This is a genomic window from Nocardia sp. NPDC051321 (genome assembly GCF_044455225.1).
Lineage (GTDB): Bacteria > Actinomycetota > Actinomycetes > Mycobacteriales > Mycobacteriaceae > Nocardia.
This window is the reverse complement of the sequence record NZ_JBITEM010000009.1, coordinates 310,668-368,338: the sequence shown is the minus strand read 5'-3', so window position 1 is coordinate 368,338 and position 57,671 is coordinate 310,668. Positions and strand designations below refer to the sequence as shown.

Here is a 57,671-nt window from a genome sequence, read left to right as displayed (position 1 = left end):
AGTGAGGGCGGCCCGAGCGGCAGCACTCGTCGCGGCGGTGGTCACGGCCGGACTGATGGCTGGACTGTTCGCCGGGTTCGCATACTCGGTGATGCCCGCTCTGCGGCACGCGAGCGACGGTGTTTTCGTCGAGGTCATGCAGCAAATCAATGTGGTCATCGTGAACCCGCTGTTCATGGTCTTGTTCATGGGTGGGCTCGCCGCCGCGGTGGCCGCCGTGCTGACGAACTGGCGGTTCCCGGCGGCCCGCAACTGGGCCATCGCCGGGTTCTTCTGCTATCTACTGATGTTCGCGATCACGACCGGGGTGAACGTCCCGCTCAACGACAAGCTGGCGGCCGCCGGTGATCCGGCCCAGATCGCCGATCTGGCCGCGGTCCGCGCGCGGTTCGAAGGACCGTGGGTGGCCTGGAACATCGCCCGCGCCGTCGCGAGCGCCGGTGCGCTCGGCTGCTTCGCGTGGGCGCTGGTGCGGTTCGGGCGCAGGCCATCGTGAAGGGTCTCGCACTGAACACGATGACCATGCGCGCGATCGCCCAGGATTGCTTCGGCGGGCCCGACGTCTTGCGGGTTGTCGAGGTACCCCGGCCCGAGCCGGGGCCCGCCGAGGTGCTCGTTCGAGTGCGTGCGGTCGGGGTCAATCCGACCGATCTGTGGCATCGGGCCAGCGGCGGACTCGCGGGTGGGCAGACGCCGATCAGGCTGGGCTGGGACGTATCCGGCGTGGTCGAGGCGATCGGTCCCGGCGTCACGATCGTCGAGCCAGGCGATGAGGTGTTCGGCCTGCCACGTCATCCACAACCGGCGGGCACGTACGCGCAGTATGTGACATCGCCCGCGCGGCATCTGGTCCGCAAACCGTCCGCGATATCGCATGCCGAGGCCACCGCGTTGCCGCTGGCCGCGCTCACCGCGTGGCAGGCGCTGGTGGACACCGCCGATGTGCGGCCGGGCCAGCGGGTGCTGATTCATGCGGCGGCGGGCGGTGTCGGGCACCTGGCGGTGCAGATCGCCAAGGCGCGCGGGGCGTATGTGATCGGCACCGCCCGCGCCGCCAAGCACGACTTCGTGCGTGGACTGGGGGCCGACGAGGTGATCGACTACACCCAGGTCGATTTCACCACCGTTGCCAACGATATCGACGTCGTGCTGGACGCCATCGGTGGTGAATACGGGCCGCGCTCCCTGACGACCCTGCGGCCAGGCGGCATCCTCGTCGCGCTGGCTTCGCCCGCCGAGGCCTACCTAGCCGACGAGGCGCGGGCGCTCGGCCGCCGCGCCGCCTTCTTGATCGTCGAAGCCGACGGAGTTGGCATGCGGGAGATCGCCGCGCTGGTCGAAGCCGGCCGCCTGCGGCCACACCTCGACAGGGTCTTGCCCCTCGAACTCGCCGCCGAGGCGCACGAGCTCAGCCACAGCGGACGCGTCGTCGGCAAGATCGTCCTCACCGTCGACTGAACGGCGTTGCGCCGCAGCCGTTTCGAGTAGCGTCCGGATGAACGCGCACACCAGGGCGGAGTCACCGGTCCTCGGCCAGATCAGGCCGTATTCGATGGGTGGAGCGTCGCTGAACGGTACGAAGGTGACGCCGGGGCGAGCGTGATAGTGACGGCCGCGCAACGCCACGGGGGCGACGCCGCGTCCGGCGGCGACGTGGGTAGGCATTTCGGTCCAGTAGGTGGCGGCCGGTCCCTGCGGGATCGGCCGTCCGGACGGTGTGCGGGTGGGGAGGTGGAAGTTCAGCCAGTAGGCGGGGATGTCGCCGCGTAGCGACACCAGCGGGACGTCGGCGAGATCCTCCAGCGACACGGTGTCCCGGCGCGCGAATGGATGCCGCGATGGAACCATGAGTGCGCGTGGTTCGGCGAAGATCACCGGGCCTGCCGTGAGATCCGGCTCGTCGATGGGGAATTCGCTGATCTGCAGATCGAGGTCGCCCGACCGTAGCCCGCCGAGCGGATTGCCGAGCTGGATTTCGTGGACCTTGATCTCGCAGTCGGGATTGCGCCGCTGGAAGGCTTCGACGGTGCGGCCGAGCAGGTCGGCCACCCACGGGGTGGAGTATCCGACGCGGAGCGTGCCCGTGACGCCGCGACCGAATTCGATGGCCCGGGTAATCGCCAGCTGGACGCTTTCGTAGGCGGGCCGCAGCTCGTCCCGGAGTCGTCGTCCGGCAGCGGTGAGCACGACGTGGCGGCTGGTGCGACCGAACAGCGGTACGCCGACGCGCTGCTCCAACCTCTTGATCGTCTGGCTGACCCGGCCCGGTGACAACCCAAGCCGTTCGGACGTTCGCCGGAAGTGCAGCTCTTCGGCCAAGGTCAGGAACGTCTCGATCTCATAGCGCTCGATCACCGGCCTCCTCGAGTGCGATGGGAAATTTTGCGCAACCGATCTTCGCACGTGAGGTAGCTGTTCGATTACCCGCTCCCTGGGAGCTGGGGAGAACAGTTCAATTCAGTTTGGCCGCAAGGGCCTGGCGTGGATGGGCCGATCGGCTGATTTGGTACCCGAAGTAGTCATAAAGGAGGACGACGGCACGGAGCTGCGACGGGACCATGATCACTATGGAACAAGGGGCGCGATAGCGATGATGGTTACCGTCATTTTGACCTGCGAGGTCGCGTTCTGGATTCTCGCCGCGACCGGATTGCTGTTGCGCTACGTGGTGCGCTGGCGAAAGGCGAGTTCGGTTGTCCTGGCGATGGTTCCGCTGATCGACGTGTTCTTGGTCGGCGCGGTGGCCATCGACGTGTACCAGGGCGCGGAGGTCACTGCTGTGCACAGTCTCGCGGGGATCTATCTTGGCTGGACCGTGGTCTTCGGTAAGTCGACCATCGCCTGGCTCGACGGCTGGTTCGCGTACCGGTTCGCGGGCGCGCCGCGTCCGGCGAAACGCCCCAAGCACGGCCCGGAAGCGCTGAAGAACGAGACGAAATCGTTCGTCAAATGGCTGGTCGCGGCCGCGATCGCGCTGGCCGTGTGCTTCGGCCTTTCGGTGACGGTGGCCGACGCACAGCAGGGCGCCGCGCTGCGCGAGGTGGTGCAGCCGCTGGGGCTCATCACCGTCATCTGGTTCCTGACCGGCCCGGCGTGGGTGAAGGGCGTGACGGAGGCGCGGCGATGACCGAAACGCGAGGATGATGCCCCGCATGTAGAGATGTCTTGTGCGGCCCGCGGTGATGCGGAAGTATATGTGCCTGAACATATGGCCGCGGGAGGTGGTCGGCATGGACCGGGGCGATGCGGCAGAGTTGCTGACCGCGAATATTCTCTTGTCTCTTGCTACGGATGCCGATGCCGATGATGCGGAGCGCCTGACACGGCAATTGCGGGCGGAACTGTCCGAACTCGATCTCAATTCGATCGATGTCGTCCGCGCGGGTCCGCCACCCGATGCGGCGAAGTCCGTCGACCCGGTCACGGTGGGGGCACTGGTAGTCGCGTTGAGTGCGTCCGGGGGAGTGTTCACCGCACTGATCGAGACACTGCGCGACTGGCTGAGCAGACAGGCCGCGGCGAAAAAGATCGCGGTCACCATCGATGGCGACACCGTCGAGCTGGAGCGCGCGACCGCCGCCGAACGCGGCGCACTGGTCGAGGCATTTCTGCAGCGGCACAACCCAGGTCGGCGACGGCCGTGACACGGCGCATCGCCCTGATCATCGCGACCTACGACTACGACGATGCCGGATTGCGCGGGCTGACCGCGCCCGCGCACGACGCCGAGGCGCTCGCCGAGGTGCTGCGGGACCCGCTGATCGGCGGCTTCGAGGTGACCGCCCTGATCAACGAGCCGCACTATCGGGTCGGCGACGCGGTCGGCGACTTCTACTCCGGCGCGCGCCGCGATGACCTGACCCTGTTGTACTTCAGTGGGCACGGACTGAAGGACGAAGGCGGCAAGCTTTACCTGGCCACCACGAACACGCGGCCGCTGAGTCCGTTGTTTACTTCACTGCCTGCCGATCAGCTCGACTACGCGATGACGAACAGTCCGTCGCGCCGTCAGGTGCTGATCCTCGACTGCTGCTACAGCGGCGCCTTCCCCTCGGGCGCGATCGCGAAATCGGGCGACGACGTGCACGCGGTGGAACGGCTCGGTGGGCGAGGGCGCAGCGTGCTCACGGCATCGGACGCCACGCAATACGCCTTCGAGGGCGGCGTAATCCGCGGTACGGCACCGCAATCGGTGTTCACCCGGCACCTGGTCGCCGGATTGCGCGACGGTAGCGCCGACCTCGATCACGACGGTGACATCACCATCGACGAGCTCTACAGCTACGTACACGACAAGGTGGTGCAGGAGCGGCCGCAGCAACGGCCGAAGAAGCAGGACAATGTCGAGGGCCGCACGGTATTGGCCGCGAACGTCAACTGGACGATTCCCGGATACGTGCGTAACGCGTTGAGTAGCCCGCTGCCGCGCGAACGCCTCACCGCGCTGGAACATTTCGACCACCTGTACCGGATCGGAAATCCGGCGGTCCGGGCTCGGCTGCGCGAGCAAGCCCAGCATCTGCTCGACGACGACAGTCGTTCGGTGTCGGCTGCCGCGCACGAGTGGCTTGAATCACGATGGGCCACAGCGGAACTCGCTGGTGGTGCCGACGCCGAGCCGGTGGGCGGTGTGACGGAACCGCCAGTCGTCACTGAACCGGCCGCTGCTACTGACTCCGAGGCATCGGAACCTTCAGTGGTACAGCATATTTCGGACCCACTTGGCGAGAGCCGACCCTCGCCTGCCATGGCACCAACCCCCGTGACCTCATCGGGCCATCGAGATGACCCGGCAGATCGCGGACGCCCGGCCGAGGATGCGCCGATTGATCATGCGCCGGACGAAACCGCATCGGCCGGTGTGATTTTCGCGGCCATCAAAACGTGGCTCGGCCCCCGTAGTCACAAGGTCGTCGCTGTCGTGTCGATCCTGCTGCTGATGGCGGCGGTCACGACGTTCGTGCTGATACGGAACGAGAAGGGCGCGGGAGACGCCGGAGGGTCTTCGCCCGCTGCCGCAGGTTCCGCGTCGAAAGCCACGATGACGACCCTGCCGTTCCCGCCGCTCGCCTCGCCGAACGCGGTGGCCGTCGACGACGCGGGCACGGTGTATGTGGCCGACAACAGTGTGCTGAAGCTACCGGTCGGCACCTCGGCCGCGATCGCGCTGCCGTTTCCACCCTTCGAGGGGACCGACAGACCGCGTGTGCTCGCGCTGGACGCGACCGGTGCGTTGTATGTCGCGGATTCGGCACGGGTGTTCATGCTCGGGTCCGGTGCGCCGAGCGCCGAGACACTGCCCATCACGGGGTTGAGCGATATCCAAGGGCTGGCGGTCGACGGCAATCGAAATGTCTACGTCCTCGCCCGGAACTCGGCCACCTCCGAGAACATCCAACAGGTGTGGCTGTGGGCGCGGGGCGCGGCGGGCGTGGTGCGAGCGGATGGGGCAACCGATACGCGGGACTGGGTCGGTCTCACTATCGACAGCAACGGGCGGCTGTATACCAGCTCCGCGGCGACGGCGGATCTGCCTGCGACGCTGATCGCCTATAGCGTGAGCGGCGCGGCCGGCTTCCCGGGGCTACGCAATCCCAAGGCCGTGACGGTAGATCAGTCCGGTGCGCTATACATCGGCGGCGAGGATGTCGTCTACCAGCGCCCGCCCTGGTTCGACAGTTCCAATGCGATAACGCGACTGCGACTGACCGGTCTGCACGACGTGAAAGGTCTCGCCGCCAACAAGTATGGCGGCGTCTACATCGCCGACAACGGCGGTCCGAACAGCACCGGCCGGGTTATCCAATATCTCGGCTGAAGCGGGCAGAACGGGGGAGAAATGCATGTCGCGGTGATCGGACTCGGCGCTATGGGTCGCCGAATCGCCGGTCGACTGACGCCGACCGGTCACTCGGTGACCGTGTGGTCGCGGCGCTCGACCGTTGATCTGCCCGGCGTTCGGGTAGTCCATTCTCCGGCGGACGCGGCGCGCGGAGCCGACGTCGTGATCACCATGGTCTCCGACGGCGCCGCCCTGCGCGCGGTGGTGGTCGGCGAGGACGGGCTGGCTGCGGGCCTCGGCGACGGCGCCACCGTCGTCCAGATGTCCACGGTCGATATCGCAGCGGCGCAATGGCTTTCGCAGAGCCTTCCGGCTGGAGTCGGGTTGCTGGATGTCCCGGTACTCGGCAGCATCGTCGAGGCCGACGCGGGCACACTCGTGCTGTTGATCGGCGGTGACGACGACATTGTCGCCGCCTGCGAGCCGGTGCTGCGGGTGCTGGGCACGCAGCATCGGGTCGGCGGCCTCGGTGCGGGGACCGCGGCGAAGCTGGTCGCCAACAACGCCCTGTTCGGTGTCATCGGCGTGCTCGGCGAATGCCTGGCGCTGGCCGAATCGTTCGGCCTGTCGGCCGACGCGGCGTTCGAGATTTTGGACCGCACGCCGCTGCAGGCGCAGGCGCGGCGCAGGCGGCCCGCGATCACCGAAGACCAGTATCCGCCGCGATTCGCGCTGGACACGGCGCTCAAAGACGCCGGACTCATCGCGGCTTCGGCCCGCGAGGGTGGCATCGACGCACGGCTGTCGGCGGCGATGGCCACGTGGCTGTCCGACGCGTCGGGCAAGGGTTTCGGCGGCCTCGACTACACAGCCGTGCTGGCATATATCAGGCACCGCCGACCCAGGTAACAGGTCGCCGTTTCCCGATATCACACGCCGGCGGACCGGCGCATAACTGGCGCGTATGTTCTGCGTAGATGTCGCTGTGGTGCACGCATGGGTGTTGCCGGGCTTCTAAACTTCGGGCTATCGGCTCGAGGTGAGGATTCATTTGGCGACGCAAGAGATCTCGGATATGCAGGTGGCGCCCTCGGGGGTGCTTCGGCTGGATGTCTTGGGTCCGGTCGAGGTGCGGCTGGCCGAGCGCAAGCTGGAGATCTCGGCGCCGCAGACATTGGCCATGCTGACGATTCTCGCGGCCGAGTCCGGGCGCACCCTGTCGACGACGCAGTTGGCTGCGCGACTCTGGGCGGATCCGGCGCCGACCTCGGCGGTAAATGTGGTGCGCAATCATGTGCACGACGTACGAAAACAGTTCGACGCGCACGGTCATGCCGGGGCCGGTGCGGCGTGGCTCGGCTCGACCATCGGTGGCTATCGGCTCGACCTGCCGGTGGAGTTCGATGTCGCCGCGGTCGAGGGGTTGATCATGGCCGCGGAATCCGACCGGGCCGCGGGCGCGCCCGACCTGGCGAACGAGAAACTCGTTGCGGCCAAGCAACTCTGGCGCGGCGATCCGCTGGTCGGGGTGCCGGGGCCGTGGGCGGACAAGGAGCGGGCGCGCCTCGGCGGGCTGCGCTCGGCGCTGGACGAGGCCGCGATAGCCGTCACGCTCGACCTCGGTCGCTACTCGGCCGCCGTCGCGGAATTGGAGGCGCTCGTCGCGGCCGAACCGCAGGGCGAGCGGTGGCACGAACTGCTGATGGTCGCGCTGTACCGGGCGGGGCGGCGGGTCGAGGCGCTCGAGGTGTATCGGAAGGCGCGCCGGTTGCTCGCCGACGAGCTCGGGCTCGATCCAGGTCCGGAGCTGGTGCGGCTGCATCAGGAGATCCTCGCGGCCAAGGCGCCGGTGCAGGCGCGAACATCGCGCCCGCCCGAACGTGACCTGAATTCGCCGCGAGTTCCGGCGCAGCTGCCCTCGGACATCGCCGATTTCGTCGGGCGCGACGACCTGGTTGGTGAACTGACCGAGCTGCTCGGTACCGACTCCGATCGTCGCTCGGTGGTCGCGATCACCGGGATGGGCGGCATCGGAAAGACCGCGCTCGCGGTGCATCTCGCGCATCGGGTGCGTCAGTACTATCCGGATGGCGTGCTGTCGCTGGATCTCGGTGGCATGGACGAGCTGCCGCGCTCGATCGACGTGCTGATCGAGACCGCGTTGCGCGCCTTCGGTTTCGAGCCGAGCGCGCTGCCGCTCGACCGGGCCGAGCGAAAGGACCTGTGGCGCAGCATTATTGCCCGCAAGCGAGTACTGCTGCTGCTCGATAACGCGCGCGACGTCGACCACGTCGCTCCATTGCTGCCCGGCCCCGGCACGGCGGCGGTGCTGGTGACCAGTCGGTCGAGTCTGGCGGAAATGTTCGACGCGCGGCTGGTCCCGCTGGATGTGCTGACCCCCGACGCGGCGTGGAAGTTGCTGGAGCGCAGAGTCTCGGCCCGGCGGCTGGCCGCCGAACCCGATGCGGCACAAGAGATCCTGCGCGCGTGCGGGCATTTGCCGCTGTCGCTGCGCATCATCGGGGCGCGGTTGGCGAGCAGGCCGACCTGGCCGCTCGGTGGGGTCGCCGAGCGGCTGGCCGACGAGCGCGGCCGGTTGGCCGAACTCACGGTCGGCAACGCCAGCGTGGAGCTCGCGTTTCTGGCCAGTTACCGCAGCCTCGAACCGGAGCTGTCGCGCGCATTCGTGCTGATGGCGTTCGCCGACGTGCCGGAGCTGTCCGTCGCGGCCATCGCCGCACTGCTCGACCGGGACTGGGGCGAGGCCGAGCGGCTCTGCGAAACGCTGGTGGACCTGGGCATGTTGCAGACACCGGAGCTGGGGCGTTACCGGTATCACGAGCTGTTGCGGGTGTTCGGCCGCCAGGTCGCCGAACGCGAGCAGGTGCGGGAGTGGCCGCAGGCGTTGCACCGGCTGGTCGATTTCTATCTGGCCAGTGCGAAAAACATTGTGGACCTGCGTGATCCGGGTTTCGGCACCGATCAATACGCGGTCACCAGTGCGGCCGGGGAGCGGTTCAGCACCGGGCAACAGTGCGCCGCCTGGGTTTTGGCCGAACACCGTGCGGTGGTGGCGATCTATCGGCAGGCTGCCGACGGCGGCGATGCTGGAACCCGCACGCTTGCAGTGGATCTCGCGCTGTCGCTGGCGGTTGGCGGCGATGTGGGCGAGCATCAGCCACAGGTGGCGCAGGCACTCGAGGCGCTGAGCCGGGCGGCCGAGACCGACGGCGAACCCCGGACCGTGGCCAGGGCGCAGCTGGCCGCCGCGATGGCCCGGTTGGTCGGCATGGGAGATCTGGGCACTGTCAGCGCGTTAAGTGACGCGGGTGCGACCCTATTGGACCTGGAAGACCGGGCCGGTGCGGGCATCGCCGAGATCATGCTCGGCACGGCCATGGCCTATCAGCGCGACATCGATACGGCGGTCGAACATTACCGGCGCGCTATCGAACTGATCAGCCAGGATTGGCCGGCGAGTCAGGGGATCGTCTGGGCGACGATCGCTCGGGTCTCCTGCGAGGCTCGACGCTGGCCGCAAGCCGTCGAGGCCGCCGAACAGGCCCTGTCGTTCGCTCGCCAGGTCGGCAACCTGCGGGTCGAGTCGATGGCGTTGCACGAGTTGGGATTCGCGACGCTGCACGGTGGTGACCCCGAGACCGCCCGGGCGCTGTGCGAGCAGGCGCTCGAGGCGGCTCGGCGAGATGGGCGCAGGCATCAGGAAGGGTGGGCGCTGGCCCGGCTCGCCGAGGTCATGCTTGGCAGCGATGATGCCGACGAGACGGTGCTGGTCGCCGACGAGGCCGTGCAGGTCGCCGACGAGGCGGTGCGTGCCCTTACCGAGGTCTCGGCCGCGGAGCGACGCGTGCGGGCGATGCAGGTGTACAGCCGTGCGCTGGCCGCAGTCGGGCGCGGTGAAGAGGCGGCACCGATTCTGCAGAAGGTCGCGCAATGGAGCAGGCGTATCGGGCTCGACGTGCCGGACACCGAAGCACCGATCGCCAGCTGACGCTCGGCCGAGTCGGCTGATGCTGCCGGCGGCCGTCCCAAGCAGCTTTCGGCAATGTCTTCGAACTCTGCTGCGGCACAGCGCAATCCGTGGAGGCCTAGAGGTGTCCGATGAGCTGACTCTGCCGATGCACGGGCAGATAGCTCAGCTGGCGGCGGGTCCAGTGGCTGTAGTTGGTGGTGCTTGTCATCGGTGCCTCCGGTGTGAGGTGGGGATGATGCCGGTTGCTGCCGTCGATCGGCGCTCGAGTTGCCGCTACGGCCAGATACGCAGGGAGTTCAGGCGTTCCGCGAGTTCGGTGACGGCGTCTTCCGCCAGCAGGCCCGGATGCTTGCTGCGGGCGATGGCGTCGGCCCGCTTACGTTTGTCGGCTGCGGACTCACCGCGACGGGGTGTGATCTCGAGCTTTCGGTACAACTCGAATCGGTGGTTCGACCACGGCGCGTAGGACGGTGATGGTTGGGTCGGTCCGGTCTATTCCGATGATTCGATAGCGTGTGTTGCGCGCCAGGACGAGTTCGTTCTGGCGCGGGTAGTCGCCGTCTTTGCCGATGTAGACTCCGCGCGCTCCGGGCGGTACTTCGAGTTCCACGCGGAAGCTTATGTCTCGCTTCTGGTGTACCTGTCTGGCGGTTATCGACGTCGATAGGAGGCCGGGTTCCTGCTGGGTGACGTTCAGTAGTAGGTCGAGATTCCGTTGTCCGAGTGGTTTGCCGTCCCGGGCGATCATGAAGTCGATGTCTTCGAGTGCGCGCAGGACTCGGATCGGTTCCGTCAGTGGTAGTGGCCGATCGGTTGCCCGATCGAGCCGGTTGGTGTGTAGCTGGAGCGCCTCCGGCCCCCACGGAAGGCCGAAATAGCTCTGGTAGTACTCGTTGAATTCGTGGTAGCGGCCGGCGTCGGCGCGGATCTCGTCCCAATGGGCGTCCGGGTCCGGGTTGCCCAGGATGTCGTTCAGCTCCAACAGTTCCCGCGATTCGGTGTCGGTGCGCTCGTTCTTGTTGGTCAGTGTGTTCCGGCGAGCCAGCAGCGCAGTAATACTCGGGTTCGTCCGGTGGGCCGAGGTCACCCGTTTTTCGATCTCGGCGTTGTGCTGGAGCCGCTCGAAGTGTTCGGCGAGCTCCTCTTCCGAGAATTGCCGCAGGACGTCGTTGGTGTGCTGGGACTCCTCGTACGCGTGCAGCGCGACCTGCAGTTCGTGGGGAAGGTCGTCCCAGATGCGTAGTTGGTGGAATCCGAAGCTGGCACCGGCGTCGTCGGTGTCGAATACGCGCACGCCGTAGTCGTTGATGCGGCCCTGGTTCGCGGGGTCGAGTGCCGAGTGGAGCGTTTGTGCACGGCTGGAATCGTTTGTGGCAGGACGTATTTCGGCCGTAACCCGAAAACCGCCACCATGGGGGTGCACGCCGGTGATGTGCAGCTCCGTGTCGGGCGGTAGCAGTACCTGTGGATGCGTGGCGTCGCCGGACAGCATGATCTGCGGGTGGCCGGAATCGGCGGACAGCAGGGTCTGCGCATCGGCGGAATCAGCGAACAGTAGGCCGCGAGCCCCGGGGTGCACGGTCAGCTCGAGCCGGTGCCGAGTCTGTTGCGGGGGTGCGGAATCCGCGAGTGCGCCGACGGTGCGGGTGCGGCGCTGGACCGTAGTACCGATCAGGCGGGGGTGATGCCGCGGGTCCTCCGGCACGAAGTCGATGGTGTCGAGATCCTGCACGATGTGCAGTGGTTCGGTGATCGACAGGGGCTTATCGGTCAGCGCGTTTACCATCCGCGTTCGTTGCTGAAACGCGGCGAGGTCGAAGGGGCGGCCGAGGCGCGCGCGGAACTGCTCGTCCAGCCCGCGCCGATCCATATCGTCGAGACGGTCGATCGTCACGTCGTGATCGATCAGGAACTGGTGCACCACTTCGGATTCCGCGATGTGGGTGGACACCGCGGCTTGTTGCTCGGGCGGCAGTTCCTCCCATTCCCGCAACTGGCTGCCGATGGGTTGATGCTGGACCTCGCCGCGGCGGGAGTCCGTGTCGCTGCTTTCGTCACGCTCGCTGTCGGAATCGTCCTCGCTCGACCAGGTCTCGTCGCTGGATTCGGGTGTGGTGGTTTGTTGTTCGGCCCCGCCGCGGAGGGGTTGGGTGGGCGTAGTGGTGCGAGTGGCGGGTCCCGGGCCGCTGTCCTTTGGGAAGTCCTCCGGCTCGTCAACGGAAAACGATTCGCCCACACCTTCATACGGTGCGCCGGTTCGGATGTGGCGGGGGAATGCGGGGTCTTCAGGCCTGGGTGCGCGGGATCCGTCGCCCGCCGAGTCCGCTTGCGGGGGTACCGGTCGGTGTGGGGATCGCCGGAAGACGTTGCGGATGCGGTGGGCTGCTGTGCTTGCGCTCGGCCCGGTGTGGATGAGCCGCGCTGCTCGGGAACTCGTCGCCTCGCCCGGGGTGCCGAGACCACGTATCCGGGCCACAAGGCGCTGCAATCGTCGCCGGGTGTGCGATCGTCCAGAGGGTTCGTGCGCGGCTGCGGGCGGCGTGCTGCCGTCCGTTGTCCGGACGACGGCCCCTTCGGGCCGAGTCGTTGCGGGAGTTGTTGTGCCGCGCCGTGATCGGGGGTTGTCCGCGGTGCGGTCCGGGACTACCGCGGTGCGCGCGTTGCCGGCACCGAAGGCGTCGGTGGGATCCCTGCCGGGGGCGGGCCTGCGTCCGGATGGGCCGGGCATCGAGTCTCCCGCGCCGTCGCGGCCGAGGGTGAGCACGGTCGCGTGATCGGTTCGGGTGCGGGTGGTTTCGGCCTGGAATTGTGCGACGCGGGATATGGCGGGCGCCAGCGATCCGAACGACGCGTTCTCGGTCTCCTGCCGATGGATGGTTGTCGCGGTGTCCACCGGTCCGAACGCGATCGTCACGCTGCCGCGGCGGCCCTGCAGGTTCTGATCGAACGACAGCAACCGCACCTCGGGTTCCGCGACACCCGAGCGTCGTGCCGATATCGCCGCTTCGAGATCGGCGGCGTGCAGCGCTGCCAGGGTGGTCTCGAGATTGTGCACGCGGCGTTGCAGGGAGGCGAACCGTGCGATGGTATCGGCGCCTTCCTTCATGCGCGCGATCTCAAGCAGAATGTACTTGCGATTCAAGGTGTTTCGCACCGAGGCAGGGATACCGTCGCCATTGCGGAGACCAGGATAGGCGGCAAGCAGCGGCGCTTGGTAACCCGGTGCCAGATCCGCGAAATGCAGGGCCTGCCACCACTCGCGGCCGTGCTGTTCCCACCAGGTCACCCGGTCGCTGGGAGAACCTTCGACGGAGCGCAGGGTGTCGGATGCGAGCGGCGGTCGGATGCGATCATCGGGGCCAGTGGGCTCGGGATGGGCGAATGTCTTGTCCTGCTCCGTTTTCGAGATCCGTCCGGTGCGCAGCTGTTGACGCCAGCGGCCCAGTTCGAACTGTTCCTGGAAGAACGGCTCGCGTGCGGCCCGCACTACCTCGCGTACCGCCGGGTCCTGCCCGGTGGACGCGTGCTCGATGCGGGCCAGTGCCGCTTCCGTGGCGTTGGCGAGTATCTGCCGGTGCACGATCTCAATCTGCTGGCGGTTCAGCTCGCCGACTCGATCACGTGGGTGTCCATCCTCATCGAACCGGGTGTGGCCGGGGGCGGGCACAAGGCCTTGGCGGCGTAGCCAATCCAGTGCGAAATCGTTGAGCTCCGGGCGAGGCGGGCCCATGCGGTCGTCGTCGGACCAGTCGACCAGCCGGCCATCGACCACATTCAGCAAGCCGGTGGCGGTGGTGGCACCCTTGCCAAGGAAGGACGCGTGTTGAATTCGGCCGCTCGGCTCGGTCGCGGCGGCATAGAGATTGCCGAACTTGTCCATGGCGAACAGCACATCGCGGTGGCCGTCCGGTGCGTCCTCGGCCTCGGTCGTGTCGAACCGCAGCCCGTCGCTGGCCCGGTACAGCCGCCCGTCCTCGCCGATGAACAGCCGATGCGACTCGAGTTCTACGGCGTCCAGGTAATGGACCGGGCGGGTGAAACTCGGCTCGGAAATCTTGCTCGCGACCGTGCCGACGAGTAGCGGTGTACGCGGCGCGGTCAATGGACGGTGCAGCGGCGCCGGGATCTGGTCCATGGGTACGCGGCCGGTAGGTGTGCTGAGTTCGTCCCACAGCCGCTGCTGCGGCCACGTCGTGGGATCGCCGGTGGCGGTGACGCCGATCTCGACTCGGCCGTCGGAGCTGCGCCGCAGGAATACCGTCAACCGGTGCGGGGACTCGATGATCTCGCGGACCTGACCGTCCGGGTGCACGCTGACGAAGTTCACACCGTAGGTATCCGAGATCACTCGCAGCAATTCGTCACCGGCATCGAAATCCGGTGAATTCCATTGCGCGGCAGGATCGACCATGACCCAACACGCGTTCGACCGCCAGCGATCGAACTCGCGCCGTTCCCGCAGTTCTTCCTGCCATTCCAGGTCGTCGATCACGCCGTCCGCCCGGCTTTCGTCGACCTCTTCGCGGCGGTCGCGTTCTACCACCACTTCGTCGAGGAGGTGGTCCATGATGCGCTCGCGGATACTCCCGACTTCGGCGACCTCGAATACTTGGGCAAAGGCGGCGAACCCCGGCTCGCCGGTGGTCGGCACCGGCTCCCAGCGCGACGGCATGGGCTGTGCGGGCCGGTCCACCGCGGGCGGGCGTGCTACGGCCGTGGTCTCGGGTGGGTCGGCGGTGACTGTTTCGCCGCCCTGCGCCAGCTGCCGCAGCAGATCCTCACCGTAATAGGTACCCGGGGGGAAAATGCCGGGGATTTCGGGTCGCTCGACTCGGATGGCTCCGACATCCAGCCTGGTCACCAGCGCTTGCAGCGCTTCGACATCCATTTCGTGTGCCCGGTCGGGGCACGATCCGTCGATACTGCGAGCGACCAACCGGAGTCTGCGGTCGTCGGCGACCGTGACTGTCGTGTCGAACAGTGCGTCCTGGAAACCGATCGTCGTGCCAGTCGGGAAATGGTGCCAGTTGAGTTGATTGTGCGACGCGGTCCGATAGATCTTGAAAGGCCAGATAGGTGTCGGACCGTTGGCGAGGATGCGTTTTGCACGGGCGAGAGCCGCGCGTCGGGTGCGTGCCTCGGTTGTCGCATCGCGCTGCACGAACTGTTCGTTCTTCGAATAGAAGATCCGCTGGAAGTCGTCGGCGAACCGCAGGCCCTGCGTCTCCAGGAAGGCGAGGGCATAGTCGTTCGTCTGCTCATCGGGCCAATAGTGCCCGCTGCTGTCCACAATCCGGGTAACTATTCCATCCTGCGCCGAGATGGCGCCCGCAGCGGTGACGGTCCGACCGCCGAGGAAAGACGAATGCTGGATCAGGCCTCTGGTTTTGTCGGCGGCGTATAGATTGCCGAACTCGTCCATGACGAAAATGGTTTTACGTTCGCTGAGGTCTGTCTCGTTCCGCTCAGAATTGAACAGCGATCCGTCGCGGGCATGCCGGAGCCTGCCGTCCCCGTCCACGAAGAGCCGGTGGGCTTCGCGCTCCACATCGTCCATGTAGTGGACTGGCGTTGGATCGCGGATATTCTCCCGAGTCAAGTGTTCCGACGTGATATTCCGGCCCGCTAGTTTCGGTTTCGGGACTGTCCGGTGCCGTATCCAATGCGTCCTCTTCCGCCTTCTCCTTATTATCGTTGCGGGCTTAGGCGCTCGTGCTGACGCCGGTCGCAGATCTGACATATAGAATCGCCGTATAGCAGCACCTTCCAGGACAGGTTCAGGTCCGCCTGCAAGCATCGTGGTGCGGGGTGCGGGGATCTGCTCTCTCGGCAGAGCCGTCGCGTCGGCCCGGGCTGGTGAGGGAAAGTCTGGTTTGACGACGGCGGCGAAATGTCCAGTGGCCGTGACACCGATCTCGTAGCCCGTGGTAGACGAGTGCCGCAGGAAGAGTTTCGGTGTTTTCGGGTTGTTTATCATTTCTGCGCGCGGCTCGTCGGTCGGCGAGAAGACGAAGTTCAGGGCATAGCTCTCGACCGCTGCGGGGAGCTCAGACGTTATGCCATCCGATTCCATCTTCTGGTGGGTTTGATTCCGCACGACGTCGGCCTCGAGTCCGAGAATGTAGGCCAGCGTCGGAAACAGGTTCTCCGGACCGCTGGACGGCACGCGATACCAGTCGACGGGCGTCGGCGGCGTGACCCGGACACGCCGGGTCCCGTACTCGCCGAGCCGGCGTTCGAATTCCGCTCGGCTGATGATTTCTCGCGGGGCCGGTGGTAGATCACCGGCGGTATGCGGCTCGCGGACAGCCAGATTCCCATCCCTGCGCACGACGGCGACTCGGGGCAGGCCGCCGTCGCGGAAATGTATCTCGGTTTCGGTGTCCAAGGTGTTTTCGGTCAGCACCTGGCTCAGGTCGGAGATATCGAGGACCTGGTCGGTGTCGGCAGGTCTTGCGCCGATGCCGATGTTGCCGAGGACTTCGGCGCCGTCGGCTTGGTGTTCGGTGATGTGTTCGTGGCCGTTGGGGGTGTAGATGATGGCGGTGATGGCGCGGAGGTTGTGGGTGGGGTGTTGGTTGAGTGGGTAGTGGCGGCCGGTGGTCGGGTCGTAGGCGCGCAGGGTTCCGTTGTGGTTTTCGAAAACTACTGTGTGTGCGCCGATTCCGTGTTTGTTGGTGGGGCCGTTGTAGGCGTCGACGACCAGGGCGATGGCTCCGGCGCCGAGTCGATCGAGTTCTGCTGCGATCTCGGTGTGGTTGGTGAAGGTTCGTAGTTGGGCACCGGCGTGGCGGTTGAATTGCTCGGGGTGCATTCCGCTGAGGCCGATGGAATCTTCCGCCGGCTGCGTGATGGGGGCGTTGGGGTTTTTGGCGGCGGCGTAGCGGAAGGCCAGCGGCGCGCATTTCGGGTCGCGTGTGCCGGTCGGGCTGCTCTGAATCGGATCGGCGGGGACGCGCGGTGCGCTGCTGTCGGACGCCGAGAGGGGTTCGGGGATGTTGTCGATGTGAGTGCGGGGTGTGGGTGCGATGGTGCGCTGGGTGGCGCCGCCCCGGAGAGGGTGCGCACTAGCGGGGGCCTTGGTGCGGTCGCGCCGGGCGTTGCCGTCGAAGGTGGTGTCGCGGCGCGGGCCTGCGGGGCGGTGCACCGTGACCCGGCCCGGATCTATTTGTCGGCTCACGGAATTCGCGACGGATTCGGGTGCGAAGACGTGGACTTGCTGCGCTGCGGGATGGGTGAGGGCGAAGTCGATGAGTGCTGCGCTCGGGTGATCGGTTGTGCCGGAGCTGGATTCCGGTGTGTGCGTGCCGGTGGCGGACTCGTTATCGATCCAGATCACCGTGGCGTGCTCAGGGTGGGCGCGGACGGCTTGGGTGTGCTCCTGCGCCGCGTGGATTATCGCGTGTGCGGCCGACGCGACGGCCGCGTTGGCCGGTATGTGCCAGTGCACGGTTGTCGCGGTGTCGATCGCGCCCAAGCTGATCGCGACCCGCCCGCGCCGGCCCGTAGCGTCCTGGTCGAAGACGAGTAGCTGGACTGCCGTTGGTCCGGCACCCGCCTGCTGTGCGGTTGTTTCGATTTCCAGCCTGGCGGTGTGCAGGTGGGTGAGGGTGGCCGTGAGATTGCGCAGTTGGCGACGCTGGTTCGCGGGCAGCTGTTCGGAGGTGGTGGCGAGGGTTTGCAGCTGCTGAATTTCGAGTTGGACGTATCGGGTGTTGAGGGTGTGCCGTACCGCCGCGGGCACGGCGTCGTTGGTGCGCAGGACGGGGTAGTCGACGAGCAGGCCGTGTTGGTAGCCGGGTGCGAGGTCGTCGAAATGCAGGTCGTTCCACCAGGATTTGCCGGTGTAGATCCACCAGTTGCCCACTGGGTGGACCGATGATCGGGTGCCGTCCAGTCCAGTGGGGAGTTGCGGCGGGATCTCGTAGCGGCCGGGCGCGGTACGGCGGATGTGGCGGGTCTGCGGGTTGCCTTCCCCGGTTCGGGTCGGCGGCCCGGAGGGATGTTCCAGCACGATGTCGGCGTCGAACCGGCGGCTCGCGAGCATCAGTAGTTCCCGGTGGGTGAGGTCGGTGCTCAGGAGGGGATTCCGCTCGAAATCGCGCCTCGGATTCTTCAGATCGGCGATCGCGTGACGCAGCCGGGTTTCGGACTGCTTCTGGAAGTTCTCGTCGAAGGATTCCCGCCGTTGGGTTTCCGTGGCCTGGTTTGCGGCGGCGAATTCAGGATCGGCGGCAGCGCGAGTGTCGAACCGCTGCCGTTGCATTCGTTCGGCGGCCCATTGTGCTCGCGCGCGCTCGGAAAGCATCGACTGTCGATAGCGGTCGAGGTGCTGTTCGAGTTCGGCGGCCAGCATCGTCCGCACCGACCTCGGGGACTCGGCGTCGAACACCCGGGCCAGGGTGGCGAACAGCGGATCCGCGACCTCGCCCATGGGCTGCCACGCCCCGGGGCCGGACCGCCGGGCGGTGGTGGCCGGTGCTTGCCGCTGCGCGTGCTCTGTGTTTTGCGGGCTGGGTTGCCCGCCAGGATCGGCGGCCATCGGTCGGATGCCCGCGTGATAGTGGCCACCCCCGTAAGCGACACGCACCAGCACCGCGCTCGCGGTGACCGGATCGCCGATCGGCGTGGGGCGGCGGTCATCGAGGATCGCGATCGTCGTGTGCTGAGATTCCATGATCGCCCGCGGCAACAGCTCGGCCAGGTCGTTCTGGTACACCCCTGACTTGCGCAACCGCTGCAGTTCCTCCTCGAACCGCGCCGCCCGATCCTGCTCACCGACGCCCGGCGGGTGGTACAGCGCGAAGAACCCCGCCCGGTTCGCCGCGATGTGATCGACGGCTTCGGCGCGGACCGTCAAGAGATCCTTCACACCGCCCGTGGCGAGGACGAACGCCTCGAACAGGCTGTCGCCGGTCGGCTCGACCATGGCCGGTTCGAGTCCGGCCGCGCCCAGCGCCTGCAGCTGCGCCTGGTTCGGGGCCCAGTGCAGTGCACGCAATTCGGTGAACGCCTGCTCCGGATCGGCGGCCTGCAGGATCTGGGTCAACGCCGCGGCCGCCACCCCCGCTACCGGATCGTCGATCTCCGACAACGCATCACGCAGGTTGACGACCCCGGCGCGGCCCCGCTGCCGGGCCATGTCCAGCGGGCCGGCGAACTCGCCGGTGAACAACAGCCGGGCCGCCTCTCGGCGCTGATCGTGCGCGAGTGCGGGCGGCACCGCGGCAGTCGCGAACGTGGGTACCGAGGTCACCGGCACCGGCACCGGAGCGAGGCCCGGGATTATCCGAATCCCCGTGTGGCCGAGTTGCGCCTCGCTCTCGCCGGTCAGCCAGCTCAGCGGTTTGAAAGACGCCAGAATCGCCGGATCCATCGCCGCGGTAACGTCCGCGCCGGTCATCGACGCCAGCCCGAACGCCCTGGCGGCATAGTTCGCGATCGACCCGTGCACGTTCAGCCCGTCCCGCAGGGGCTGCATCAGCAGCGGACCACTGATCCGGATAGCACGACCGGCCAGCGGCGGCGGCAGCACGCCGCGCAGCGTGGCCAGCTGATGCAGGCGCAGCACAGCGGCCGGGATCGCCTCGATGCCATTGATACGCAACGATTCCAGCAGGCTCCGGTACTCCCGTCCCAACACGGTGCGTCCCAGCTCGCCCTCGGACACCGCTAGCCTGCTCAACATCTGTTCGAGCTCTGTGCGGTCGGCCTCGATCGCGGCACGGTCGGCGTCGTGGTACTGGGCGACGAACTGATCGGGAATCGCTGTCATCAGGTCCGCCAGATACCGGGAATTGGGCGGTGCCACGATGAAGTGGTTGCCCAGGTCCCCTCGCCGGTAGTTGCCCTCGACCGCGGCCTGCAACTTCTCCGCATAGGGCAGGCCTTCGAACTGCTCGTCCTCGAGAGCCTCTTCGTCACGAATCATCGGGCCGAACATCGGAAGGTCGTCCTCGTGCAGGAACATCGGCTCGAGGTCCGCCAGCCGAACCGGACCGGGGGCCAGGTCGACATCGGCGTACACGCCACCGCGCATCGTCAGCACCACATACCGGCAGATATCCGATACCAGGTTGAAAGCCCCTGCCTGCAAGCTGAAGTCGTAAATAGCGGCCAATTCCCTGCTGCCCAGGTCGGCGACCAGGTCGCGGATATCGTCGCGGATCACGAATTTGTGTGCGGCCGCGCGGATTTCCGGGTCCTGTTCCAGCTGCGCGCGAAGCTTGTCGTTGCCACCCTGAGTCCAGAGCGTGAAGGCCCAATCCGAATTCCCCGCGGATTTCACCCATGCCTTGATATTGGCCAGTGCCGTCGGACTGAGTTCGCCACCGAACCAGGCGAAGTTCATCTCACGGGGTATCTCGTGCACCAGCGCCGCGTCGGCGGCGCGCAGCTTCGGCAGCAGGTCCGCGGCCATCCGCTCGCTCACCCGGCGCAGACCGGCGCGCCCGGCACCGGCGATGAGCAACCGGGCCGGAAGGACGGCCCCGGAGTCGGTGAGCCGATCGAATTCGGCGGGCAGGTCACTGACCGTCACCGCCCGATCGCCGACGGTCGCGGCGGTGCGGGTGAGGAACTGCCGGTATGCGGCACGGATCTCGTCGACGGTGAGCGCCAGGCCCTTCGCCTCGAGGTCGTCGAGCACGTCGAGCAGCAGGGCGTGGTGCAACGGGGTCACCGCGCCGGTTGCCCCGGCATGGAAATCGGTCAGCAACCGATCGACGTGCGCCATGGTCGGCGCCGTCGATTCGGGCAGGATTCCCGCCTCCCGCAGCCGATCCCAGGCTGCACCGGCCTCACGCCACCAGGAGACCGACGTTTCCGGAGCGTCGAACCCAGCGGGCGGCCGCAGTAGATCAGCCGCGCTGTGTCCGTCGACCGTCCGCAGCGGTTCGCCATTGGAGGTGACCCCGGTCGCTGGACCGCCGGTGGAGCGGTCACCGGTGGCACCGTCATAAGGTGCGCCGATGCGGACGTCGCGGGGGAAGTCGGAGATGTCTTTGTGGGGCAAGCGAACTGGGCGGGTCGGTTTGCCGGTCGGCGTGTATAGGACGGCGTGGAAGCTCTCCGCTCGGGTGTCTCCGGGGTATCGGTGGGTCGGGTTGGTGGCGTCGAGGATGAAGATGGTGCCGCGGTCGTTGACCATCCGATAGGCGTGCGCGCCGATGCCGTTCGCGGTGGGGGTTTTGTGCTTGCTGATGACCAGGGCCTGTGCTCCGGGGCCGAGGATTTGCAGTTCCTTGGCGATTTGGTGTTCGTCGGTGTAGCCGCGGAGTTTGGCGCCTGCGGCCTTCTCGGCTTCGCGGCGCGAGCGGCCGGGCAGCCGGCCGAAGCGGCCGAATAGTGTTCTCGATCGGTAGCGCGGGCGGATCGCGGTGCTGTTGTTGTCGTGCTGGATGTCGGTGAGTGTGTCGCGGAGGCATTCGTCGGTGGGCTCGAGGCTGTGGGTAGTGACTGATGTGTGGGTGGTGGTGCCGTCGCCGTGCGTGGGGACTGCGGCCCGGCGTGCTGTGGGAAGGGTTGTGCTGCCGACTGTTTCGGGCAGGATCCGCTGGAGGGCGGCACGGATGCCGCGGCGTGGAGCGGGTGACGAAGTGTGCGGTGCCTCGGACGATGTCCTCGTGTTGTCGGCGGCGCGGCCGACGCGAGATATGAAGCCCCGCAGGCGTTCCCGCGTGTGCTGTCGCCGTGCGGGTTGCTCGTGCGCAGTGTCGCCGGTACGTACGGGCACGCCGCTGTCGATGCCTGAGAGATCCCGGTGCTCGGTCGTGGAGGTTGTTGTGCCGTCGCGAGGTTGGGGGAGTGGCGCGAGGTCGTCGCCGGTGGGCGGCGTGCTACTGATCTGGTCGTCGGATGCCGTGGGTTCGGGGCCGCGTTGGGTCAGCTCGTCGGTTCCGGAAGTCCGCTCGTCTCCGAGGGCTCCGGAACCATCCTGTGTTGTTTCGTTGTGCTGCAGTGGTTCCTGATCGTCGCTACCGTCCACCGAATCGTCATCGAACCGCAGCTGGGATCGCATGTCCGCCAGCCGGAACGGGATCGCCGGGGCGGTCTGGTCGGTGCCGAGTAGTGGTGTGTCGTGGGTCCGGTCCGGATCGCTGTACATCGATCCGTCGTCAGAGCGTGGTGGTGACGAGAATCGGTCTGACAACGAGGCAGGGCCGCGGATCTCTCGGCGATCGAGCGGGCCGACGAGGTCGATGAGCTGCTCGACCTCGCGCTGCCGCTGGACGAGTTCCCCGTCCTCGATCGGTGTCTGCGGCGTCGCGGGCGGTTCACGATGCTCGGTTCTGGTGGATTCGTGCTCAGGCAGCGGCGCGTACGGAACGGTCGACTCGACAGTGCCTGCGCCGAGCCGCTCCTCCGCCGCCAGCACATCGAGCATGCCGCGTTGCCATTCCTCGACCCGAGCGAGGTTGCCGGACTCCGTCGCTCGGTCGACATCGCCCCGCTCTTCCGCCAGGAGTGCGTCGCCGGAGCGGGGTACGGGCCGGAAGTTGTCCGCGTCGTCGGTCCGTGACGTCGTGAATGGGTCCCAGTGCTCGGGTTCGGGTTCGGCCGGTGCGAACGGGAACTCCGAATCCGACTGTTCTGCTTCGGAGTCCGGCCGGAGTGCACTGGGGACCTGCGTGCCAGCCGGAGCACCTGCCAACGGTGGCAAGGCGCGGATCGGTGCTGCCGCAGCAGGTTTGGTGGTTGACCCGTCCGCATCAGACCAAGGCTCCACCGGGGTCTGCCGGTTCCGCCGCTGCTGGGCTTTCCAGTTTCCGGCCAGCACCGCCGGTGCGGGTCGGGTGGGCAGCTTCGTCGGGGGTAGGGGCGCCGCGTTGGGTTCGGTCGGTACGGCGAGGTAGAAATGGTTCCCATAGGTCAGGGCTGTGGCGTTTGGTACTTCGGTGGTTTCCGCACCGAGTATCACTGTCTGCGATCTGTAGTCCGGGCTGTTCAGGGCCAGGAAAAGCCCTCGTCGGCGCAGCGCGGCGCCCGCCGCTTCAGGTGCCAGATGGCTGACCGCGTTTCGCCAGACCCTCGGCCTCCTGATCGCTCGGACCTGCCGGTCGAACTCGGCGCGGAGTCGGCCGTCGTCCCGTAGTGCCCGCAGGGCTGCCAATTCTTCGGGATCGACAAGTCCCTCCGTACGAGATGCATCAGCGATGACGGCCTGGAATTGCTCGAAGTAGCCGTCGGCATTCGTTTCGATCTCGGTGGCGATCTCATCGCGCAATTCGGCGATCCGTTGGTCCAGTATCGCCTGCGTCAAGGGCGGGGCGTTCGGGTAGACCACGCGCTCCAGCATGAGGGGCAGGCAATCACCGTCGTCGCGCATGGATTCCCAGACATGCCCCGCCGGTGCGGGGATGCCGTTCACAGCGGCCGACCGGGGGCCTCGCCACCGGACGCCGCGCGACGAATTGTCCAGTGCTACATCATGATCGGAACGGTTGGGCGGGTCGGTGCGCTGCTTGGGCTGCTGTCCGGGTTTTGGGGCGGGCAAGCTGGGCGGGGCTTTCGGCAGGATATCGACGGTGCGCCCGACGCCGTTGCCGACGGTCCAGGTGGTGCCCTCGGGGCCGGTCAGCTTGATGAGCACGAAGGAGCGGATGCGATGGTTGTCCGATCCGAGGCCGTCCTTGTTCAATGATGTTGTGCCATAACGGATGAGCATGCGTAGCTGGTGGCCCATGCTGACCGACATACCGTGCCCCTTGGCTCCGCCGGCATAGGGGAAGCCGGCGGGTGCGCCGCGGTTGCTGGCGTCCGCGGTGGTGGGGATGCTGATGCCGAAGGTCGGCATGAAGGTGACGCCTTGGTCGGCACCGAAGGCGAAATTCTCCGTCGCGACCCCCAAGGCGTCGATAGCGATTGTTCCGGTAGTCTGCTCGATCTCGTAGGAGTAGAGCGTTACCTCGGCGGTGATGTTGGTGACCTTGTGCCCCGGCGGGTGCGGCAGCGGGGTCGGCAGGTCGGCGCCGGTGTTGCCGGTGCCGAGGAAGGCGGCGATGGCCGCGGGGCCGAGCACGGTGGGCCGGTTCTTCCTGGCCAGCGAGTTCAAGGCGATGACCGCGCTCTCGAAAGAATGCGTCCGGCGGCTGGCCTCGACGCGGGGGGCGACCGCGCGCAGCGCTCGACCGAGCTGATCGAAGCCGTCGAACCAGTACATCTGGAACGGGTTGTTCGGCACCCAGGGCTCCACGAGCCGGGTGGGCAGGTCGGTGGGCATCTCCATCTCGAAGGCCACGCTGCCTTCGGGCGGGGCCGGGCGCGGGATCGACGGATCGGATCGGTAGACGTCGGGTGTGATGCGGCGGCCGGGGTCGATGCTCGGCTCGGTTCTGGTGTCGGCGACGTGGAACTGGACGAGGTTGGTGGATTCCAGGGTGATCGATTTGGTGTAGACCGGGCGCCCCAACTCCGAAGTATCCAGTCCCCGAAGAACAACATCCGACGGCAGCCGGGCCAGCCCCTGAACAGCTAATTTCGCCGGCAGTTCGGCGAGATCCACCAAGCGGGTCGGCAGCGCCTTTGGTAGCAGCCACCACTCGATCGTGACCTCATAAAAGTAGAGAAGTTCGAAGAGCGCGGTGACATCACCACGCATCCACACGTCGAACGACCGGTCAGAGGCGCGTGACCTGCCGCTGGTTCCAGTCCCGCTGAGAGCGAGGCTGAACGTGGGGCGCACGCCGGCCACCTGCCCGGTCGGGTTAATGCTCCACTGGTCGCCTCCTGCGCGATTCGCCCCCACCTTGGTGGTACGGCCACCGAGCACATTGCCGTCGCCCGAGACGTCGTAGAAGGTGTTCTCCAAACCAACGCCGCCGGGAAGTTCTCTGCCGCGTTTCTTGTCGAGATCTGTGGTATCCGGACGTGCGGTGAAGGTGAGCTTGACCAGGCGTGAACCGAACCATGAGGAACGGTTGACGAAGGTGAATGTGTTGCTGCCGGGGCCGATGGTGCGGGGATCGAAAACGTAAGCGTTGTTGTCCATCGACAGGCCCCGGAAGAAGTTGGCGGAACTCGGTCTCATGGTGCCGGGCGCCACCGGCTCCACGAGTTCCTCGATTGCCTTCTTGAACGCGTCTCGGCCGCCCGCGAAGTTTGTACCGACGATTCTGCCGAAAGAGATGACGCCGCCACTCTCGACGAAAGTGTTCGGCAGATACAGTTTTTCTTCGTTCCGTACGGCAATCTTGTGCACGCCGCTGGCTTCGACGAGTGCGGCCAGTTCGGAATGAATTTGTAGATCCTTGTCGTGCGCCATGAATTCAGCTCGGCCCGGCGAATCGACGACAAGGGTGTTGTCACCGTAGGCCGCACGCCGGGCCACGCCGAGGAGGCGCTGCACCCAGGTGGCGAAGTCGTTCGCCACACCGATGAGGACGTTTCGGGTGCCCTTCTCGACAGTGATGACATGGACCACTCGCCCGGTGAACCAGTAGGCCGGGCCGCCGGAGGTCGAGGTGACCCGGTTGGAGCCCAATGATTCAGCGGCACTGGAGCTTTTCGATCTGGAGATGGTGTGCTGGTAAGTGCCGCCGGGAATGAAGCTGCCCTCGGCAGTCTCGCCGAAGCGTTGGGTCATGCTGATGCCGAGCTGGTCGCTGTGCACGGTGGAACTGCCCCTGGCCACGTGGTTGCGTGAGGGGCTCCAGTTCTCGGAGTTGAGTTGCACTGATTTCGGCGACACCTCCAGGTCGGTGATATAGGACTCGATACGTATGTGGAAATCTTTGCCCGCGGCGATGCCCTCGGTACCGCCGACCTCGATGTCGTCGGAGTTATGGGAACCGTGCGCCAGCATGGCCAGCATGGCCTGCGGCGATATGCTGGTGTGAATGACCTGGTAGGGCCCCGACTCTGGATTCGTGGTGCGCGTACCGAAGGCTTGATCCCACACCCACTTACCACCGGCGACGGCCCGATTCCTTGCCAAGTCGACCCAGCCGGTGCCTACCTCGGTATCCGATTCGGGGGCAGGCACCCACTCCGCGCTGTGCAGCACGCCGGACGGATCCACGACGACGATGGTGGGGACTTCCGGCTCTGTGACACGGCGGTTCCAGCGCGGCCGTTCGGCATTCTCGTCGGGTTCGACGGGGAATGCACCGGGCATCCGCGTGCGGGTATCGGCAATGTCGGTTTCTGCGTCGGGTGCCCATTCCGCACTGCGCACCACCCCGGACGGATCCACGACGACGATGGTCGGGATTTCCGGCAGTCGGGTGTCAGACGGGCGGCGGTCGGTCTGCGGGGATGGCTCTGCGGTAGGGGGGTTCCATTGCGGCAGTTCGGCATTCTCGTCGGGTTCGACGGGGAATGCGCCAGGCATCGTCTGCGTTTGAGCGGTGTCGGTCTCGTCGATTCGGCCGGTGTCGGTTCCGATTCTGGATCTGTCGATGAGACTGAGGATGGCCCGGCGGATCATCGTGCTGCTGCCCGCATCGCGAATAATGGCGTCTTGGGGAAGTTTCCACTGCGGCGTGGTGAGGTTCTCGATGTCCTCAGGGGTGACTTTGCGGATGGTAGCGGGTGCGGGCGGGGACGATTCGCCGGGCTTTTCGGACTCTGTGCGGTAGGTGGGGAGATTCAGGCGGGCAAAGCCGGCGCTGCGCTTCGGTTCCGGGCTGGCGCCGTGCCGGTAGGTGATCTCCATCCAATGGGTGACCGGAACAGTGAAATTTTGCGTGCCCTCATCTGCAGGGCTGATGAGCATGTTGTTCGCGCCGGTGTCGAAACCGTGTAGCTCGCTCTCCGAGCGGTGGTACGAATGGATAGCACTCGGCGTGACGCTGGCGAGCAGTTGGCTGCGCTTCACGTCGAACGGATTGGTAGCCGCGACGTTACCACCGCCATTCGGATTGACCCGAACCGAAGTTTTTCCGGACTGCGTGCTGCTGGAAAAGGCGAAGCCGGCTGTGTTCTGTGTCTGGAACTTGGGCAGGATCCAGTCGTGCGTTACATTCTGGTGCGCGTCATCCTCCGATTCGTAGTGGCGTTTGGTGACGAGCCGGATCGAAATTCGCTCGGTCCGGTACCGTCCCGGCTTTTCGAACCAGACGAGCGAACCTCCCTCGAGCTTCCCGGTCTGCTCGTCTACCTCCCCATCGATCATCTCCTGGAAAGCTGCCTTCAAGTTGAACTGCGCGCGCATCTGCTCGAAGGCGACGATATTCGCATCGCGCGCAGCGGCGAGCCCCTGCTGGGTGATCATGTCCAGCACGCCTGGTTTATCGTGTTTGCTGGAGAAGAAGCCGGAGTCGGACAGGAATTCTTCAGCCCATAGGAACAATGGATCGGTGCCCCCGACCGTGACGGGCGTGGTGTCGGGGCCGAGCTGCTGCAGATGCAGGACCTTCGATGGCAGGTACAGTCTCTCGTCCAGTTGCGGTTTGTGACCGAGAGCCTTCTTCGGCGGTACCAGCACGTTGACCGGATACGTTTTCCCGTCGGCCAGTGGGGTATTCGCGGCCGGCCCGAAGCGCTCGCCGTCTTGGACCAGGACGATAGTGACGGTCGCACGTGCCGTCGTATGCAGCAGATCGTCATGGAGCCGCAGCGAGCGCACCGCCTGGGCTTTTCTGCCGTAACCGAGAGTCTGGCTGGATTGGTCGGAAACCCCGCCGCGGAAGGTGATCTGGCCGCCGCGGCGCGAATATCCGGACTCCTCGAATTCCTCGCCCTCGCTGAAAACGAAGCTGAACGCCGGGTGCGTGCCGAGTTCATTGGTGATCGTGGACTTACCCTGCACCCCCAGCTCCCGGACGGTGTAGTTCTCGAGGCCGAACTTCGTATGAGTAGGTCCGGTGAGTTCGGTACCGCCGTTCAAGTCGACCTTCATCAGGAAAAAGCCGAGCGATTCACCGGACGAAGTCTGCAAACGCGGCGAGGCAATCGAACCGCCCCGCATCAACTTGAGGTTGCCGAGGAAATCTTCTTCTTTGAGAAAATCCCGTAGTTCGTCGGCGGAGCCCTCGGAGATGCCGGCGAGATGAGTGCGGAACCCCGCGATGACATCGCTGACCAGTTCGTCGTGGTTCGGACTGCTGAGTGGCGCGTCGAGGGGAACCTCTTCCAACGACGGGTGCTTATCGTCGGCCCCGGGGTGCCAGGCCGGGGGAATGGTGGCCGGATCCGCCTCATCGACCAGCGGCAGTTCAGTGCTGTCGGCCAGGAATTTCGGGAACCAGACAATCATTCGGCCAGGCGTTTCCACATCGATATCGTGCCAGACCCTGGCCGCGGTATCGGTGGACAGCAGATCCGGGCTTTCATCGCTGAGCTGGAACGTCATCGCGTAGTCGAACGGAATGGACGGGCCCTTGCTCGACATCTTGACGGTCGACTCGACCGAGGTGGTGGCCTCGACGTGCGTGGACAACTGGTCATAAATGATCGAACCCTGCGGCGTGAAGTCCAGACTGCTCAATCCACTTTCCCCCATCGGCCATTTCAGGCCATAGGAACCCGACAGGGACCGCAGGTTGTGTTCGCTGACATTATTGCTGACCTGGGACCGACCGCGCGAATAACGGAAAATGGCTACCGGCGGCCCATTGGCGGGATCGTTGCGGTCGCCGACGGGCGCGAGTTGCTCCGGTGCCGGGCGGGCGTCGTCCAGACTCAGGCGTATCGCGATCCGGTGGCGGCGGCCATGGTGCGTCACGGTCAGCGGCATGCCCGAACTGGTGAACAGCCGCGACCATTCGGCGCTGAGCCGACGGGTCGTCAGCACCTGGCGAATCTCGGCTCGCAGTTTCGCCTCCGGGCTGTCTCCGTTCGTTACATAACGGTAGATATCCTCGCCCAGTCGCCGTGCCGTCGATTGCGGGCTTTCTTTGCTCATGACATAGCGGTAGACCTGATCGCAGAGCCACTGCACTGTAGTTTCCGGAAGCGGCATGATCTCGACGAGCTCCTGTACGCCGGTGTGATCCGAACCGAAATCCCCGGTAATGTAATTCGGTTCTATCGGAGCGTTGTTCCAGTCGGCATCGAACACCTTGGTCAGCGCTCCGAGATAGGTGTCACCCTCCGATGGCTCGAACATCGGGGTCACCTGCCTCGGCTCATCGAAGAGGCCGGGCAGCAGGTTATCTTCCGGGCCGTCGAACAGCGAAGCATTCACGCCGCGGTTGTTGTCGCGTGCCGGGGATACGCCGGTGTCATCGCCGGCGCCGATGCGGACATTGCCGAGGGCGGCGGCTCCGGTGGTGGGGTAGCCGGGGACGGTGAATGGGCCGCCGTGTGCGTTGGGGTTGGGCGGGCGGAAGAAGATGGCGGCGGTGACGCGGACGTCGGTAGGGGGTTGGAATGCCTTGATCGGCACCCCGTCGTGCCCGATCCGCTCGTCGCCGAGCTCGATCGGCTCGTCGTCCTCTGTCATCGGGTTGTAAACCCGGACCTGTTTTCCGGCAGCTCGGTCCTTGGGACCGATCGTATTGTCCGCCGGATGGACTGCCCGGGTATAGAACATGACTGTGTGTGCGCCGATGTTGTGCCTGGAGTCGGCGGTCTGCTTACCGAGGACCACGCTTGCGAGGTGACCGGGCCGATATTTGCGTAGCTCATCGGCGATTACCAGGTAGTCGTCGAACTGTTGTAGCTGCGCTCCTGCCCCCTCCTCGAATTCGTTGGACCCCATGCCTTTCAGGTCGACCGGGGCCTCGGGTGGGTGGACGGGGTTGAGCGCGTGGGGGATCGATTTGGGGACCGTGTGATTGTGAACGCGGGTTGCGATGCGCCGCAGCACCAGTTGTGCGCAATCGTTGGTGCGCGGCTTCGGTGCCGGGACGGTCGTGCTGCGCTGATCCGGCTCGGCGTGTGGAATTCCAGGTTGTTTGATCGTGATGTTCCGCGCTGTACGATAAATCGCCAGATCGCGCAGCGCACCGGCCTGCAGGTTGTATTCATACCGGGGCAGGGATCCGTCGCGAGGCGAGTCCACGACGTCGAAGGTTCGATTGTGCGTAACGGTTGCGACGGTATCGTAGACAGTACTCTGGAATGTGAATGTTGCGCCCGGCGGAATATCGTCCCACGTGTGCGTCAGGAACGGAGCCGAGGGGTAATATGTTCTGAGGTTCCGATACCTCCCGAGTAGTTCTTTTGCGGTCAGCTTGGTCTCGTCCGCTTCATCCTTCTCAGCGTTTGCCAAAATGAATCGCGCGCGCGCCAAATTCGCTTGACGTGTCTGCTGATCGAGCGACCTCGGGAGTGTCGCCCTCTCGTAACGATCCATCGTTGCGGGCATTATGGTGACGATTCGCTGGAAGTCGTCCGGGAGCTGCAGCCCCTGGGCTTCCAGGTAGGCGATCGCGAGATCGTTCATATACGAATCGGGTACATAATGCCCGCTATGGTCCACGATAACCTTGACCACCCCGTCCACGGCCGTGATCTCGCCTGCGGCACAGACGGTACGACCGCCGAGGAACGACGAATGCTGGATATGTCCGTTTATTTTCTCGCCGGCATACAGATTGCCGAATTCGTCCATGACGAAGGCGGTGACCCTATTGGGTGACGTAGTGAAGGCGCGCCCGTCATGGGCGTTGTACAGCTTACCGTCGGCCGGGTTCACGAATATGCGGTAACTTTCGCGCTCCGTCGTGTCCATGTAGTGGACGGGGGTGGCGTACTCCAGCGCGCGTTCGGCGAATCCCTCGGCGATGGGCAGCTTCGAGACAGGCCCGAATACGGAGGTTTTCGGGACGATCGGCCGCCGATCGCGGGAATATGTCCGACGCAGTACGGCGCCGATGAGCAGGGGTTTCGCCGGCCTGGCCAGCACCTCCGTGCGTGCCGCTGGAATCCTGTCGCGGGTGACAACTATCGGAGTTGGCCGGACCCGTGGTGGGTTCGGTTTCACCACCGTGAACAGTGCGCCGCGCTCGGTGACACCGATCTCGTATATACCGTCCGCCGAGCGCCGCACGAACATCACCGGCCGGTCCGGGCGGCTGGCGAATTTATACATCGGCATGCCGCGGTCGGCCATCGTGTAATTGGTCTGTTTCAGGTCGAACAGCGCCTTGAAGGCGAGCTCGCTACGGTCTTCGCCTACCGCTCTGATCCCGGTCGGTTCGCCACGCCGCAACGCCGCTATTTCTTCATCGAGCAACAGTGCGCGCTGGTTTCTAAAATATTGGCGGAATTCGGGAGTCGTAGCATCTCCTGCGGCACGGATCTCGCTGTCGATGCGATCATTGGTAATGTCTCGGGTAAATCGTTCTCTTTCCTTGGTCAGATGCGCGGCGATATCGTTCAGTAGTTGCTTGCGGCTCTGGTAATAGAAAATCGAAGACAGTGTAGGGATCAGGGAATCGGGACCATCGTGGATTCGGTACCAGCGCGGCGGGGTGGGGACGGTGATTCGGACGGTCTTCGATGGATGATTGTCGAGTAGGCGGTTGAATTCCGCTTTATCCAGGATGATCGTGCGCCCCTGGGTGCTGATCGCGAGCTTGCCGTCTGTGCGGATGGTAGCGGTCACGGGTCCGGTGACGGTGTAGAAATGTAAGGTCGTTCCGGTGTCGAACTTATCAGCGTCCACAAACGACTTGATGCCGCTTTTCTCCATGACTTTGTAGGGAGCGGAGCTGGTGATCCGCGGCTGGTCGGCCCGTACTCGGTGGATATTCCGGGTCACCGCCTCGGAACCGGCGCGGCGCCAGAAATCGCCGGCGGGCCGCGTGCCGAGCGGCATGGGCGGCAGGCCCCCGTTCCACGTCACGTCGACCCGGTTGTTTGCGAAGGCGGCGTCCAGCATTCCGTACCGGGTCCGGATGGACAGCCTGGTCCCGTCCGGGAATTCGGTGCCGGTGAACCTCGAGACGAAGTCGGCCAATCGGAACGTGGTGGGCGGCTGGACAACCCGTACCTCATCGACCTTCGCGACGCGCCCGGATCCGGCGCGCTGCCAGAATTCCTCGACCGCGTACGTCCCGAGCGCGATGGGTGAAACACGACGTTTCGCAGGGCCGGCTTGCTGGGCATCCGAAGCCCCGGAATCCGTTCGCTGCCGCCTGGGCGCGGGCTGGTCATCGTTCCACCGCACGTCGATGCGGCCGTTGTCAACGGTGGCAACGAGTTCCCCGCGCCCGGTCTGTATGTACAGCTTTGTCCCGTTCGCGATCGCGGCGCCGCGGAACGTGTCGACGACTTCGGTCATAGCGTGCGTGTTGTGCGGCAGGACAACGTGTATTTCCAGCGCACGCTGCGCCGCGTGCTGGGATCTGAGGTGGCTCGCGAAATCGGCGACCGGGTGACTCCCGACCGGGATGGGGTCGTCGCGCACCACGTTGACGTTGCCGTCGTCGAAGGTGGCAATGAGTTCGCCGACCCGGCTCAGTAGATACAGCTTTGTCCCATCCGGATATTCGGCGCGGAAGAACCTGGTGAGGAATTCGGGCATACGGTAGGTGCCGGGCGGCAGCGCCGGAGCAGGGAAAGCGAACGCAGCCACCGGTTCCTCGGCCGGTGGTGCGCCGATGAGGGCATCGCCCAGGGCATCGGCACCGTCGAAGGGATGGCCGAGAATGATACCTACCTGCCCACTGGGCGTATACGTAATGGCGGTAGTCGCGCGACTGGACGGGAAGACGTAGTCCTCGAAGAGACAATCAACCCCGCTAGCGGGATCGTGCACCCAGATCAGGTTTTCCAAGTTGTACAAAACAATGGTGTGCGCACCTATACCACGCTCATTCGGGCTGAGGTGGCGATCGATGACAAACGTCAGAGAACCAGGACCCGACTCGAACAAATGGTTGGCAACAATCAGGTGACTGCCGATTACTCCCGGCTCGATTCGCTGCAACTGTCCACCGGCAGCGGCTTCGAACTGACTTGCAAACCAGCCGGCCAATCCTATCGGACGCCCGAGCGGCAGGAAATCGATGAGCGGGTTCAACATCTCCGCATAACGCAATGCAAGCAAGGCGCAATCATCAGCCGGTTGGGGTACCTGGTGTCGGGGCTGCACAACAAACGGGCTGGGGGTTGCCGGTGTCTGATCGATGCGTGGGTAGGCACTACTGCCATCGGTCTGTGCTGATGCTGCCGATTCGGGTAGCAACGTTGTGATCGGGGCGCCGGAGATGTGGTAGAGCAAACCTTGGCCAATCAGCCGGTTGGCTTCGTCCACCGCCTTTTTGCAACGATCGATCGGTGACTCGCCGCGAGCGATAGGGCCGATTCCGAGGGCTGTGAATAGTCCGCTCCTCGCCTTTTCTACTTGGCGCAGACTGAGCAAACCACTGTGGTGGCGGACAATGTCCTCGCTCTTGAAGCGATTTGCCTGAAAGCTCTCGAGGATCTTCAGCTGATTATCCGAACGTAGCACCACCTTCCTCGGGCCACCGGTTGGGTCGGATTCGTAGACTGTCCCGACGTCTTCGCGGTGTTCACCGGACGCTCTTTGCCGGTGTGTGCGTACAGGCCCGAAAATTGCTGCGACGTAGGGCGTTTCGTCGGGTGCTTGCCCGTGTTGATAGGTGGCGTTTTCGGGGCGTTGCCGGAGGTAGTGGATGGTGGCGCCGACAGTGTGGTCTGGTGTGAGGGTGTATTGCATGGCGCCGCGCCGGATGATGATGTTCTTTACGGTCCGGTCGGTACCAGCGTGGAGCACGAACGGCACGCCGGGATATGTAGTGGACCGGTTGCTGGTGGTGCGGCCCGCGGCGGTTGCCTCGATTTCGTCGTCGAGTGCGGCACGGCGTGCGGCGGTGATCTGGTCACGGATTCGGTCGGCGCGGGCGTTTTCGGCACTGCGCATGTCGGGGTCGGCGAGGTCGTCGTCGGGGATTTGGCGTCGGTAATGGTCTTCTTGGGCTCGCAGCGCGTCGATGTCGTCGTTGGTGATGAGGTCGACGTACCTGTTGAGGTCGGCCGCGAGGTGCTCGGCGATGACGTGGTGTAGCTGCTGTAGCGGGCCGAGGTCATAGATGCCGAGTACGTGGGCGAGGGCAGTGACGGGTGGGTGCTGGTCGTCGCTCCAATGGATCGGTGTGGGTGTGTGGATGGTGATGTCGGGAGTGCTGAGGGTTTCGAGATGGTCGAGGAACGCGGAGACGGTGAGGGTCCGCGGCCCGGCTGGGGTGCTGAGTTCGATTACGCCGCCGGCGCGGGCGGTCACGATGGTGCGGTCGGGGAGATCGATTCGGGTGTTGGTGGGCAGGGTGGGGTGGCGGAGTTGGTGGATGAGGTTATCGACGGTGGCGTCAGTGGCATGGGTGGCGATGTCGGCCCAATAGAATTGGAGCCACGACCGGCGGGCGTTGTCCACAGCGGATTCGTCGAGAACACGCCACTTGGCCAATTCGGTCATTGCGGACCGGCGGTCGGACGCTCCAAGCGTCCGGTTGGCACCGGCCCTACCATTTATCGCGTCATCAATCGACTTCTCGTCGATTCCAGGAAATTCGATACGTGCGAGATGCGCAGCAATGTCTCTATTTGATTTCCAATTGGCGGCCTGGTGTTCGAAGATCGCTTTCTGAAGGAGTGTGAAAGTGGGTCCGATGATTGTGGTGACGTAAGGGCTTCTATCGGGCTTTTGTGCGTGCTGATAGACCTGGCCGTCAGGTCGTTTCTGGAAGTGGTGGACTTTTTGGCCGGGAGCCGGGTCGACGATGAGGGTGTGCCGGGCGGTGCCGTGTTGGACGACGAAGTTTGTTTTGGTGTATTCGGCGGCATGGAATACGAAAGGGAGGCCCGGGTGCATGGTGGAGCGGTTATTGGTGGCGTGGCCGTTACGGATAGCGGTATTTTCATGGCTGAGTGCTTCGTGGCGCGCGCGGTCGATGCGGCGATCGAATTCGGCACGGCGGGCGACTTCGGCGTGGACCATGGTTGGACTGTGCGGGGTGGGGCTGGTGTGGAATTGGTGGCGGAGATGGTTTTCGAGAGCCTGTTCGGCGTCGATGTAGTCGTTGGTGATGAGATGGACAAATTTGTCGCGGTCGGCGTCGAGGCGGTCGGCGATACCATCGCGCAGCTGCTGCAGGTCGCCGAAATTGTTGATGCCGAGTGTGTGGGCGAGGGCGGTGATGGGTGAGTGCTGGTCGTCGCTCCAGTCGGTGGGGGTGGGCGGGTGGATTGTGACGCCACCTTGGGCATCGAGAGTTTCGAGGTAGGCGACGAATTCGACGGCATCGACCGTTTGCGAACCGTCGACGGTGTCGAATGCGATCCTGCCGTCGGGGAAGACGGTTGCGGTGGCGTTGCGGGGAAGGTTGATTCGGGAGCCGGTGAGCAGGATCGGGTAATGGTCTTGCCCGATCGGGGTGGTGCGAGTGGTCGGTCCCGAAGTGTCGGCAGTGGGGTAATGGACGACGGCAATGGTGACAGCGCGGTCGGGGTTGGTGATGTGGGCGTGGATGAGCTGCCTGGCGGTGTCGCCGTAGTAGGCGGCGTCGCCGTGGAAGACGGGCAGGTGTTCCGCGGCGGCGGGATCCGTGTAGTGATGGTAACGAAGGTGTGGCTGCAGACCGCCGTCGTCGGTGACGTTCAGTAGCAGTGTCGTTCGAGGGTCTACGAGATGAATGCCGGTGCCGGGCGGGAAGAGTCGGGTCTCCAGGACAAGAGCCATGTCCATTTCGGCGAGCAGCTGAAGGGGGTTGGGGAAGACTTTGATGTTGCGGGCGTTGCCGTCGAGGCCGAGTCCGCTTCCGGGCTGGGAAGTGGCCGGACCGTGCACCGGCGCCGGTTGCTGAGTCGGCACCGCCGGACCGGGATCGGTCGTCGCCGGTCGCGGCGGGACAACTTCCTCATCGATGACTTCGAGGCCGAGGCGGGGCTCGGGGGCGAGTTCGACGTAACCGTACAAGACGGTGATCCTGGGGTTGGAGCTGTCGTATCCGGTGATCCGGTAGCTGGTATTGCGTGCCAATACCAGCTCGTTCTGGTGTGGATAGTGGCCGTCCGAGCCGATATAAACTCCGCGTGTACCGGGTGGAACTACGAGTTCCATACGGAAGTGATGGTCGAGGTTGCGGTGGATGCCCTCGGCGGCGAGCGAGGTGGACAGGAAGCCGACTTCCAGTTGGGCGGCGTTCGACAGCAGGTCGAGATCCGTCCGTCCGCTCAACGTGCCACCATCCAGGGTGTTCAGGAAATCGATGTCCGTCAGTGAGCGCACGAGGCGAATCGGTTCGGTCAGTGGCAGCAACCGGTCCGTCGCCTGATCGAGCAACTCGATTTCGCCGAAAATGACCTCGGCGTCGAACGGAACTTGGAAGAACTCCTGACAATGCTCGTCGTTTACCCGGTAGCTCCCGGCATTGATCTCGATTTCCTCCCAGTAGGACTCCGGCTGGTCGCTGTTCAAGATATCGTTCAGCGCCTGCAGCTCTCGATCTTCGTTCTCGGTGAGATAAGGCCTGGTGCTCAGCGCGATCCGGCGGTTCGCGAGATCGTCGACGTCCGGGTACACGTCATGCGCTCCGGTCACCAGTTCCTCGATCGCAGCGTGCCGCCCGGCCCGATTGGACCATTGGACGAATTGTTCAGCCGAGAACTGGCGTAGTACGTCGCTGGCGAGCTGCGTGTCCTCGTATGCGTGCAATACATTCTGCAGTTCGCCCGAGAGCTCATCCCATCGGCGTAGCTGATAAAAGCCATAGGCGGCACCGGCCTCATCGGTGTCGAATACACGTATCCCGTTGACGATGTGGCCTTGGTTTGTGGGGTCGTAGTTCGGGATGAATGGTTCGAGGTCGGTGTCGTCTTGTTCGAGACCGAGGCGTGGTTCGGTGGTTGTGGTGTGGCCGAATAGTCTGGTGATGCCGTTGGTGTGGTCGTATCCGGTGATCACGTAGTTGGTGTTGCGTGCGAGGACGAGTTCGTTTTGCCAGGGGAGGGCGGTGTCGTGGCCGATGTAGGTTCCGCGCGTGTTGGGCATGATCGCGAGGACTAGTAGGTAGGGGTGTTCACCGTATAGGTCGACAGTTTCGGCGGTCAGTGAGGTGGACATGTGGCCGAGGTCGGTTTGGGGTGCGTTGGTTAGAGCGTTGAGGTCTGTGCGTCCGTTGAGTGGGTGGCCGTTTCGGTCGAGTAGGAAGTCGATGTCTTCGAGTGCTCGCAGGACGCGGATGGGTTCGGTCAGTGGTAGCCGGTGTCGGGTGGCGGTGTGGAGGTCCTCGATCAGTCGTTCGAGGAGTTGGCGGGGTGTGTATCGGCCTTGGAAATGTTCTTGGGATAGGTATCCGAGTGTTCGGTGGTCGCGGCCGTCGATTTGGATTTGTTCCCATAGCGCGGCGGGGTCCTGGTTGATCAGGATGCTGTTGAGAACCTGTATTTCTTGTGTTTCGAGGGGGGTGTGGCTGCTTTGGTTTTGTAGTGTGTAGAAGCGGCTGTTGAGTGTTGTGAGGTCTGCTTCGGGACCGTTGGTGTAAGCGACTACGTTTTCGAGTGCGGCGTTCTGTTCGATTCGGGTCAGCCAGTCGGCGCGTGCGTTTCGTCCTGGATAGAACCGCAGTGCGAAGTTGACGATGACCGATTCTTCGTAGGCGAAGAATGATTGATGCTGGTTCTCTGACAGGTCGTCCCAGTTGCGTAGTTGGTGGAATCCGAAGCTGGCTCCTGCGGCGTCGGTGTCGAATACGCGGACGCTGTTGACGATGTGGCCTTGGTTTGTGGGGTCGTGGTTCGGGATGAATGGTTCGAGATCGCTGTCGTCGTCTTCGAGACCGAGGCGTGGTTGTGGTTTGCGGATTGGGCGTGCGGTGGGGCGGGTGGTTGGGATGGGGCGGGTTTGGGGGGTGTAGTAGATGGCGCGGGTGTAGGCGAGTTCGTGTGGTGGTCGGGGTGGGAATGGGTGGTTGCGTCGTAGTGCTCGGTCTTTGATCATGATGGTGCCGTTGACGTTTCGCATGACGTAGACGTGGCCGCCGATGCCGTGGCGGTTGGGGCGGGCGCGGTGTTTGTAGTTGTCGACGACGAGTGCTTTGTGTTCGTGTCCGAGTGTGCGGAGTCGGTCGTGGATTTCGGTGTGGTTGCGGACCGGTTGTAGTTGGGCTGCTGCGTGGGTTTCCAGTTCCAGACGGGTGCGTCCGGAGAGGTCGGCGGGTTCGGCGGGAACTGTGACGACGGAGTCTGTGGTGTCGTCGTCATCGAGGAGTTCGATCAGTGCGAGTCGCACACAGTCGTTGCTGCGATTCGTGGTGATCTCGGTGTGGGTGAAGCCGAGCCCTGCCGGACTGACGGGAGCGTGGTACGAACTGCTGCCATCGGTCGCAACTGGGGCAGCCCGCCCGGGCAAAGGTGTATTGAGTGCGGCGAAGGTCTCGGCGTCGAGGTCGCCCCGCCTGGCTAGGATATGGGCTATGGTCACCGCCCTTTCGGCAGTCGACTCCTCCGACTCGTGCCGTATGGACTGGACTCTCAAGCGGGTGAATAGACGATCCCTCGCTGTGCGTATGGCGCGTGCGGTAAGACTGGGATCGGCCAATTGCATGCGGGCACGGATGTCCGCGAGCCTGGTGAATCCTGCGGCGAAGTGCTGCAGAACCCTGTTCTCCAGGATCAACTGCGGCTGGGGTACGGCTTTGGCGTGCGTGTCGATGTCGTCCGGCCTGAGCAGGTTGTAGTCGGAACTCGAGGCCAATGTCTCCGCAAGGTTCTCGCGCCAATCACCTCTGATTTGTTGACCGTTTTCCGTGGTTTCGATGCCGAATTTCCGGTGTATTTGGTCCCATACGCCTCGGACTCTGCGCGCGGTGGTAACAGTCTTTTTGCTGTTCGCCTTGCGATACTCGGCAATGTCCTCTGATTTTTTGAAGCCAGCAGCGTAGTATTGGATGAGCTCAATGTCATCTGGCGATATCGTCGCGGGCGCGGCAGTTTTTGGGAGTGATGTCGGATCGGGCAAATTTTTGACGATGCGGTAGTCGAGTTGCTTTTGTCGATGAGCTGCGATGGCGATTTCATCACGTTGCATGAAGGGGTTGGGCCGGGCGGTCAGGTTGAGGTCGTAGGCCGCCGTGATCAGGATGAGTTCGAGTGCTTTGTAGGTAAGACCTAAGTCCTCGGCGATCTGCCGGTTCGTACGGCCTTTGACGATGTGGTGGAGGACGGCCTGCTGGCTGGTTGCGAGCGGGACACCGGGAATCGTCGCGTGGATATCGCGGGCGGCTGTGGTCGCGTAGGTGTACGGATTTTGCTGGAAATAGTGGACTTGGGCGCCGGGCGTTGGGTCGTTGATGAGGGTGTGCTGGGTGCCGTCGAGGTGGATGTAGACGAGGTTGATCTTGGCGTAGTCGGCGGCGGCCTCGAGACGGAAGGGGAGGCCGGGGTGGGCGGTGGAGCGGTGGTCGGTGGTGTGGCCGTTGCGTAATGCGAAGACTTCTTCGTCGAGCGCGCGGGCTCGTTCGGTGCTGTAGTTGTGAAATCCGTTGTGCTGCCCAGCATTTTCGATGCCTGGATTGGTGATGCCGTGGATGTAGTTGTCGCGGTGGGCGTCGAGGTACTCGGCGAGGTCGTTGCTCAACTGCTGGGGATCGCGGCCGAGCATGTCGGCGAGGGCGGCGATCGGGTCGTGGTAGTCGTCGCTCCACTGGGTGGGGGTAGGTGCGTAGACGACGACGTAGGGAGTGTCGAGAGTGGCGAGGTGGGTAAGGAATTGGGTCGGGTTGAGGATTTCCGACTCGACCGAGGTGCGCAGCTCGAGTTTCCCGTCGGTGCGGAGAACGGCGGTAGTGTTGTCGGACAGGTGGATTCGGGTACCGGCGAGCAGGTCGTTGTAGCTGAGTTGGTGGGTGAGGTCAGCCAGGGTGGTGAATTCGGTGGGATCTGTCGATGGGCGGTGAACGGTGGTGGTGCTGAAGATGCGGTCTTGGTTGTAGATGTGATCGTGCAGGAAGGCGCGGATTTCGGCGCCATGCATGACGGGTGTGTTGAGCGGGATGCCAGGGTTGTCATTGCTGCGGTACTGCAGGTTGAACTCATTGGGGCCGGCGATGACGATCCGGAGCGTTCCATCGAGGTCGAGGATGCTGATGACGGTGCCAGGTCGATCGGCGAGGAATTCGCTACCCGTCTCCCCGGCGCTCGGATCGAGATATCCGAGGAATTCGGCCGGGTCCTGGAAGACCCGGATGCGATCCTGCGCCGGAATGTAATCGCTTTCCATGCCGAGGCGTACCTCGTCGTCGGAGTGCGCGACCGAGCCGAGACCGGCGGCACCATCCAACGACCCGGCCGCGTGTTGGAAGCCGTCATGCCGGATACCGGAGTCCCGGACCGCCGGATTCAGGACATCCGGGTGTGCGGCCGAATAGGAGTCGGCGGCGTCGAAGATCTTGTCCAGCGGACGGAAATATGGCTCGTCAACCGGCGGTTCGAACACCGATTGCCCGGAGGCTGCGGATCGACCGAACGTACTGGATCCGTTGCGCGACAGAGAATCTGCTGAACCGTCGAAGGTCGACGTATTCGGCGGCGAACGTCGAGCGGTTATCGCAGAGTTGCCATCATTCCGGGTGCTGGTGAGCTCCTGCGCCGGAGGCGGCGCCACCTCGGTCGGCGGCACCTTCCGAGCGTCACCGGGAGCGTCGTCGTGAGTGTCGCTGTGCACATCGGTGTCGGTGGTGAAGTCGCTGTCGTAATGACTGCTGGTGTCGCTGTGCGTGTCGCTGTCGTCGTTGGTGCTGCTGTCGTAGTGAGTGTTGTTGTCGCCGTGGGTATTCGCGCCATCGTCAGGATCGGTGTCGCGGTGCATACCGGTATCGGCGGAGCCATCGTTACGATCCGGCTCTGGTATCGCAATCTGCTGTTCCGGCAGCTGCACCGCGGGCGGCGGTGCGGTGAAGTCCATTCCCGGCGGGGCCAGTCCGAGACTGTCGAGCGCCAAAAGACCAGCCAGCGGAGGGGCATTGGCGTGGTAAGCCGCGCCATGCTTGGGCAACAGCATGTATTCGTCGACCGACTTCTGCAGCGCGGGGGCCACATTCTCGCGGAGGTTCTGTTCGGCTTGTTGCAGGGCATGCTCGGTACTGTCCATCCGGGCACGCGTCTCGGGGGTGTCGTGAGTCTCGTGTGCGGCGACCGCTTCTCGATGTTCCTTGGCGGAGTTCTGGTAACGGATGACTTGCTCGCGTACACCGTGGTTGGCCACCGGACCGTCGTAGTCTCCCGGTGCGATGAAGCGCTTGTGGGTACCCGGGAAACCTCCCTCCGGGTCGGGCCCGGAGCCGCCGCGCTGAGCTCGGCCCCGGATCTGGATGTGCACAATCTCGCCGAGTCCCGGTCCACCGCTGGACAGCACGACCGTCCCGCCCAGCTCGACCGACGCCGGCGTGGGCACCGCACTCTTGCCGCGTCCGTCGTCCTTGTTCCCGATGTGCGCACTGCCCGGTGGACCCCAGTCTTTGGTCTGCTGGTTCGCCAGCTGTTCTGCCTCGACCCCATTGCCGTGCGTCTCATACCATCTCGCGTCGCGCATGGTGTATTCGAGTTTGACCTTCTCCGCTACCGGCAACCCTTTGGCTTTCGCCTCGGCGTGCACTTGCTCCTCGGTGATCTTGTCGATCCAGTCGACGATCCCGTATTCCTCCAGTTGCTTGTCTTTCCAGGAGTTCAACGCGATCTCCTCGACGACACGACCGTCGTCGCCGCGCACGATACGGACGTCGTCGCCGGCGATGTCACGGTTATCGGTCATCACTACCCAGTGCGGGCGACCGCGCTGCTTCGCGCCGGTGACGGTGCCGTTGTTGTCGGTGATCAGCTCGATCTTCCCGTCCGGCGCAATCAGATTCGTGACGAACTCCTTGCCCATTGCCTCGAGTTTGAGTTCCCTGGTGTCGAAATTCAGGTCCTCGGACTCGATCTTGTCCCGGTAGAACGCCTTGACTTCCGGGACCGGCCCGATCCCGCGCTGGTCATACAGCGCGTTTTCCACGTGCTTCAATGTGGCGGAGACCCCGGAGGGCGAATGCAGGTAGCTGCTGCCGATGAGCTGGCCGAATCCCAGATACAGCGTGCCCTCGGGATGGTTTGCCCGCACCGGCACCCCGGCAAGGATATCGAGGAATTGGCCGACCCCCTGCAGCCGGTTCTCCCGGACCTCACCGGTGCCCTTGGTTCGATCGACCATCAGCTTGTCGGTGGTATTGGAGGCCAGCAGCCCGGTCCGACCCGGATCCTTCGGGTTGTGCGGATCGAACGACTTGATCCAATCGGTATTGCGCCGCTGGCCCCAAATCGCCTGTGCGGACATCTTATACAGCTCGGCGTCCGCTAACCGCACCGGGGCATCGCCGATCCGGTTCAGTTTCTCGATCGCGGATTCGGTAAACGTCGCCTGCCACATTCCCCGGGTGCCAGCCGGCTTGCCGAAGTCCGCGCCCGTCAGGCCGTGGAGTTTCGCCGACGCCACCACCCGATAGAACACCGTTTCGAGATGTTTCACCACCTCGGGGCTCTCATCTTCCCCACCACGGGGCGCCAGCACGGCCTCCTGCCCGTCGAAATTCGCGGCATCGAACTCGTCGCCGGTGTATTTCCCCTTCGGGAACGGCTCGAACTTCTCTTTGATCTTGTACTTCTCCAGGACCGAGTCCAGCTTGTGCTTCATCTCGTCGAGCCCGGGCCGCTCATTATTGAGCCAGTCCCGCAGCTCGTTCACCTCTTTCGGCGGCGCCCCCGCCGCGGTGATCCGATCGAGCACTCCCTGCGTTTTTCGCAATGCCGCGAACTCGAAGTCTTCCTTTGTCCCGATGATCACCCCACCGGTGGGCATCGGCCCTTCATCGGTCATCCGTGAGACCGACGCGCCAAGATCGCCGAGAGAGGAGTTGGTCAACGACTTGACCAGTTTGACCATCCCCGACGCCAGGTTGTCGCTACTGGTGGTCGCATACGCCGTCTTGTGCTCGATCGCGTCGGTGACCAGCCGCATCGCCATCAACAACTCCTTGCCCGTGCCGGTGCCCATATTGGCGACCTGAAGCAGATACCCCTCCATCTGGTTCTTCCTGGGAGTCCAGCCTTCCGGATGTGCCATCCGTATGAACGTCCGCATATGGGCAAGCCGCTCGTGCGGCTCACCGTCGGCGATAATCTTCCGCATCTGCTCTCCGGACGGAGGTACCGCCACCGGATCGTCGGGCCGCTTCGGCGACAACAGCTCGTGCTCATAGCGCGACACCGCGTCCAGCAAATCCTCCGTCGCCGCCATCCGCTTCGCCACGATCGCGTCGAACGCCGGACGGCGTTTGGCGAATCCCGCGTCGAACGCCGCCTTGTCCGCCGCGCCCGCGTTGTCCAGTACCTCCTTCCGTTCGCGGATCACCTCCTTCCCGACTGTGGCAAGCTCGTCACGCGCCGCGCGGTAGGCGGCGGTGTCGATGTCCAACTGATGTTTCAGCTCCGCCATCGACGAACCAGCCCGTGCGGTCGAGTCCCGTTCACCGAATTCTTCCTGCAGCGATCGCACTCGTTGCGCCACGTCGGCCTTGAAGCGCCGGGGATCACCCACGACCCGTCCGGTCGCGCCGTTCCCGGCCGAATCGGACTGCAGCCAGCGGATCAATCTGCTAGCGGCACTCGGCTTCTCGTTCGGATCGAGGACAAACCGCTCGGCCCTTGCCGCGTTCAGATCGGCATTATGCTTCGCGGCGGCCTGCAGCAAGGCCTCACGTTCGACCAGCTCCGTACGCAACTGGCGCGCACGAGCGTCGATATCGCGGCGCAGCCCCTCGAGGTGATCCGCGCGCGGCTCGGACCCGCGAACCTCGGCGTTGTACTCTCGCCTGGCCTGCACTAGACCCTGGTTTGTTTCCATGACCCGGCCGTGCGCCTTCTGGATGCTGCCGACCAGCTCCTTGTCCGCCCGCGCCTCGTGGTTGGCCGACGCCGCGTTGAGGGCGTCCTGGCTCTTCTCCCACCGCTGCTGCGTCTCGCGAAAACTGTCGATCTCTCGCGTAAAACCTTCTTCGGTGCGGGTATAGACAGCGGCATTGTGCGCGTCGGCCACCGCGATGTCGTCGTGGTGCTTGCCCGCCAATTCGTGGTACCGCTCGTCGACGGCCCGATCCAGCGCCGCGTCGTGCTCGGCGCGCGCCGCCTCCAGCCGCGACTCGGCCTCGTCACGCAGCTCCCGGAATGCGGCGGCGGGCGCTCCCTCCTTCGGCGTCTCCTCGTGGTCGAGAAGCCGCCGGCTGTCCTCGAACTCCGCCTCCGCGACCTTCAGCCTTTCCCGGGCCGTGATCACTTCCGGGTTGTTGCGGATATCGTCGGATTCCCGCAGGGCACGTCGCGCGTCTATCTCACGCTGGTCCATCGGATCCTCGGCCGCATGGCGAACGGGCGGGCCGGGATCGTCCTGTGCTTCTGTGGCGCGCAGCCGCTCGTAGATCTCGGCGGGGGAGTGCGCGGCCAGCTCGGCCGCTTGCCGAGGGGGCTGCTCGGAAACAGCCGGGCCGTCTTTTGTTTCGGACAGGTGCACCCGCGGCCGTCGAATCGAGCGGTTGTCGGGCTCGTCCGTTCCGTTTTTGCGTTCCGGCACAACGTTTTCCGGGTGCCTCCGGGAATCATCGCCCGAGTTGCGGTTGGTACGAACCGGATCGGCTTCCGAGCCGGACACGCGGTGCACGGCAGGGCTTTCCGGCCGCGCCCCAGCCGCGGGCCCGACAGTGCGCTCCGGTGACGCCGCCCGTGACGAGGCCGGTGACTGTTCGTCCCTGGCGGCGACCGGACGTTGCCCGGCCGGGCCGGACTCGTTGTGTGCCGCGGTGATCCGCGTGTGCGATTCGCCGTCGGATGCCGAGGTGATGGGTGCTCCCGACCGTCCGCGGATCGGCTCGGAGTCCGGTGTGGTTGGCCGAGTGGAGATTTCGGAGCCACTCCGGGTGCCATTCGTCGATACTCCATCCGTGGACCGGCCCCGGCTCTGCGAGTCCGCCCCGCTGTCGGTAGACGAGGCCCGGGGCGACGGTCGCGGCTCCGCCTGACTTTGCGGCGGCTCGTGCCTGGCCGAGGCGGGGGACTCGGACCCGTCGCGAAGGTGACTGGTCGAGCTATGCGACTCGGACCCGTCGGGAATTCGGGCGTGCGATCCCGGCGGGTTGAATTCGCCGGAATTCCGGGATACCGACGAATGTGTTTCGGGCCCAACCGAACCCCCATTCCTCGACGCACCACCGTTACGAGCGAAGTCCCGCGAGCCCTGGGACTCAGGCGACGGGGACGTCGAACCTGCTGCCGGTTCCGGCTTGGCTCCGAACCCGCGGGTGACCGGTGGCGGCGCACTGGACGACCGGTGCACACCATTGCCGTTCGATGCCGCCGACGCGCCGTTCGGTGTCGTCGACGCCGAAACCTTCGACGTCGATCCGTCGAAGCCGGTCCCGCCGACCGAACCCGCGCGCGGCCGCAGCACGCTCGCTGCCGAGATACTGCCGGTGCGCACGGAAGCCGGTCGAGTCGAGGCGGTGTTCTTGTCCTGCATCGAGGGCGGACCGGAACGCGAATTCTTCTCCGTTACTTCGGATTTCGTCCCCGCTGACGGGTTGTTGCCGTTCTCGCCGCCAGTCGCGCGCGATGTCGACCGGGTCTGTTTCTCGGAACCGCCGTTATCCGTCGCCCGCCCGCCCGCGCCCCCGCGCCCATCCTTGCCGTCCTTCTCCAGCACCGAATGGATGGAACTGCCGTCGGAGATCTTCAGATCGATCTTGCCGTCGGTCCCGATGCCCTTGGCGTGCATGGCCTCGCCCCGCATGTGACCGACCGCGCCGTGTATACCACCGAGCATGCCGCCGCCCGCGGCGCCGGCGAGCATGGCCGGATCGAACTCCCACTCCCCGGTAAGAACACCACCGGTGACGAAACCCGCGCCGGCACCGACCAGACCACCGGGGACACCGGCGCCGATCGCGATGCCCGCGGACTTCCACCAGGTCATGCCCTCCCGGCCGATCCAGTTGCCGAGGCCCTTACCGATAATCGCGCCGACGGGTGCCGCTGCCGCACCGGACGCCGCGCCAACCGCTCCCGCGACCCATATCCGCTTCATGTCGAATCCGTCGATATGCCCCTTATCCAGTTGGATTTTCTCGATCAGGGCCTCGGTAAAGAGGCCGAGGCCGCCCTGCGTCCCAGCGCTGATCCCGGCCAGCTTCCACATCGGCTGCCGCGCGATCCAGTGGGCGTGTGACGCGATTTTGTTGAGCAGCGTGCGGCCGATCCCCGTCATGACGACCGCGGTTTCGGCCTCGAGGGCGGGAACCATCATCGCGCCGAACAGGGTGGTCAGGGCGTACGCGATCTCGGCGGCCAGGATCGCCAGCGTGATGATGACCTGCAGCTTGGTGTGCTCGATTTCGGCGCCCATCTCGCGCGCCGATTTACCCATCCCCCGGAGCGACTGGACGAGCTTCGGGATCGACTGGTCGCCGGTGAAGAACATGCCGAACTGCTTTTTCATCTTGTCTTCGCCGTCGCCGGAATAGCTGGCGGTCGCGGCGTCACACGCGGTGTGCAGCTGGTCGAGCAGCGCTTCCAGACCGTCCGCCGCCGTTTTGTAGTCTTCGGCGAGCGCGAACATCTTGTCCTCGTCGCCTTCCGGCCACGCGGCACCCGACAGGTAACTGAGCCATCGCAGGCCCTCGGGCATGTCGATGCTCATCGATCCGTCCCCGAGGTGCTGCGCCGCGACCAGCCCACACCGGCGGCTCCGCGGAATGCGCAGCGCCGCAGCATGATCAGCGGGCCGGGGGACACGTCGAACACCTTCCCGCGCTTCCGCCTGGCATCCCGTGGCCGCCGCGTGCTCGACTCAGCGAGGAACGACAACCGACGCCGATCAGTCGCGGTCGACGACCGACCATGGCCGGGTTTGCGAATCATCGGACTCGAACTGCTTACGCTCGGCGGGCGAATCGAACGACGCCCGTTGCAGCTCCGGCGTTTTCGTGCGCAGGTCGGGCAAGCCTTCGACCATGGACGACAAGCTCGGCAGCCGAGACCGGGACTGGCGGATCGGCTCGATCAGTTCCTCGGCCTTGCGGGCGACCTCGGCGGCGGCGTCCTGGGTGGCCTCGGTGACGGCGTCGGCGATCTCGTCGTAGCTGAGTTCGTCGATGTCGTCGCTGAATTCGGTGTCGATCACCACGCCGTCGGCGTTGACGGTGATGCGCACCCGGCCCTTGGCGGCGGTAGCGGTGGCGGTGAGTGCGACCCGCTTCTGCTGCACCTCGGCGATCGAGCGAATGTGCTGGCTGACCGTGTCGAGCAGGTCGGCGACGTCTCCCTTGGCCCGTTCGTTGCTCACGACTGCGCCTCGCTAGCGCTCGGCTCCGTCGTGCGCATTGGCGCGCTGTGTCTTCGGTTCGCTCGCTGACGCTCGCTCACGACTGCGCCTCGCTAGCGCTCGGCTCCGTCGTGCGCATTGGCGCGCTGTGTCTTCGGTTCGCTCGCTGACGCTCGCTCACGTCGAGTCCTCCTGCCGCACGAAGAAATACAACCAGCGATGCGTTGCCCACATCGATTACTTCGCGAACGTACCATGCCATATTGTCGGAAATCTCGTCACGACCACGCAGTGATGTCATTATTACGCGCTATTACGCCGGACTTATGCATAACTGATCTGCGTAGTGTTGAATCCCCACAGTGGCTAGTGCTCGAACGCGATGTGGCGGTGTGATATCGAGCTGCGTTGTGGTGGGTGTTTGGTGTCGAGCGAAAGGCTGTGGGTCGATACCGCGATGATGATGGAAATACTATCGGAACAAATGCCGGATATTGTCGGCCACGTGCCTGAATTCGGTGAGCCGACGCCGCGCACCGACGAGAAAGAATTCATCAGATGAGCGATCCCCAGCAGGAGAGCCGGGCCGGGATCAGCGACGGTGTCGACGTCAGCTTCCGGCTGGGCACCCCGCCGCCCGCGCCGCCTTCCGAGGATCAGGTAGCCGGGACGAGGGAGACGCCTTCCGCGCCAATCGATACCGACGCGCAGGCAGCCCAGCCGCAGGGCGCTGCCGAGCAGACGATCGATGAGCCGACGCCCGACGACCAGGCCGCCGAGCCGCAGAAAGCCGACGACCGGACAGCCGACCCGGGGACAGTCGACGACCAAGCCGCCGAGTCGCGGACAGACGAACCGCAGTCGATCGAGGAGCAAGCGGCCGAGCTCGCCCACAGTATCGCCCGCGAACTCGGTGTGTCAGGCCCGGAAGGCTGGCAATGGCTGGAGGCGTCCTTCTCGCTCACCGTCGCCGGTGGCATCGCCTACGTGCTGTACTACGACAACGACGAACAGTCCTCCCGTGCCGAGCCGTCGCCGACGGTCACCGAACTCGTTGTGCGACACCGTGAGATCTCCGCGCAGCTCGGCGACGGCCCCTGGTGGCGCATGGTGATCCAGCTGGAGATCACCGGCGAGGTCGAGGTCGACTACGACTACGGCGACGAGCCGTTCCCCGACGATCAGCTGCTCGCCACCGACGCCTATCGCGCTGACCTGGCGGCGTTTCCACGCGAACAGCTCCCGGTGTGGTTGGCCGCCTACGTCTTTCACGATGAGCGGCAGTGGCGCTCGCCCGAGCAGGCCGCCGCGCAGGCCCGCGCCGACCGCGAGGCGAACATCACCGCGCTGCTCGCGCGCGACGAGCTGCCCGCGCTGCCCGTGCTGTGGGCCCGCTGGGCGACGATCGCGGCGGCCTTCGTCGCCATCGGTTCGGGGCTCGGGCCGCGAATTCGCCCGGCGCTCGGCATCTTCGAAGGCGCGGCGCGCAGCGGTTCCACCTTGTTCGTGCTGCCCGGCGGCCGTGCGGTGCTCTCAGGTGGGGTGTGGAACGCCCCCGAACTCGACGCCGCCTACAACGACGACGTCGAGCTGCCGGACCTGTATGCCGGCGCCCCGGACTGGGTGGCCAATCAGGTGCTCAATGCCCGTGCGGCCCAAGGCATGCTGTCGTTCTGCTACTGGTGGTCCAACGGCAGCTGGCACCGCGGCGAGTCGCCGAGTGCCGACCAGATCAGCGCGGCCGTTCCTGGCATGTGGACGACCCAGACCGTGGCCGACATCGTGTGCGCCGTGGTGAGCAGTGAACCGACCGAAGACCAGCGGGAGGCCGCGCTCACGCTGGTCGTGTCCGCCGAGGCCGGTGTGGTGACCCGGGAAACGTTGACTGGCTTGTTCGATGAGAGCGACAACATCGACGGCGCCATGTATCAGCTGTCGCTGGCCGGCCTCACCGCGACGGTCCACGAGGAGCTACCGCACGACCAGGCGATCACCCTGGTCCGCGAATTCATCCTCGAGCTGGGCGTCGACACCACCGGCTATCCACTCGACCAACTCGTCGCCGAGCGCCTCGACGTCGGCTGGATGGTCTTCGTGCCGACCGAACCCGGCGAAATCGCCATCGGCCGCGCCATTTTCTACATCGCCGACGACGGCGTGATCGAACAGTCGTCCTCGTCGATGCCACCGTCGACCTACACCGAAGGGTTCGAACAGCGCTTCCAGGAACGACAGACCAGGGCCGGCGTCGATCTCGTGATCTGACCGAGCCATGACCTGACCAAAAAGGAGCACCATGAACAAGCCGATCAAGATCGAGCCGGACGGATTACGCCGCTCCGCGGACAATTTCGACGAGCTCGCGGACAAGGCCAAGAAGCTGCTGGAGACGCTGAAGTCGAGCACGAGCAGCAAGGGTGAGGCCTGGGGCGGCGACAAGAGCGGTAAGAAGTTCGCCGAGGGCGAGAAGGGCTATAAGAAGGGCCGCGACAACACCTTCGAATCCCTGGGCGCCATCGCCGGAGTCTTCGAGGAGAACGCGAAGAACTTCCGCGACTCGGCGAAGATATACGAAGAGAACGAGCAACGGTTGGTCGAGAACATGCGAACACGAGACAAGCGCTGACGCATTACGCGGGGTTATGCGGCGATGACTCGAAACTGATCGGCGTGGTGTTGGATCGCAATCAGTGGCAAATGCTCAGCGAGGTCTTGCGAAACGCGCTCGACCTACGATCCGGAGGCTTCTGGTGGTGAACGAATGGCTGCGGGCCGATGCCGCGATGATGATGGAATCGATGTCGGAACAAATGCAGGGCATCGCGAAGATGCAACGCGACCGGGCCCGGCTCACCGCAACCGTCACCGCGTGCGACAAGCGAATCACCGTGACCGTCAACGCCAACGGCATTCTCATCGACACCCAGTTCGCCGACGATATCGGCGACCTGACCTATAGCGAGATCGCCGCGGCGATGACCGAGTCGGTGCAGGCCGCCGCCCTGAAGGTGATCGAACAGGGTCGTCAGCTCATGGAACCGTTGCAGGAGCGCAAGACTCGACTGCCGCGCCTGTCGGACCTCGTCGCCGACATCCCGGATATCAAGTCGGTGATCCCGGTGGCGACACCCGCGTCGACCGCGCCGCCGAACTCGCCGTCGCGCAGGCAACCCGACGAGGGCGCTGACGCGGCGCCGTTCGGGCGCCGGTCGCTGATCAACGACCCCGACGACTGAGTTCGCGCCGGGATGAGTCTGTATCTGCCACCTGAGCTGAGCTGGCTGGGGTGGATCGCGGGTGGTGCGTGGCCGGAAGGCGACGAGGACAAGGCCTGGGCGGTCTCGGACGCCTACAAGAACGCCGCCGCGGCGCTGCGGACGGTGATTCCGGACATCGAGGACGCCAAACGCACCGCGGTCGCCGCCTATCCCGAGGGCACGGGCGGCGAAAATATCGCCGAGATGTTCGATCTGATGCTCGAGGGCGACCAGTCGATGGAGACGCTGGCGCACTACATGGAGCAGATCTCCGACGCCGCCTTCGATTTCGGCACGCAGATCGAGGCCGCAAAGCTGATGACGATCCTCTCGCTGGTCGCGTTGGCCATCGAAATCGCCTGGGCCTGGGTGTTTCCGCCGACCGCTGCGGCCGTTCAGGCGGCCGAGGAGGTGGCCACCCAGTCCATTGTGCGCATTCTGGCGAGGCAGCTGCAGCAACGCATTACGGCGAAGGTGGTTCAGATATTCGGCGAAAAATTCGCTGGCCTCGCCAAGAATTGGATACTGAAGATCATTGAGGCCGCGCTGATCTCCGGCGGCCTGGACGCCGCCGTGCAGCTCGGGCAGATGGCCAAGGGGCATCGCAAGCATTTCGACTGGAAAGAGTTCGGGGCCTCGGTGGGCTCCGCGGGCCTCGGCGCGCCGTTCGGCCGGATCGGAGCCAACTTCCTCAACAAGCAGACGACGAAGTTCCTGGGGGACAAACTCAAGAACCCGTGGGTCCGGGCAGGCAACGGCGCGATCGTCGGGATGGGTTCCGGCATCGTCGAATACGGCTTCGGCAGTGTTGGTGCGGCGATGATCACCGGTGACTGGGCCGGAACGTTCGGTAATGGCCCAGGCTGGGTCGGCGGCGCGGCGCGCGGTGGCATCACCGGCGGCGTCAAGGGTTACCGCGGCATCAACCGGCCCGACAACAAGAGCTTCGAGATCGACTTTCACGCGCCGAAGGACGGGTCGGCGAATATCCCGAAGAAGCCCGGATTCTCCTTCGACCCAGGCAAACTCGAAAACAACGGCTCCCGAAACGGGGGCGGCGGCGAGAACATCCCCATCCAGGACAGGCCGGGCGTATCGAACGGCGGGCGGGGCGAGAACGGGAGCACCCACCCCGCCGGGTGGACCGAGAACAACGGCTCGGGCGGGCGGCAGAATCCGTTCGCCGATGGATTCTCGCGCAACGAGCCGGGCGGCAACGAGAACTCGGGCAGCACCAGGCAACCGCCCTCGGTGACGCCGAGCAACTACAACGGCAACCGGTCGGGCGGTCCGTCCGATTCCGGCCGGAATAGCCAAACGCAACCGGCCAATGGGTCGAAAGCCGTTGGTCCGAAAGGTGATTCGCGCTCGCAGGGTCCCCGCTCGACGTTCGGCGGGAGCGACCGGACTGCGTCCCAGGCACCGCCGAATTCGACAGGGAGCAGCGGAAACTCGAACGCGGCGACGGGGTCGCGGACGGGGACGTCGAATCCGTTCGGAGACAGCCGCGCGTCGTCGGTGCACAGCGGATCGAGCGACCGGCCCGCCGGTATTTCCGGCCAGGGCCGCGACGGTCAGCCCAGCACGCAGCCGGCACCTGGTCGCGACGGTTCGGTGCAGTTCCAGCGCCAGCCGGGGTCGCCACCGCCCGGTGACGGTGTCCAGACGTCGTCGCACTCGAAGGCGCCTGAGACGAATCCCGCTACGGGACAATCGCGTTCACCTGCGCCGGTGTCCGAGGCGGGTTCGAACAAGTCGGTTACGCCGCCGCGTTCGTCGGCTGCGTCAGAGACAAGTTCGGTCGCGCCGTCTCGTTCGTCGGAGGCCGGTCCGGTTCCGCCGGGGCGTTCGGCTGGGCCGGAGGGTGGTCCGGAGGGTGGTCCGGTTACGCCGGGGCGTTCGGGCGGGCCCGAGACTGGTCCGGTTCCGCCGGGGCGGTCGGCTGGGCCGGAGGGTGGTCCGGTTACGCCGGGGCGGTCGGGCGGGCCGGAGGCAGGTCCGGTTCCGCCGGGGCGTTCCGCTGGGCCGGAGGCGGGTTCGGTCGCGCCGCCCCGTTCGTCGGCTGCGTCCGACGCGGGTACGGGTCAGCCCCCGCGTGCGGCCTCTGTGTCGGAGGTGAGTTCGAGCCAACCGTCTCGGCGACCCGTTGGCTTGAATCTCGATGGGCAGCAGCAGCATCCGCCCGTCTCGGACAACGCGAAGCAGACGCGGCACCCGGGGCCGAATCCCGGCCCCGGCGACGAGCCGCCGGTGCGGCGCGTTCCGGCGTCCGCGTCGGACGCGGGCAACCTCCCACCGTCGCGGCAGCGTCCGCCGGAGTCGAACGCTAGCGGGATCACGCCGCATCGGCCCGAGGGAGATCGGCCGTCGCCGAGGGGATCGGTTCCGCAGGAACAGCATTCGGTCCCGCGCGGGCACGACGACGCCGGATCGGATGGTCGCGGCGGTCGGATCCCCGAGGGCGAAGCGGACCATCCCAACTGGACGCGCACCAAGGACGGCGAGACGCTGATCACCTCGCCCGACGGCACCGAGCACTTCGTGGACAAGCACGGGAACATCTTCATCGGTCGCTCCAAAGATCCGGAGCTGATCATGATTCGGCCGGACCTCTCGTTCGAGTGGGTGCCCAACAACGGCAAGCACGTTGCGCCAGAACCTGATCCACAGACCCACACGCCGGGCAGGCCGGAGGACTTCAGCTTCCGCCGAGACGACGGTACCGAGCACACGTTGCTGGACGACGGGTCGGTCCAGACCAAGTCCTGGGACAACTCGATAACGATCGTCAAGCGAGACGGCGGAGCTGAGCTCCGCTCGCACTGGGACGAACGGACACACTTCGATCCGAACGGCACCGCCGTGCACACCGCGCCGGGCGATCCGGCGATCGTCACCAGGCCCGACAACACCGTGCACATCGTGCCGAACGACAAGATGGGGTGGCAGCGCGACGGGGACGGCAACCTCGTCATCACCTCCCCGGACGGCACCAAACACAAGATCGATGGGGACGGCAACATCACGGTGGGCCGCGACGGCGACCCGCAGCTCATGAAGATCGGTGCCGACAACGCGATCGTGTTCGTCGGCCCGGACAGCACCGGCCCGGCGGCCCGCTCCGGGGGCACCGCCGAAAAGGGCGTTGCCGAAAAAGGAATCGCGGCAAAAGTCTTCGGGGGAGGCATCGCGGAAAGAATCTTCGGGGGAAAGAGTACCGCGGAAAAGGGCACCGGGGTGCAGTCGCCGACGTTCACCCGGCCCGATCAGGTCTCGCACACGGTGCTCGACGGCGGCACAGTGCAGACGAAGTCCCCCGACGGCTGGACCACGACGGTAAAGCGCAACGGCGCAACGGAATTCGAGTCGCCCACCGGCGACAAGACCGTGTTCAAGGCGGACAACACCGTAGTCGAGTCCGGGCCGGGCAAGCCGACCGTGATCACCGGCCCCGGCGCGACCAAGCAGACCGTCGAGCACAACAACAACGTGACCGTCGAGCTCCCGGACAACACCAGGCATACGGCGTTCGAGGCCACGAACGTGCCGGGCAGCGGGCGGACCGAGCACCCCGACCACACGGTGATCCATTACGACGTGAAGGACACCTTGAAGATCGGGTGGCGGGATCGGCTCGGCGGCTTCGATCAGGAAGGCCCGCACAAGCCCGGCATCTACCACATGGACCGGCCCGACGGGATCGGCCTGGAGTCAACACCCAAGGGCATCAAGGTATTCGGCAGCGACGACAAGGTCTACGAGCGGGGTCCACGCGGGTCGGTGCACATCACCGAGCCGAACGGGCGTACCGAGACGCGGTCGATGAAGGAACCGATCGATCTGGGCAACGGCGCGACGCTGGAGCGGACCCCCAACGGCTTCCGGGTCAGGCATGCCGACGATACGGTCTCCGAGATCGGACCGAACGGCGCCTCGTTTACCGACACTGACGGTGTTGCCCGTGGAGTACGCAGGGACGGAACGGTTTTCGTCAACGATCCGAAGAACGACGTGCACGAGATCCGCGGCGACGGTGCGGTACGGGTTACCGCGGAGGACGGCACCTCGTGGGGCAGCAGGCCGGACGGCACCAGCTGGACCGTCGACGACAAGAACAAGGTGCACGTCACCGATCGCGACGGGAACGAGGCGGCACCGACCGAGCGGAAGAGCCCGACTGTCGACGGCGCCGACCTGACCGCCAAGCCGCGGCCGCGTCAGGTGCGGGAGGACGATCCGTTGCCCGGCGGATACCAGGCGCCGCGCGGGCCGACCACCGAGTACTTCATTCCGCCGGGAACGGACAAGGAGAACGTACCGCCGGAGCTCCACTATGTGGATCCGCCGGATGATGACGATTGGGATCCGCCGGATCGGGACTACTGGGGTCCGCCTGATCGGGACAACTGGGGTCCGGACCAGGACAACTGGGGCCCGCCGGATCAAGATCAGTGGGGTCCGCCGAATCCGTACGTGCAAGATCAGTCGGGTCCTGGCCCGGGTGGCGCAGGCTCGTCGAATGCTGTTCCGTACGACCGCAATCCGGGGCCGGGCAACTCCGGCAACGGAGGCGGCAACTCCGGCGGTCCCGGCACCTCCGGTGGTCCCCGTAACTCCGGTGGTCCCGGTAACGGTGGCGACTCGTACGGCGGTCGAAATACTGGCGGCGGCCCGGGCCCCAATGACGGTGGCGGTTCCGGTGACGGTCGCGACTCGTCGGGCAACGACCGGACACCGCCGCCCGAAGACCGGCGGCCACCGCCGCCACCACCGCCGCAACTCGATCCCGAGATGCTGTCGAAGATGCTCCAGAACCTGCACGGCGCTGGCGATATGCCGTCGCCGGACACGGACGGCGCATCCTCGAACGAGGAAGGCGCGGACCAGGGGACCAACGGCCAGGACGAGCCGTCGCCGGACTTCTTGAGCCTCGGTCCCGGTGGCGGTCTGTCCGGCGGCGCGAATGCAGCGGCCCCGCCTGACCTGTCCGCGCTGCGCGGGGCACTCGATCAACTCGGCCGTTCGGGACCCGGCGGTTCAGGAGCCGCGGGTTCGGGAACGGACGGGTCGGGATCCGGCGCGTCCGGCCAGGAGAATGCGACGAACCAGCCAGGGTCCGCGAATCGACCCGGCGCCGGATCCCACTCGGGCACACAGGATTCGGTTCCGCCGCAGCGGCCGGGTACACCGAACCAGCAGGGTGGCAGCGAGTCGGATCGTCCTGGTTCGCAGCGCGACGCGGACGGGCAACAGCGCGATCCGAAAAACACCGACGGCGGGAACAATGCGGACGCGCCCCGGCAGGGAGCGCAACCGGGCGACCGCTCAGGCACATCAGGCTCCGAGAATCAGTCGGGCACACCGGGTTCCGGCGATCGTTCGGGAGCGCAAGGGCCGGGAGAACAGCTCGGAGTCGGCAACAACGCGGATGCCCCTGGTGCCGAGAAGAACTCGGATGGCACGGACCCGTCGGGTCGGACCGATACCGGCGACCGCTCGGGAACACCGGGTTCTGGCGATCGTTCGGGAACGCAAGGGTCCGATGGGCATTCAGGCACACCGGGATCCGGCGATCATTCGGGAACACTGGGGTCCGATGGGAAGTCGGGAACGCCGGGTTCTGGAGATCATTCGGGAACGCACGGACCCGATGGACAGGCGAAAATCCCGGAACAACACGGGAACTCGGCGTCGGGTCAGGACGGAACGCAATCGTCCGTGCCGGGCCGGCCGCCCATGTCTGCGATGCAGGATGGGCACCCGTCGTCCGGGCTGTCCTCGCCCGCCGGTGCGCCGCCGACGCCCGGTGCCCCGGCGGCAGCAGCTCCGCCGCCCGGAGGTCCCCCCGGATCGCCGAAGAGCAAGGAGCGCAAGCCGCGCAAGAAGAACGACAAGCAGCGAAAGCCGCCGAAACCGTTCCTGTTGCCCTCGCCGTTCGATGCGCCCGAGCAGCGCGCCGGTCCCGACGAATCCACCGATGATGCGCCGTTCACGCTCGACGCTTCGAGCTCAGTAACCGAACCGGTCATCGACAGGCGAACTACCACGCAGACCACGAGGAGCACCACAGATGGCTGACAGCATTCGGAACGACTGGCATGACCTGCGCGGGAGCGCGGACAATCACACGTTGAAGTTCAAAGGTGTGAACTTCGATGAGGCGGTCATCACCAAACTTGTGAACAAGTGTCTCGAGATGATCGGCAAACTGCAGGGATACGGGAAGTTCATCGATGATAACCACATGAATCAGCTGATAATGTGGTCGACCAGAGAGCAGGGCGGGAAAGGTCTCACCGAATATTTCAATCGAAAGGCCAATGAGGTAATCGCGGACCTCGACACCTTGAGGTGGACCATGGAGGATATGGGCGATACCTTCAAGAGTGCGATGGGAAACTACCTGCGGGCCGAAAACAAGAACACCGCATCATTCGACAAGATCGGTGACCTGCAGACTGTCAAGCCGGAAGTCTATAAAACACCGCCGACTACCACCTTCGCCCCCAAGGACGGCAAGGCGGACCCGCCGAAACCCACCACCGCCGACAATGCTAAGAATAATATAGTGCCGGAGTCGAGCGACGGCTGGAGCTACAATAAATTCAAAGCTTTCAACGATGAACTTGTCGGTCGTGATCAGGCAGCATATGACACGGGTGAACTATACATTTGGCTGGCAGGCCAGCTTTCGACGGACTTCTCGAATCTGAACGAAGCGCTGAAAGGTATCACCGCCGCAATGTGGGAGGGTGACGGCGCGGACCGGGCCATGAAGGCAGTGCAACGCTTCACCGACAACACGGTCCCTTTTACGAGTAGCTTGACCGACATGGGCAACAATCTCAAATATTGCGCGGAATGGTTGTATGATACGCACGCCGCATTGCCCAAAGAAGAGTGGCAACAGAATTGGACAGATGCTGGTTGGCAAGTTGCTCCCGTAGTGAATGAGCTCCGTACAGCCTATCAGAATTATTGGGTGGCCGGAATCAACGGTGCTGTAGCTGCGATGCCGGCAATACCCATCGCGGGCAAGTTCAGTCCGCCGCCGGAGAAGCCCGGCGACCACACCGGCAACGGGAATAACAACGGCAACGGCAACGGGAATAACAACAACAATAATAGTAGTAACAACAATATCGATAAGAACAGTCCTAACTACAAGGCCGGCTTCGAAGACGGTAACCAGAAGGGGATCAAAGACGCCGCCGAGAAAAACAACAACGGTGGTGGTGGTGGCAACCAGGGCGGCCCGGGCCAGGGCAGCGGTCGAGGCCAGGGAAGTGGTAGCGGCCCTGGCGGTCAAGGTAGTGGACCGGGCAACCAGGGAAGTGGTAGCGGACCCGGTGGTCAAGGTAGTGGCCCCGGTGGTCAGGGCAGCGGCCCGGG

16 protein-coding genes and 1 pseudogene (2 of these 17 cut by a window edge) are annotated in these 57,671 nt (G+C 65.1%); 14 read left to right on the top strand and 3 right to left on the bottom strand.

All coding sequences use genetic code 11. The features are described from left to right. The 3 genes in view from ACIA8C_RS23425 to ACIA8C_RS23415 are tightly spaced (each overlapping or abutting the next) and all read left to right on the top strand, a layout consistent with a single transcriptional unit that may run on beyond the window. On the top strand, nt 1-5 hold the 3' end of the coding sequence (locus ACIA8C_RS23425) for a DUF4267 domain-containing protein (protein WP_397138006.1). 433 nt of this gene lie to the left of the window's left edge; only the last 5 of its 438 coding nucleotides appear in the window; its start codon lies beyond the left edge, outside the window; the stop codon is at nt 3-5. Further along, nucleotides 2-496: a DUF1772 domain-containing protein gene (locus tag ACIA8C_RS23420; RefSeq protein WP_397138004.1), complete on the top strand. Its 495-nt coding sequence runs from the start codon at nt 2-4 to the stop codon at nt 494-496. Before ACIA8C_RS23425 ends, ACIA8C_RS23420 begins: the two co-directional genes overlap by 4 nt. Continuing rightward, nucleotides 460-1,458 carry an NADP-dependent oxidoreductase gene (locus ACIA8C_RS23415; RefSeq protein WP_397138002.1) on the top strand — a complete coding sequence of 333 codons (999 nt, stop codon included), beginning with the start codon at nt 460-462 and terminating at the stop codon, nt 1,456-1,458. Before ACIA8C_RS23420 ends, ACIA8C_RS23415 begins: the two co-directional genes overlap by 37 nt. A 27-nt stretch (nt 1,459-1,485) precedes the next feature. Here ACIA8C_RS23415 and ACIA8C_RS23410 read toward each other — a convergent pair. After that, nucleotides 1,486-2,355: pseudogene (locus ACIA8C_RS23410) on the bottom strand (LysR family transcriptional regulator); the annotation flags it as partial. Between the two features lie 235 nt (nt 2,356-2,590). Between ACIA8C_RS23410 and ACIA8C_RS23405 the strand changes: the two are divergent. The 5 genes from ACIA8C_RS23405 to ACIA8C_RS23385 all read left to right on the top strand — a co-directional run bounded on the left by ACIA8C_RS23405 (nt 2,591) and on the right by ACIA8C_RS23385 (nt 9,791). Then, nucleotides 2,591-3,127 (top strand): hypothetical protein, encoded by a 537-nt coding sequence (locus ACIA8C_RS23405; RefSeq protein ID WP_397137999.1) that lies wholly within the window; start codon nt 2,591-2,593, stop codon nt 3,125-3,127. 103 nt (nt 3,128-3,230) lie between these two features. Then, nucleotides 3,231-3,644, top strand: a complete 414-nt coding sequence (locus ACIA8C_RS23400) for a hypothetical protein (RefSeq protein ID WP_397137997.1) — start codon at nt 3,231-3,233, stop codon at nt 3,642-3,644. Then, on the top strand, nt 3,641-5,818 hold the full coding sequence (locus ACIA8C_RS23395; protein WP_397137995.1) for a caspase family protein: 2,178 nt from the start codon (nt 3,641-3,643) through the stop codon (nt 5,816-5,818). The genes ACIA8C_RS23400 and ACIA8C_RS23395 overlap by 4 nt, the downstream gene beginning before the upstream one ends. Nucleotides 5,819-5,839: 21 nt before the next feature. Next, a complete protein-coding gene (locus tag ACIA8C_RS23390; RefSeq protein ID WP_397137993.1) occupies nt 5,840-6,691 on the top strand; it encodes an NAD(P)-dependent oxidoreductase in 852 nt (283 codons plus the stop codon). Between the two features lie 130 nt (nt 6,692-6,821). Then, the gene (locus ACIA8C_RS23385; RefSeq protein ID WP_397137991.1) at nt 6,822-9,791 is read left to right on the top strand and encodes an AfsR/SARP family transcriptional regulator; all 2,970 of its coding nucleotides are present in this window, start codon (nt 6,822-6,824) and stop codon (nt 9,789-9,791) included. 379 nt (nt 9,792-10,170) lie between these two features. Here the strand turns inward: ACIA8C_RS23385 and ACIA8C_RS23380 are convergent, their stop codons facing one another. Together ACIA8C_RS23380 and ACIA8C_RS23375 are read right to left on the bottom strand one after the other, a co-directional pair. After that, nucleotides 10,171-46,398 (bottom strand): ADP-ribosyltransferase, encoded by a 36,228-nt coding sequence (locus ACIA8C_RS23380; protein ID WP_397137989.1) that lies wholly within the window; start codon nt 46,396-46,398, stop codon nt 10,171-10,173. Nucleotides 46,399-46,575: 177 nt separating this feature from the next. Next, entirely contained in the window at nt 46,576-47,043 is a 468-nt protein-coding gene (locus ACIA8C_RS23375) for a YbaB/EbfC family nucleoid-associated protein (RefSeq protein ID WP_397137986.1), read from the bottom strand. Nucleotides 47,044-47,446: 403 nt separating this feature from the next. Here ACIA8C_RS23375 and ACIA8C_RS23370 point away from each other — a divergent pair, with 403 nt between their 5' ends. From ACIA8C_RS23370 to ACIA8C_RS23345, 6 genes are all read left to right on the top strand, one after another. Continuing rightward, the gene (locus ACIA8C_RS23370; RefSeq protein WP_397137983.1) at nt 47,447-47,584 is read left to right on the top strand and encodes a hypothetical protein; all 138 of its coding nucleotides are present in this window, start codon (nt 47,447-47,449) and stop codon (nt 47,582-47,584) included. Then, nucleotides 47,581-49,287, top strand: coding sequence for a hypothetical protein (locus ACIA8C_RS23365; protein WP_397137981.1), 1,707 nt, complete (start codon nt 47,581-47,583; stop codon nt 49,285-49,287). The genes ACIA8C_RS23370 and ACIA8C_RS23365 overlap by 4 nt, the downstream gene beginning before the upstream one ends. 31 nt (nt 49,288-49,318) lie before the next feature. Beyond that, complete coding sequence (locus tag ACIA8C_RS23360) at nt 49,319-49,648, top strand: WXG100 family type VII secretion target (protein ID WP_397137979.1); 330 nt, start codon at nt 49,319-49,321, stop codon at nt 49,646-49,648. 127 nt (nt 49,649-49,775) lie between these two features. Further along, nucleotides 49,776-50,258: a YbaB/EbfC family nucleoid-associated protein gene (locus tag ACIA8C_RS23355; protein ID WP_397137976.1), complete on the top strand. Its 483-nt coding sequence runs from the start codon at nt 49,776-49,778 to the stop codon at nt 50,256-50,258. 12 nt (nt 50,259-50,270) lie between these two features. Further along, nucleotides 50,271-56,357, top strand: a complete 6,087-nt coding sequence (locus ACIA8C_RS23350; RefSeq protein WP_397137974.1) for a hypothetical protein — start codon at nt 50,271-50,273, stop codon at nt 56,355-56,357. After that, nucleotides 56,350-57,671, top strand: partial view of a hypothetical protein gene (locus ACIA8C_RS23345; RefSeq protein WP_397137972.1) — the 5' portion only. The gene runs 1,183 nt beyond the window's last position; the window shows 1,322 of its 2,505 coding nt (coding positions 1-1,322); the start codon lies at nt 56,350-56,352; the stop codon falls past the right edge of the window. Before ACIA8C_RS23350 ends, ACIA8C_RS23345 begins: the two co-directional genes overlap by 8 nt.

What these genes read in the sequence shown, in the direction of transcription:
- ACIA8C_RS23390 (WP_397137993.1), top strand. Translation starts at nt 5,840, where the DNA reads ATGCATGTCGCGGTGATCGGACTCGGCGCTATGGGTCGCCGAATCGCC.
- ACIA8C_RS23380 (WP_397137989.1), bottom strand. Translation starts at nt 46,398, where the DNA reads ATGAGCATCGACATGCCCGAGGGCCTGCGATGGCTCAGTTACCTGTCG.
- ACIA8C_RS23350 (WP_397137974.1), top strand. Translation starts at nt 50,271, where the DNA reads ATGAGTCTGTATCTGCCACCTGAGCTGAGCTGGCTGGGGTGGATCGCG.
- ACIA8C_RS23405 (WP_397137999.1), top strand. Translation starts at nt 2,591, where the DNA reads ATGATGGTTACCGTCATTTTGACCTGCGAGGTCGCGTTCTGGATTCTC.
- ACIA8C_RS23360 (WP_397137979.1), top strand. Translation starts at nt 49,319, where the DNA reads ATGAACAAGCCGATCAAGATCGAGCCGGACGGATTACGCCGCTCCGCG.
- ACIA8C_RS23365 (WP_397137981.1), top strand. Translation starts at nt 47,581, where the DNA reads ATGAGCGATCCCCAGCAGGAGAGCCGGGCCGGGATCAGCGACGGTGTC.
- ACIA8C_RS23400 (WP_397137997.1), top strand. Translation starts at nt 3,231, where the DNA reads ATGGACCGGGGCGATGCGGCAGAGTTGCTGACCGCGAATATTCTCTTG.